The following is a 57,671-nucleotide window of genomic DNA, read 5'->3' on the forward strand; positions in this document are numbered from 1 at the left end:
CGTTAGGAGATAATTTAACATTTTATTTTTTTACTTCTGGAAAAACAAGCCTAAAAGTCGTTCCTACATTCAATTCTGAACTTACCTTAATCTCTATTTTGTGTAAGTTAGCAATACTTGACACTATAGCCAGTCCTAAACCTTGTCCTTCTTCTTCAAGATTTATTTTCATAAACCGGTTAAAAATCTGAGACAATTGCACCTCTGTCATTCCTTTACCGGTGTCTGCAATAGCAATGCAATAGCGACCTTCTTCAAAAGAATCAGAAATAATCAGGCTGCCGCCGTTGGGCGTAAACTTGATGGCATTAAAAACAATATTGTAAATCAATATGTGTATTAGCGTTTTGTTGCCTTCAAAAACAAAATCGTTTTCTACTGTGTTCAAAACATGAAGCTGTTTCATTTCGATACGATCGTCAAAATCAGCCAACAGTTCGGAAACCAGATTGCGGAAATCAATCGATTCAAAATTGGAATACTGGTGGTTTTCTATTCTTGAAATCAGCAACAGGTTATTGATGATGCGTTTTAGCGTATCCAGATTCCGAAGCGAGACGACAATCTTGTCCACTCCTTCATCGTTAATGGATTCATTATTCAGCAGGTTTTCCAGCCTGTTCTGGAGAATAGAAATCGGAGTCAGCAATTCATGAGAAACATTGGCAATAAACTGCTTTTCTTTCTTGAATTGTTCCTGAATGCGATCCATCATCTGATTCAGACCATCATCTAATACAGCAAAATCAGATGTTGTTGTATGTACTTTAGAATGGTCAAATAGTTCCGGTTCGTTGATAAGATTGATTTTTGTGTCGATTATTTTCTGAAAAGGTTTAAGCAAATAATCTATAAATACGGATTGGGCAAAATGAGACACAATAAGTGTTGCCGTAAGTAATAATAAGATAACCAGATGGAATTTGTCAAGCAATTCGTCCACCTCGTTCAGGTGTTCTCCTATTTCAAGTACATAATTGGTGTTTTTATAACTGAAATGATGATAAAGTACACGGTATTCATTAGTTTCGTTTTCTACCTTCCTAGATTCATTAACGAAATAATCTTTTGGGCGTGTTATATTGTTTGAGCGATATAGGCGGAGAAATTCACTGTGGAGATTGGAAAAACTGACATATAACTCCGTACTGTCATTCCGTTCTATAAAAGCGTTGATTTCGGAAGTATTGAGACGATTAACAAACTTATCCCGTTTTTCAATCATCGTGTTTTCGATGTTCTTGTAGGCTACCTTTTTAATAACAAAAGACAATGTAAACCACATGATGACTAACAGCAACAGGCGGATTACGGCACTGAATATCGAGATTTTATTTTTGAGCTTCATGCCTAACTTATGATTCTATAGCCTACATTCCGAACGGTCTCAAACCATTCAATAGTAGCATGCTTATCTAGCTTTTTACGCAGGTTCCGTACGTGTACATCTATAAAATTAGAATCGGAGCTGACTTCCAATACATCACCCCACACATGTTCTGTGAGTTGTAGGCGCGTAATAACACGATTTTTATTCAACACCAGATATTGAAAAATATCAAACTCTTTTTTGGTAAGCGCTACAGCATTTTCCTGGTAGCTTACTTTATAATCCTGCAGCCTGATTTTAAAACCGTGAATATCCAATTCATTAACTGTAAATCCGTGGATTCTCCGGATAACGGCATACAAACGAGCGCCTAACTCTGATAATGCAAAAGGTTTGGTTAGGTAATCGTCTGCTCCCAAATCGAGACCATTGATCTTGTCATCAAGCTCTCCTCTGGCAGTAATTACTATAACCGCCATTTTTGATTTGGAATTGCGTACGCTTTCCAAAACATCAAATCCGTTCCCATCCGGCAAACCCAGATCAAGCAATAGCGCATCATATTGGTTTACCGAGACTTCTTCCAAAGCTTCTTCACAGCTAGCTACCCATTTGCAGATATAACCGCTCTTGGCAAGGTAGTCTGTCAGCTCTACAGCTAATTCTTTGGTATCTTCTACAATCAGGACATTCATAGCGTATATGTTGTTTTCAAACTACTTCTAAATTAGGCACAGGATTGTCCTTTAACGATCTTTTTCTACCATCTGTAGAAAGTCGCCTTGGTCGCTAAAAACGGCATCATAAAATTTTGAATCACTGCTAAGTCCAACTTCATAAGTATAATAGTTTGGAATTTGACGCACTCGTGCTGCTTCTACAATTTTATAAGTTGGGTAATTTTTTTTGAGATAGGATTGGATATTTTGCGGAAGCTTGTTAGGCTTAACAGCATGTTCCAGCACTTGCATTTCCCCTTTCAGGTTATAATAAGCTGAAACTTTAGTTCCTTGTACGGTAAAGTCTGCCACATACAATTCTTCATCGCCATCATCACCGTCAAATTCACTTCGCCACACAGCATTAGTCTTAGGAAAATCCTTCTCAAAAGCTAAACGGGCTTCATCAGGCGGAGAATAAGGTTGTTTTTTATCTGTTTGACCATAAAAACTGGCCGTAATGAGTAACAAGACTGCTAAAAAAGTATTTTTCATGATGCATAGGTTTTAAAATTATACAAAAGAGACTTCATAACGAATTTACCATTTTTTTATCTGATTTCAGGTATTCATAGGACAAAAATCCTTAACAAATTTAGCATCCAAAAATGAAGAAAAAATGAAGATTTCTTGTGTATTTACCAAAGTCCAATAACCCGTATTTTCTTTTGAAATCGTATTTTAGCAGAATACCTTAATTACACTTGCCTTATGAAAAATTATCTTTTTTTACTGGTCGCTATTCTTTTTGAAACCATTGCAACTTCATCCCTAAAAGCGTCAGAACAATTCACTAAACTCATTCCAAGCCTTATAACCGTAATTGGCTATATTGCCGCTTTTTATTTTCTTAGCCTGACACTAAAGACGATTCCTGTGGGTATTGCCTATGCTATCTGGTCCGGAATTGGTATTGTTCTTATCACCTTAGCAGGTATCGTTTTATTCAAACAGATTCCTGACTTGCCTGCCATTATCGGGATGCTATTGATTGTAGCTGGCGTAGTTGTGATTAATGTTTTTTCGAAAACGAGTGCGCATTGATTTGGGATTGATGATTTGAGATTTTAGATTTATGATTTATGTAGCCTGACTTCTGATTTGGGATTTAAGATTTTAGATTTAGGATTTATGTAATCTGACTTCCGATTTTTGATTTCTGTTATCTGCCAACTGCAATCTAATTTTTAAAAGCGGACTTCTGATTTTTGATATACTCCCAACTATTCACTTTCCACTATCAACTATCCTCTATTTATTGACTTATGTCAAATTCTATGATGCAAAATAACCCCAACTTTGCGCCATAATAATTTTAAACATTAGAAAAATGAAAAAGAAGCATTTTAAGTATATCAATACTTTATTTGTAGTTATTCCCATGACGCTTATCATGGCTTTTGTAGGATTGATACGGAATTATGGTTTTGGTGAAGATTGGTTTTTGAAGTTCCTAAAAGCATGGAGCGTTATGCTGCCGGTTGCCTATGCCGCAGCTTTCCTTATTATTCCTCAAGCCCGAAAATTTGCAGAAAAAGTAACGGCAAGGAACTAATCCGAAAAAACAATAGGCAACTATTGCCTAACTTTGCCTATCATCTTACAACTGCAATGCAAGAACAGCTCAGCCGTTACATACAGGAAAAAATAAACATTTCCGACACGGAGCTCAAAACCGTCATGACTTATTTCAAGAGTATAAAAGTCAAGAAAAATGAATTCCTAGTTAACCACGGAGAATCCAGCCAGCGGACATTTTTTGTCGGCAAAGGCTGTTTGCGCATATTCTTCCTTAACGAAGACGGACAGGAAGCTACCCGATACTTTGCTTTTGAAAACCAATTTGCCACAGCATTGACCAGTTTTATTACAGGAGATCTCTCGGCTGAGTACATCCAAGCCGTAGAAGCTACCGAACTACTGTACATCAGCCACGATGATTTTTACCACCTTTTGGAAATTATTCCGGAATGGGAAAAATTCTATCGCAGCTATCTGGAAAATGCCTATGTAACCAACACTAACAGGCTGATGTCTTTTATTACTATGGATGCTACAGAGCGGTATAGGCAACTGCTTAGCCAAAGTCCGATAATTGTAAAACGACTGCCAAATAAAATGGTCGCTTCTTATCTGAATATTTCGCAGGAAACGTTGAGTCGACTCAAATCGAAAGTGTAGCTATCAAATATTACTCCGGATTGATTTGAGATATGGGATTTATGATTTTGGATTTGTGATTTTAGATTTTAGATTTCTGCTACCTGTGATCTGAAACCTGATTTATGGAAGCGTCTGTTTTAAGCTTCTTTTTTCTCATACCGCAACGCATCAATACTATAAGGCCCAGCGCCAAAATAAGCAAGCATCAGGGCTGCTCCTATAATCGACATGTTTTTCATAAATGTCATCAGCACTAACTGGTGCAACATGGGGTCATCAACCTTCCAGAAATCGTGCATGATAAAAGTAACCGGAACCAGAAAAATAATAATCAACCAGGCGCCCCATTTGGCCATAAAGCCAAACAATATACTAAGTCCAGCGGCCATTTCTAATACGCCAACAAGCGGAATCAGTATATACGATAATGGAATTCCTTTAGCAGCTGCTTCATATACAAACGTATCTGAAAATTTAGCAACAGAAGAATACATAAAGATGATGCTGAAAAGAAACCTACCAATCAAAGGGATATATTTCATAATATTTAAGTTTTAATGAACTATGAATAACTGTATTAAATTTACGGTTAAAACGGCAATTGGACTTCGTGCCAATTCGTCCGAAATTGGTCTGAAACCCGCCTTTTTTCCTGCAACAACTTCATGGTGAGCTTCTACTGTTATAAAAAAGAACGGTTCCATAATAATGACTAACTTTACGACACTAAAGACGTTTGATTTGGAAAAGACAAGCATCCGAAAGCTGTCGATCAGCGATATCCTGGAAATACTTGGCGATGTGCCGCAATCTGAGGGACTGCATGTGTATATGGGGAAAGGTGCCATCACCACAATTCCCTTTCCATATCCGTATCGTTCTGATAATTTTTCGGTATTGCTTATCCTTTCCGGAACCATGAAGCTCCAACTGGATCTTATTTCGCATACCGCCTATCCTAATGATTTGATTATCATTTCGCCAAGAACCATAAACCATATACTTGAGATTACCGGAAATTTGGAACTGATTGCTGTTAGCTTTACTTCCGACTTTGCCCGACAATCCAACCGAAATAGAAATGAAATCGATGCTTTTGAGTTTTTTGCTTCAAAAGCCATCCCGAAACTTACATTTACAGAGGAAGAACGCCAGGATTTTATTTTTCTGGCCCGGATGCTGATGCAGGAAAACATTGAAAAAAGCCATGAGCCTTACAACGAAGAAGTCCTTCATCATGCTTTTAGCCTACTGATGTATATTGTTGCTTCCCGTTATAAAAAAGAAAACTCAGGGCTGAAGCCAGAACTGTCACGCCAAGAAGAACTCACCTTAAAATTCCTCAAACTGCTTGACATCAATTTTAAACAGCAGCGCAGTGTGCAGTTTTATGCTGATTTGCTCTGCGTTACCAGCGGCCATCTTACCAAAATACTAAAAGAAGTTTCCGGAAAAACAGCCGGAGAACTCATTGAAGAAGCAATCCTTCTGGAAGCACGCATACTGCTGTCAGACCCAATGCTGACCATTGCGCAAATAGCAGACGAACTCCAATTTAGCGATCAGTCTTCTTTTGGAAAATCTTTCAAGAAGAATATAGGGCTGACGCCTTCGGAATACCGAAGAAAAAACAGTAGTCGATAGAAGCTTTACGACTTTACAACTTTACGACTTTACTACTTTACTACTTTACGACTTTACAACTTTTGTGATTTGGTACAAACTTCCTTACAGTGACTAAATATTTATATCTTTGAAATCCTTTTTACTATCAAAAAACTGCCATGCGCTATAACCGGCCGCTCCTACTCTTGCTTTTGTTGCTGCTATCTTTAAGCGGCATGGCGCAGCCTTCTTCACAAAATACACTGATACAAAAAGGTTGGGACGCTCTTGTAAAAGACCATGACGACGAAGCTTTCCGATATTTTTTCTTATCCTACGAAAAAGCAAAAAAAGAGAAGAATGAAACAGATATGGCAGAATCACTGCTTTATCTTGGTATTTGTTCATTTGGTTCCAGCTATGAAAAAGGACTGGATTATGCTTTTCAATCGCTTAATATTTACACCCGATTAGAAAAAACCAATCCCGATGTTGGGCAAGTAGGTCGCAGCAAGTGTTTACAGCTCATCAGTACGATTTACTCCCGACAGAAAAAATATGCCCAGGCCAAACCCATCAGTCGTGAAGTAATCAGTATTCTTGAAAGCCGGGAAGACAAAAGCGGTACTTTGGGACTCGCCTATTCCAGTTTAGGTTCTTTATACGAACAGGAGCAGCTTCGGGATTCAGCTTACTATTTTTATACACTGGCACTAAAAGATTTTGAAAAATCAGGCAATCAGGCCTATTTGCCTAATGCTTACATCAACATAGGCGAAAGCGAACTCGGACGACATAATGACCAAAACGGCCTCGATTACTTTCAGAAAGCACTGGATATAGCCAATACTACCGAAAATAAGCAGGCACAAGCTTCGGCTCTTCTTGCCATAGGCCGATGGCATCTGAACCATAAGCACAAAACAGAAGCTTTGCATTATTTCCAAAAAGCACATCTGATATCGGAAGCACTTTCGGACAAGCTGTTTGAAATTATGACCGTCGAGGCACTCATCGAATTAAACGAAAAAGAAAAAAACTATTTCGAGACATCGCAGCTTCAGAAACGTTTAATTTTCCTTAAAGACCAACTCCACTCTTTAGAAAGGGAAAAAATCGTCAAGAGTCTTGAAATGCAATTTGAAGTGGCCGAAAAAAACAGAAAGCTCGCTTTGGTTTCAAAAGAAAAAGAAGTGGCACGGCTTACCAACTATCTTTTGGCAATTTGCATTATCGTATTACTGACAGCATTAGTGACCGGATATCTCTACCTAAAAAGCAGAAATAAGCGTGACAGAAGCCTGCTCAAAACCAAAGAAGCACTACTTGAAGCTTTAGAAAAACAGCGTGAATTGGAAGAAATACGCTTCCAGAACGACCTTGATCATAAGGAAAGCCAATTGAGTGCCATTACTTTGCAGATGTTGCAGAAAAACGAACTGTTAACCGATATCAAGTCGGCTATTGAACACCAGCAGCCACAATCGGAACAGCAGCTTATCAAAATGGTGAACCGCCATTTTGAGCAAAATAACAATTGGGACGATTTCAATCTCTATTTCGAGAGTATCAACAAAAACTTCTATACGCGTCTCAAACAACTCTATCCGGAAATCAGTGCCAACGATTTAAAAATATGTGCACTTATCAAACTAAATCTTTCCATTAAGGAAATGGCTTCCATATTAAATATCTCTCCGGATAGTGTCAAAACTGCACGTTACCGCTTGCGTAAAAAATTGCAGCTTGCGGCCGACGAAAATCTTACCAGCTTTATACTTTCGGTCTAAAAAAGACCTTTGTCTACTTACTTTCTACTGTATTATCAGGGCTTGTCTACCTTTTGTCTACCTGATTTTCTCTGGGCTTACGAGCGTATCAATTAATTTTGATAAAAGTTTTTGGTTGTTTAAGAAACTCCCGGGAATAGATTTCAAATTTTTAAAAATCTTCTTCCGGGAACTTAAAAAAAAAAAAAATTATCGAGATCATGAACAAAAAAAGATATGCGTGGATTGCTGCCATAGCCCTGCTGATTATCTGCGGAGCTTATCTCTATAATGGTGTCCTATATAAGGAAGCGAGGAATATTGCAGAAGAAAAAGCGGCATTCCGACTCTCCTCCGTACAACTTGTTGCTGAATATAAGACTAACATGCCTGCATCTGATTCAAACTACCTGAACAAAACCATTGAAGTTCGTGGAAAAGTTACACAGGTTTCTGATTCGCTGTTGACTCTGGATTCTGGCATATCCTGCAGTTTTAGCAAAAAGATGGGTGCTGATATCCAAGGCAAGGAAATAACCCTAAAAGGAAGATGCATCGGTTTTGACGAACTGATGGAAGAAGTAAAACTAGACCAATGTACCCTAATAGACTAATACTACCCATGAAAAAAATGCTTTTACAGCTAGCCTGCTTGCTGCTTGCGGTTTCTGCCCAAGCTCAGGAAGACCTGCTGTCGCAACTGGATTCAACCCAGGTGCAAGATACTTATGCGACTGCCGCATTCAAAGGATTACAAGTCATTACTATGCAATCGACTAAAATGCCGGCTAAAAAAGAATTTTATTTTGTTGTATCCCACCGATTTGGAACCGTAAAAGGCGGTATTTCCGAGTTTTTTGGTTTTGACGATGCTACTACCAAAATTGGTGGTATTTATGGCCTGACGGACTGGCTTTCGGTTAGCGGTTCAAGACATACGCTTTCTAAAGTATATGAAGCTTCTGTAAAATACAGGCTGGCCCGACAGAGCGATCTGTTTCCATTTGAAATTGTAGGTTACAATACGTTCGATATCAATAGCCTGCTAAAAAAGGATGATTATCCAAAAATTGAATTCTCAGACAGGCTGACCTATATCACGCAATTGATCGTTTCCAGAAAAATATCGGAAAGGCTTTCTCTGGAACTCGTGCCTACCTACATCCATAAAAATCTGTACAATCCTGAAATAGAAAACGACAACCAATTTGCTATGGGTTATGGTGGCAGGATGAAGATATCCAAAAGGCTGTCTGTCAATCTGGAATATGCCTATAATTTCGACAAGCCTGGTTTTTACAATAACCCGCTGTCTGTTGGACTTGATGTGGAAACAGGAGGTCATATTTTCCAACTGTTGTTTACCAACTCACAATCAATGACAGAAAGTGGCTATCTGACAAGCGCTACCGGAGATTGGGGCAAAGGCGATTTTTTCTTTGGATTTAACTTATACCGTGTTTTTTAATTAGCTGACATGAAAAAGATATTCTTATTATTTGCCCTGGGTGTAATTTTTGGCTGTGATTCCAATACGTATGAAGATTTGGAAGAACCTACCATTATCGACGGACCGGTCACTTACCAAAACACCGCTAAGGCTATTATTGATGCCAATTGCATCCGATGCCATTCGCCAGGAGGCGTATCTGCTTTCCGTCCGCTGACTACTTATCTTGAAGTCAAAGATGCAATACAGAACACCAATCTGCTCGACAGGATACAAAGACAGAACGGAGAAACGGGACAGATGCCACAAACCGGAAGAATGCCACAAGACAAAATCAACCTGATTCTACAATGGAGATCTGATGGCTTGCCAGAAAACTAAACTAAAAATATGAAAATGCTTAAAAACAAATTACCGTTACTAACATTGTTTCTGTTGGGTGCCCTATCTGCCAATGCGCAGAAATACATCACCAAAAACGGAAACGTAAAATTTGAAGCTTCCGTTCCTTCATTTGAAGAAGTTGCCGCAGAAAGCAAAAGCACCTCTGCCGTTTTTGAAACTTCTACAGGTGACTTTGCTGCGCTTACGCTGGTGAAAGGATTCCGTTTTAAAGTAGCTCTGATGGAGGAACATTTTAATGAAAATTATGTAGAATCTGATAAATACCCAAAAGCAAGTTTTAAAGGCAAAGTAGATGATTTTGATGCTTCACAAGTCACTACGGCCGAAAAGACTGTTACTATTACAGGCGACCTTACGCTGCATGGAAAAACAAAAAGAGTATCAAGTACTGCTAAAATCTCAAAATCCGGGGCTGCTTACAAGATAAGCGGCAGTTTTAGTGTAAAACCTGAGGATTTTGGTATTGAAATTCCAAAGATTGTCAGCAAAAAAGTAGCCGACAAGGTTTCTGTAGATTATAATTTCTTACTCAATAAGCAATAAAACATGAAAAAACTTTTATCACTTCTATTTCTGGTTACTGTTTCTGCAATTGCACAAAACAAAGGCCCAAAAGATGTTTTTGATACTGCCCGATATGGTACTGTTGAAGAAATAAAAGCTTTGGTTGCCAAAAATCCAGATACTATCAACAAAACGAATGCAATGGGTTTTACGCCCTTGATTCTGGCTTGTTACAGAGGCAATCTTCCTGTTGCCGAATATCTTACAGAGAATGCCAAAAACATCAATTATAGCAGTTCAAGTGGCACAGCACTGGCTGCAGTTGCTGTAAAAGGAAATATTAAGCTGGCCGAAGCCTTGCTGAAAAAAAAGGCCGATCCGAATATTGCTGATCCTGCCGGAATGACTCCGCTGCTTTATGCCATACAGTTCAAGAACAAAGAACTTATCGAATTACTACTGCGCTATAAAGCAGACAAGACACAAAAAGACAAACAAGGCAAGGCACCTTTTGAATATGCCATCGATACCAGAAATCAAGAAATCATTAACCTTTTTAAAAACTAAAAACTATGAAAAAAACACTACTCACAGTGTCTCTGGGACTTTTAGCACTTGTTGCACAGGCCCAGACAAAATCCACAGGAACAGTAAACCTGCTTGCGGGTATGACTGCTAAAATTGACCTGAACAGTACCAATTCTACTGCTACGTTAACGTTAACCGGACCTTCTGACCGCTGGTTTGCTTTACAATTCGGATCATTTGGTCAAGGTCAAGGAATGGAAGCCGGACAAGATGTAGTTTACTATAACGGAACTACATTGATAGATGCCGTTCATAATGGTATAGGCTCTGCTCCAACTCCAGATACCAATAACTGGACTGTCACGTCAAACACGGTTGCTGCAGGAACCAGAACTATTGTGGCTACAAGAGCTTTTGACACAGCAAGTTCAAGCGATTATACTTTTGTATATGCTAATACTTCTATCGATTTTGCTTTTTCAAGAATGAGCTCAGCCAGTTTTGCTTTGGCCTATCACGGTGCAAACAGAGGTTACCAGATTGATGTTCCATTGGCTCCGGTTTTGGGCGTTGACGAGATAGAGGCAGCAAAAAAGTTTGCCATTTACCCGAATCCTTCCAACAATCAATTTTCAATCAGAACAGATGAAGATGTGAAATCGGTTGTGATTTATGATGCTACCGGAAAACAAGCGGCACGTTTTTCTAATAGCAAAGAAATGCTTGACATTTCTTCGTTACAGTCTGGATTATATTTTGTAGAAATTCAATCAACAAATAATGAAACTTCTATTGAAAGACTTGTGAAAAAGTAAAATTACTATTTTGTTTAGTTTCATTATGAAAAGAGCAGCGGTGGGTAAAGCTGCTCTTTTTTATTTAAGATCTTTTGATTTTAGATTTCTGATTTAAGATTTAAGATTTTTGACTTGAGACTTTTGATTTTTGATTTTTGACTTTAAATTTTAGATTTGGGATTTTAGCCACAGATTAGATGATTACACAGATTTAAGTTTTCAAACTAAACTTAGCTCCTAAAACCTTAGCCACTCTTTTCACTTTCCACTTTCCACTTTCCACTTTCCACTTTCCACTATTCCCTATCAACTATCCCCTACCAACTATTTTAAGCTCATCAAAAACTTCGCAACTGCATGATAAGCCGGGATTGAATACGGGTCATTGGCTGCATTTGAGGCGACGGGATGAGAGGCAAAACGCACAATAACCATATCGGCTTTAGGGTCAATGTAAATAACCTGGCCGTGCACACCACGGGCGCAAAATGCACCATGTTCGTTATGGGTAATCCACCACATATTTCTGTAGCTCCATCCTTTTAGCAGCGGATAACCTGCTTTAGCAAAAGCTTTTTTGTTGCCTCCTTTTTTGATGTCTGCTATAGCAACTTTCGGGATGATTTGGTATCCATTTGCAAAACCGTTATCCAGAATGAGTTGGCCAAAACGTGCCATGTCTCTTAATCCCAGATTATAGCCGCCACCTGCAAAAGGTGTTCCTGTAGCATCAACAGATATATAAGCGTCCTGCTCTGTCCCTAGTTTTTTCCATATTTTTTCAGACAGTACCGTTGCGACATCTTTTTTTGTAGCACGTGCAATGATCCAGCCCAGCACATCAGAATTTACCGTTTTGTATCCGAAAGCCTTGCCATGCGTACCTTTTTTCTTAACCAACGGCAGGTATTCATAATAGCTTTTCGGGCCTTTATAGTCTTTGGGTTTTGGAAGCGGATTGCCGGCTGCAGAAAATTGCCATATCTCAGCATTCGAGTCTGCATAGTCTTCGCTAAACTGCAAGGCTGTTGTCATATCCATGACCTCTCTTACTGTAGCATCGCCAAAAGCCGATTTTTTGAGTTCCGGTATATAGTCGGTTACTTTTTTCTTTTCATTGATTATTCCTTCTTTGGCTAGCATTATGCCCAATGTGCCGGTAAACGATTTTGTTACAGACATGGCCGCATGCTGACCGTCGGCCGTAAGAGCTCCAAAATATTTTTCATATACAATTTTGCCATGATGCAATATGACAACTCCATCCGCATAGGTTTTTTGAAGACTTTCATCCCAAGTCATGGGTTCTTTTTCTCCTAATGGTATAAAAGTCACATCTGCAATATCGCCCCGAAGCGCTTCATGTAATTGATTTGAGGGTACAAAACCCCGTGAAACATTGACAGTAGGCATAAATTGCCGCATGTGTGCTACGCTCCATCGCAATGCCGGAAATTCAAAGAAACTGCCATCTTCAAAACGGAGTATGCGATTTTCTGGTGGCGGCGAACCTACCATCCATCCCATTTTTATAGGATCGCTTTCAGCGGCAGAAGGATAAACCGTTTTTTCTTGGGCTTTGCTTGCAGTAGTAAATAGCAGACAGGAACAGAAAACCAATCGGGAATAAAAGTAAGGCTGTTTCATAGATATAGATTTAGGATTGATTGACGTAAGGCAAAGAAAAAATCACAGCAAGAACTAATCATAAATTACTGTGTACCAAACTAAAGTTACAATTTTATTTTAAAAAGAGCTGTGCTTTTTTAAGAATTTTCTGTAGAAGCACTTTTACAGTTCTTGCTGTTCTTTATCGTAACAAGAACTATATATCGAAAAAAACTGTTATTTTTTAATGGTTTTCTTTTAGAAATATAAGATAAAATTTGCATTTTTGTCTTACGCATGATTTGTGACATGCCACTTCCCCCGCCTGATTAAATAACGATGTATCTTTTGATACGACTAGATAATACCTACGACCCATGAAAGTATTCCGATCGGCCCTTTTATTTTTGTTGATTTCCAGCAGTTCTCTATTTGCTCAGGTTCCTGTAACCGACCTTGATTTTGCCATACTTCGTTGTGAGAAAGCTTTTGAGTCCGGAACAGAGGACGATATCAAAACTAATTTCCCATTAGCAGATCAGCAGGAATTGCTACTTAGCCTTGATAAAAGCAAAACGAAGATTATACGCAAAGCCGGCCCATCAAAAATACTCGAAAGTGACAAGAAGAGTGCCCTGGTATTGCTTACAGGTACATTGCTTTTTGGAAATTCAGGAAATGAAACCCTTTACTCGGGACACTACTCCGGCATTTACCGTTTTAAATATAGCGAGGGAAAATGGACCATTGCAGAAAAACTGTCTATAGACCGTAAAAACCTTCTAATGGGGCATATCATAAATGCTACTATTGATCCAGTTAACAGTAGTTTGGATGTGAGCGATAGCATGAAAATCCTCACTCAGGAATCTTATGGATTTGCTGTAATGCTGAATCATAAGGCCAAAATAACATCACTACAGCTTGATGGAAAAGATGCCGATTATCAGTTTAATGGTGGCATTCTCTGGGTACGAACCAAAGCTAATGCCGAGCAGCAGTTATCACTTTCTTATACGCTTATTGTCGATAAATTAGAGAAGGATAAAAATTCCGGTTATTTTGATGATACGTTTGGACACGTCAGAAATCAGTTTTTCTGGCATCCGTTTTTTAGTTTTTCAAGCGCTAACGACCGTGCCGATTTTTCTGTTCGTGTAGCCATACCATCGGCTTACCAGTTGGCTACCAGCTTGCCTCAGGAGGAAACTATTTCAGAAAACCAGAGAGTCATAAAAGCCAGATCAGCCGGGCGTACTTTTGCATTGGGACTTTACTACGACAAGAAATGGAAAACCTATCGTTATAAAAAGAATGATTATCAGTTGGAAGTTTTCTGTGATACTGATTTCAAACCCAATCCAGATGTCCTACATAAGAATTTCCTTGAAGCTTATGATTTGCTGGCCGAAAAATTCGGAAGTCCGAAAGGCCAATACCTTTCTATAGTTCAGGATCGTTCGAATGCTTCAAATGGCTGGCTTAACCGAAGTAATGATATGATTGTAGCCGCTAAACAAGGTAGTGATTTTTTGAGAGACAAGCCTTCTCCTCGTGCTCCATTTGCTCATGAGGTGGCTCACGCCTGGACAACACCTATTGGGCCTGCAACTAATTTCCTTTCGGAAGGTTGGGCTTCTTATGCAGAACGTTATTTTCTTGAAAAACAGTATGGAGAAGCTATCTTCACCGATTATTTAACGAGTTATAAAAACATTTATTTTTCGGAAGGTTTTGATACCAAAGTTTCTTTATGGAATGATGTTTCCAATGACGGAGTTTCTTATTATAAAGGTGTTTGGGTGTTTTATATGCTTGAACAGTTACTAGGAAAAGAAGATTTTGAAAAAGGATTGAAAGCCTTTATGCAATCAGAAGAGCCTATGACTATCCAGCATTTTATGGACAAGCTTACTAAAACTACCGGTAAAAAAGTACAGCCATTTTTGGAGCCTTGGCTTAAAAGCAAACAGGTTCCTCACATACGTTATACTTTGAAAGATAATGCCTTGCTGATTGCCCAGGAGGGTGATGTTTTGCCTTTTTTACTGGAAGTGGAGTTTACATTGGGTGATGGAACAAAAACGATAGGTTCTTTTCCAATTAAGGACAAGCAGCATCGTTTTAAGCTTTCCAGCGCTAAGTATGCCGGTGCCAAGCAGGTTCGATTGGATCCTAATGGCAAACTGCTTCTTAAAATTCTGGAATAAGACTGGCTCATCGTTCGTAACCACAACGAGTCTTCCCTGCTTTCCGAGCTTCTTTGAGGGTTGTTTTTTCTATTTTATGGGTACAGTTTTGTAGTCCTTCGCAATTTTCTTTGTAGTGGAATCTTTTCCCGTTTGGGCTATTGCAGATGTATACTTCCTTCTTTTTAGACGGTTCTGCCTGATACAGCAAAACGCTTAACATTACGGTTATCAATAGTTTCATTTTTACTGGCTTATATGGTGATAAAACAGTAAATATATAAATAATTTTGTTTATTGTAAATATTTTTATTTACAAACAGTTAGTTATTAAGGTGCTAAGGCTCTAAGGTGGTAAGGTTCTGAGTACCCTTAAAGCCTTAGAGCCTTTTTCCTTTAGTACCTTCTTTCCTCAGTACCTCTTCAACCTTACTTCCCTTGAAAATAATTCCTAATAATAGGTATTTGTGCCAGCATTGCCAGCAATAACGCTACTGCTGCATACATGGTTGTTTTAGAGAAATTCAAGTCGCTTGTGATGTTGTTTAATTTGCTGTTATATATCTGTTTTATATCTACTCCATAGGATATTTCTTCTTGTGGTGTTCCTGAGAAATATGCGTAGCATATCAATCCGATTATGATTATGCTCAACACCAGCCAAAAACTTTTTGGCAGTATGGGTTTATAGGCCGAAATGACTTTTTGGGGAGCTATAGCGGTCTGAGCCATTACACGGGATGTAAAATCAAAGGAAGGCGTTTCCAACGGCATGTTTTTCATTGCCTTGTCTATCAAATTTTCCAGTTCTTTATTTTCGTTCTCTTTCATATTCGCTAATAATTTCAGGTTCAAGCTTTGCTCTTAGTATTTCACCTAGTTTTTTCCGGCACCGGAAGAGTTTTATTTTTACGTTATTGGCTTTGATGCCTATTACCTTGGCTATTTCTTCAAGCGATTGTTCTTCAAAATAATACAAAGTCAGTAAAAAAGCATCTTCACCCGGCAACTGTTGCAGGCATTCCTGCATGACACGATGTCGTTCTTCATCGTCTAAAGTGTCTAACACATTTTCGGTCGACCTAAGTTGGCGTGTGCCATAATCGTCAATAGCTACAGCTAAAGGTACTGATTTATGTTTTTTTATCCTATCCAAACAAGTATTATAGGCTATCCTATAGATCCATGTCGAAAATTTTGACTCTCCCTTGAACTTTTCTAACGACCGGAATACTTTTACAAAAGTGTCTTGTGCTGCTTCTTCTGCCTCTTCGGTATTTTTAACCATCCGTAGGGCTAAGGTATAAACAAGATTTTTGTAGCGATCTACCAATGGCGCAAAAGCCTGGGAGTCGCCTTCCATAATCCGGTCAATATAATATCGGTCGTTAGGTAGTGCCATATGGATGTAAGACGATATTAATAGTTGATGGGTTACAGCGAAGGTAAAAAAAATTTAGTTGCTGAGGTACTGAGGTGCTAAGATGCTAAGGTTCTGAGGTACTAAGGTGCTAAGGCTCTAAGATGTAAAGTTTGTGGGAAATATTAGGAAGTTTATACTAGACAGGTAAATTCATTATTTCTATTATTAGGAACTTTGCGGCTCTGCGCCTTTGCGAGCAATTATTTCACGCAAAGGCGCAGAGTCGCAAAGCAAGAAAAATATAAACTTTTAGAAGTTTGTTTTTGAGGTAAGGTTTCAAATAATCAATAAAAATAAATGTGAAATTTTTATTTCTTTTACATTTGGTATAGACTCTTTAAATCTGTGTAATTATTTTAATCTGTGGCCAAAATAGAAATTCATTAGTAAAGTTAGCTGTTCAAAATCGGCTTTCTTTATTAGGTATGAAATTCCCAATAATTATTTTTTTTAAAAAGATGTAACCGGAATCTGAAAGCTGTCGTCATAAGGTGCAGATACAATTAATAAACATTTAAAAATCATCAATCATGGAACGAATTATTATACCCATTTGCTTATTCGCTACAATTTTCGGAATTTTCTATATCTATCTGACTACCCGTAACCGCGAACGTCTTGCATTAATTGAAAAAGGCGCAGATGCCAGCCTGTTTAAAAGTAGCCCTCAGAATATACCTGTATGGAAATTGCTCCTTCTAAACCTGTCTCTGTTGCTTATCGGTATTGGAATTGGGCTTCTCATTATCTCTATTGTCCGTGCTTACACCACTCTTGACAGCGATGCAGCGAATACGGCTATTGTTTTTATCATGGCAGGAATCAGCCTATTCACAGGTTTCACGCTTTCCAAAAAATTGGAAAAATAATTTTTGAATTAATTATATATAAAAAACGCAGGGTATTTGCCCTGCGTTTTTTTTTGGTTGATTGATTGGTTAGAGCCATTAAAGGCTTAATTTTTTATTTTACAATTCTTAACAGTCTTCAACGAAAACCATCATCAATTAATAACTAACGTAAATAGTATCTTATAAAATTACCCAAACCTACTAATAACAATCTTAGTTTTATTACGGATTTCCATAAAATGAGTAGAAAGTTGAAGGTTGGAAAGTTGAAAGTTGAAAGGTCGAAAGTTTGGAAGGTCGAAAGTTTGGAAGACTGGGAGAAATTATAATAAAAAACGCAGGGTGTCCTGCGTTTTCTTTTTCCTATTTACGGTAACTATCAATCTTTTTTCAGAAATTTTCCATCTTTTGTAAATTCCAAATCGATATTGTTGGTCAGGTCGACATCTACATCTTTGTGGCCATAATCAATATGGGTAATCTTTTCGTTTGGATAGTTTGCTGCGACATAATCTTTAATTGATGCCGGAATAAAGGCTGTTGGTATCGGGTTTTTGCCTCCATCTACTTCACGATAGGAACCATCTTTCCAGAATTCTACTTCTGTCCCATCTTTTAGCTTGACTTCATAGCCTTTTTCGCCATGTTCAGCATCTTTCTTGGCTTTTTCTATAGTGGTGTGGCTAAAATGCTTTTGCAGAAATTCCTGTGCAGGTTTTGGTAGTTCACTTTCCGTTATTTTCTTTTGGGCTACTGCCGGTATTGCCAATCCCAGCAATAATACGGCTAACGCAATTTTTGTTTTCATAACTCAAAAATTTTAGGTTGTGTTCTTACTAAGTTAACACAACTTCAATCACATTTCTATTTTTTTAAGAAAGGTTTAGTTTTTTGTTAGGAATTTACAAAATATAACTTATTAAATTTTAAAACACTGACAATCATTTAGTTAAAATCTTATCATTCAAACTAAAAGCACGTTCACCTTTATAAAGGTGAACCTTTTTGCCTGTACGAATCCTAATTTTGGGGCAAAAAAACAATTTAGCTATGAAAAAATGTTACTTACTGCTGGCCTTTTTAGGCTGGCAAGCGAACTCGTATTCGCAAACGTTAAATCAACCGGCCAACTGGCCCAATTCTTCCTGGACAATTACAGGTAATTACAATTCAGACACCGAAGCTTTTGAATCGGATCCCAGAACCGCATCAAGCTTTGCTTATAATGATCGTTTTTCCGGCAATCCGCATGAGGATAATATTGCGGCTGAATCGCCTGTAATTAACCTGAGTGCTGCTTTTGCAAATGGTGAAACTTTATTGGAACTTACTGTACCCTACGGTTATCGTTCTAAACCTAACGATGTCTTAAGACTGGAATATTGGGATCCCGTCTCTTCTACCTGGATTTCATGGGGCGAAAATATTCCCGCCAATGCAAACACGTCTTTTGTTGTTAGCAATTTTTGCTCACTTCCTAAAACCACTTATATCTCGGAAACGCTCAATATTGCAAGTTTTAATCCGGCACAACTCGCAGGTTTCCGTTATCGGCTGTTTTATGACGATGATCCGGCAGGAACTGCCTGGAGCTACGGCTTCTGCTTTGATTCGCCAACATTACGTTCCTGGTCATGCGGAGCACCTACCCGACTTACCGTTACCGGTGTAGGATCCAGTCCTATTACCTGGGATGCCGCTCCCGGAATTGCAGGATTTGAATATGTATTGAATACTACAAGTGCTGATCCGGTAGGCGCTGGTACACCTACATTATCTAATATTTTCCTGCCTTCGGGATTGTCATTACCTCCAAGTACTAAACATTTTTTTCATGTTAGGAGCGTCTGCAGCACTTCACAAAGTCCGTGGCGAACGGTTTCGTTTTTCACCAGTCCCGTTAACGATAATTGTTCGGAAGCAATTGCCCTGACTGTCAATCCTACAGCAGCGTGTACGTTAAAAACAGCCGGTACGCTTGAATCGGCTACAAATTCTGATGAGCCTCATGCAGGTTCGGGTTCGCCTGATGATGATGTATGGTATACGTTTGTTGCCACAGGAGCTACGCATCGTATCGAATTGACGAATATCACCGGAAATGGTACCGAGTTTGTTGTCCATGAAGTATTGGAAGGAACTTGCGGTGGTGGCCTGTTAAGTGTGCATATTAGTGACCCGAGTCTCAATCCTACTTCGAGTTCCTTGCGTGGATTAGTAATAGGTCGTACTTATTTTATCCGTGTGTTTACGTATGGTTCTGATGCCAACACCCAAACAGATTTTGACATCTGTATCACTACGCCACCGCCACCGCCGGCAAATGACAATTGTGCCGGTGCTTATGTACTTACTGTTAATCCAAATGCTACTTGTACGGCTGTTACAGCTGGAACCCTTCTTTCAGCCACAGATTCTGGCGAAGGAAATCCAGAAATAGGAACGCCTAATGATGATGTGTGGTTTAAATTCACGGCAACACAAACTGCCCATCGGGTTAGCTTACGAAACATAAACGGAATGCCAAGAGAACTTGTTGTAGAAATACTAAGCGGTAGTTGTGGTAATCTGACCAGTATGAGAATCAATACTTCGTTAACAAACACTGTTTTTGGACTAACTATTGGCACTACGTATTATGTAAGGGTATTTAGTGAATCGCCAGACACTGGTGCTACTACTACGTTTAATGTCTGCCTGAGCACGCCGCCTACTGGTGCTATTTGCGAAAAACCTATTGTGATATCCGGATTGCCTTATACTACCAATGATAACACTATTAATTATGGCGATGATTATGATTTCCATCAAGGTGGTGATTCCGGTTGTGAAGGAACTAACAACCATTATTTGGGTGGCGATGAGAGTGTTTATGCCTATACGCCTACAACCAACCAGTCAATCAACATTCAAATTCCAGGTGCTCCGGGATGGACGGCAATCTTAGTCTATCCAAGTTGTAGCGCTATAGGAACCGGTGCCATAGCCTGTGCTGCAGGAGATTTTCTAAACGGTAACAGAGAAATTAATGGACTTGCCGTGACCGCAGGAACAACCTATTATATCATATTATCTACTCAGCCTGCTCCTCAAAGTTTTGCCTATACGCTCAATATTACAGAAAACTCACTAGGCACACAGCCTTTTGATGATACGCATTTTAAGGCGTATCCAAATCCTGTAAAAAACATATTGAGTCTGTCGTATCAAGAAGATATGTCTGAAGCTGTTGTATTTAATCTTTTAGGTCAGCAAGTGCTCTTTAAAAAGATTAATGCTTCCGAAAGCCAAATTGATATGTCCGGCCTGCTTAGCGGTACCTATCTGGTAAAAGTACATGCAGGCGATCAGGTCAAAACATTAAAAGTAGTCAAGCAATAATAGTCTGACGCACTAAATAACATAAAAAAGGCCGCCCATTGGGGCGGCCTTCTTGTATTTATAAAACGATCAGGTTTATTTTTCTGGGTTAAGAACTCCTATAAAGCTGTTCTTTCCGTCAAAGAATTTGTTTGCTGCTGCCTTCATATCCTGAACTGTAATCTTATTGATTTCTTTTTCAAAATTCAAGAATCTGTCTACGCTATTTCCTGAGAATTGAAGCTGTTGCAATTTACCAATCCAATATTGGTTTGTCTTGATGTCTTCTCTTCTTTTTTCGATAATAGCAATCTTTACTTTTTCTAAGTCTTTCGCTTCCGGACCATCTTTCTTAAGCTTAGCTACCTCAGCTTCAGTTTGTTTTAGGATCGCATCAACACTCTCAGGCCCTGTAGGTAGTTGTGTTTGGATAACATACTGAGAATACGGTTCTTTTTCCATCGATCCGCTAAAGCCACCGCTATAGATAGATCCCATTTCTTCACGAAGTTTCTCGATAACACGAATCGTAAGGATATCACCCATCATATCTGCTTTAAGCGCCATGTCTTCAGTATATGGAAGTTCTCCAAAATATTGCATTACTACAAGACTCTTAGGTTCTGTTCCTTTATTGAACATGAATTTGTTGTTTCCTGATTTTAATCTCAATCCGTTATCCACAAACTTAGGTTCTTTTCCACTTGTTGGCAGAGAAGCCAAATATTGCTCTAATAATGGTTTTAGTGTGTTTTCATCTACATTTCCTACCAAGAAGAAGTGGTAACCATCTGCTTTTCCGAATTCGTTTTTGTAGATTTCTACAGCACGTTCTGGGCTTATTGATTTGATTTGCGCTTCTGTAGGTATTACCATAGGTCGAAGCGGATTGTTGTTATACATTACATTAACAAGCGTATCAACAAAAGCTGCCTGTGGGTTTGATTTGATGAATTTAAGCTGCATCTGCATTTTGCTAACATATCCGTTGAACAGGTTTTGGTCCAAACGAGGTTCTGTTAGTTCCAGATAGTTCAATTGCAAAAGGCCTTCAAGATTTTTAATATCAGATCTTCCTCCTATTTCATTGGTAGTTTCACCCATAGATTGGTCTACCGAAATATTTCTTCCTGCTAATGATTTGCTTAGGTCTGTAGGCGTAAATTTACCATAACCCATTGTTTCAATTACAGTAGTCAACATAGATACTGTTGCTTTATCAGCAGCTCCATACGCATTTGTCCCTCCTTTTTTAACACCTGTAAAAAGGATTTCATCACTTTTGAATGTAGTTGGTTTTACGGTAACTTTAACTCCGTTGCTTAACGTATAGGTAGTCGCTTCTAATTTTGCGTCTTTCTCTACTTTAGTAATTTTCCCTTTTGCAGGCATTTTATCCAAAAGCGTAGTGCTTATTGCAACTTCTGCTTTTTTCTCTGCTTTTTGGGTAAATGATTTTTGTATAGCGGCTAACAAGGTAGCATCATTATTGATAAGCGCATCTTTTGTTTCAGAGCTCATAACATAAGCAAAGAATTTCTGCTTGTCTTCTTTTGAAAACAGTTTTTTGAAAGCAGCAGTAACTTCTTCTGGTGTAATGCCCGGAAGTAACGTTTTGTATAATTCTACTTCTTTTTCAATACCAGGAGCAGCCTGACCTATGAAGAAGTTTTCTTCATAATCGCCCAAATAAGCTGCCGAATTGGTCGTATTACGTTCGTTATACTGTTTTTCAGCATAGCTTAGCAAGTTCTTTTTAACCAGTTCTAATTCGTCTTTAGTAAAACCGTATTCTTCAATGCTTAATAGTTCTTTTACAGCAGCATTAAGAGCCGTAGTTAAGTCTGCTACCGGTACAACTGTAAGGCTTAATGCCTGATAGTTTCTGATATAGCTTGAATTACCTGTTTGTGCTGCTGCGAAAGGCGGTACTCCTTCTGCTGCAAGATCACGGTAACGACGGTTTATAGCACTAAAAGCTAACTGTTCAACTAATGTATTTCTGTAATCACCAACTGTTTTGTCAGCTTCTGTTTTTCTTGGAGAGAAATTAAGAGATAATCTTGTTGTAGTTTGCTCAGGATCTGTCAGGAACATTACTTCTTGTTTTGTATATCCGGCAGAACCATAAGCTACACGCTCTCTTGGGTTACTTGGATTAACAAGCGAGCTGAAGTATTTTTTTACCAAAGCTTCTCCTTGTGCAGCCGTAACATCTCCTACTACCACTACTGCCATTAAATCCGGACGGTACCAGTCTTTGTAGAATCTTCTTAAAACATCTGGTTTAAATGTCTTTAACAGCTCTTCTTTCCCGATTGGAAGCCTGTCGCTGTATTTAGAATTTAAAAGAGGCGGAAGGAATTTTTTTCTAAGTCTGCTAATAGCACCCAGGTTTGCTCTTGCTTCCTCAAGTACTACTTTTCTTTCTTCGTCAATATCTTTATCTGTCATCAAAGCACCTTGAGCCCAATCTTGCAGGATTTGGAAAGCTGTTTCCAGGTTCTTAGGATTATCTGTAGGAATAGGCAACATATAAACCGTAGTATCAAATCCTGTTTCTGCATTCAGGTCGGCACCAAATTGTACTCCCATTGACTGCAGGTTGTCTACCAGTTTATTTTTTGGAAAGTTCTTAGTTCCGTTAAAAAGCATGTGCTCTGTAAAGTGAGCAAGTCCCTGCTGATCATCGTCCTCCATAAGAGAACCTGTATTTACAAGCAGGCGAAGTTCTACTTTTTTCTCAGGCTTGCTATTTGGACGGATGTAGTATTTCATTCCGTTTTTCAATACACCTGTAGTTGTCTTAGGATCCGTAGTCAACTTCTCGCTAAGATTCTGCGCAGTCACGGTTTCTGTAGCCATGAAGAATACCGCTCCATAGAAACCCGCAGATAAGATGATTTTAAATAATTTGTTTGTCATTTCGGTTTTAGTTTTAAGCTTAATAGTTTACTAATAACATACCTCTATGTTATTACAATTACACATTTGTCATACATTATTATTTTTTGTTACAAATTTTATAATGCGTATTGTATCAAATTATTTTAAAAAATTGTTATGTCTTTGTTTATGGGCATTTCTGGATTAAAAAAATATTTGACTAGATTTCTTAATCATTTATTATTTACTGTTTCTTCTGTAAAGCTTCACTCATTTTATTAATAAGCAGTTTATACTTTTCCTGTTCTTCAATTCCAATCTGTTTGTCATTGATGTAGAAATCAGGTCTGCCGTCGCCTATTTGTATCAGTTTGTATTTTGTACCGTCAGTATCGATGGTCGTAATAGTATGAGCGTCTCCATTAAGTTCCGGATAAGGCATTTCCATCGGCTCCTTTTGCACTGGTTTGTTCTTTTTAATTGCATTGGGAAGAATGACAGCCAGTACTATAAAAACAGCTATTGCTAAAAGAATGGGAATTAGTTTTTTTGATTTTGGTTTGGATACAGCTACTGTGTTACTTTTTGCATCTGTACTAACGGCATGCAGTACATATCCTTTTTTAGAAATCGTTTCTATAATTTCTTTGTTGGTGTCATCCAAAGCTTTTCTTAAATGAAATATGGCCTGTGAAAGACCTTCATCACCGCCTCCATAGTCGTTCCAGATTTCCTTAATGATATATTCTCGTGTTACAACTTCTCCACCCTGTTCTGCCAAAAGGCATAACAACTGCATCAGGCGTGCTTCCAGCCTTATTCCTTTTTGGGTTTGTAAATTCGTAATTGCGTTTATGGACGGTGTGACTAAAAAACGACCGTTAATGATAAATTCCTGCTGCTTCATTTTTAAAGGTAAAAGATGACTGTAAAAATAAGAGTGTTTTGTTTTTATAAAGCATTAAAATATTTTCTAAAGATAAAACAAAGCTTTTGTAAATAGCCTCTATCATAAACCTCTGTTACTTTCGGGTAAAAATTATGTATATGAGAAATCTTGTTTTATTTATCACACTAACAGCCTGCCCTTCTTTTCTTTTTGCACAAAAGACAATCATTAGCCAGGAAGAAAAACTTCAGTTGCTGGAAAATCTGACACATGTGATTCATGCGTATTATGTCTATCCTGATAAGGCTGAAGAAATAACAGACTACCTAAAGAAATTGTATGCGACAGCAAAATATGATTCGCTCAACAATCCAACCGAATTAGAAAATGAGCTGACCAAAAACATTTTCTTTATCAGCAAAGACAAACACATTCGCATAGCGTATAATCCCGGACTTGAAAACGACATCCTAAAATTCAATGCTTCTGGCAAGAATGCAGAGAAAATATCACTAGCTGACCTCAACAAAGAGAGGCAAAAGAATTTCTATTTTAGGAAAGTTCAGATTCTTCCATCCAACATAGGCTATATAGAATTTACAAACTTTGCGAAACCAGGAAAAGAAGCCAATAAAACGCTAGCGGCTGTAATGCAATTTATCAGTAATACAGATGCGCTGATAATAGACCTGCGTAATAACTATGGTGGCAATGGAACTATGGTAAATGAAATACTCAACTATTTTTTTGAAAACCGGACTTATTCAGGCAGGGCTTTTAACCGGATAGAAAACAAATGGACCGATAGTTATGTAGGCAGTGCTAAAAAGAAATCTGAAAAATTATTCTTTAATAAGCCCATCTATATTCTTACAAGCTCTGCTACTTTTTCTGCTGCCGAAGGTTTTGCTTATGCTTTGCAATACCTAAAAAAAGCGATGGTTATTGGCGAAACTACACGTGGCGGTGCCCATCTTACACGAAGTTTTAGCTTAGGTAATGGTTTTGTTGGATTCATACCCTACGCCCGATTTGAAAATGCAATAACTAAAACTGATTGGGAAGGCAAAGGTGTCATTCCTGATATTCCTGCAACTTCTGAAAATAGCCTACTGATGGCTCAGCAAGATATTTTAAAGAAGAAATTACTATCAGCAGATGAAAACGAAAAGAAGAAAATAAGCTGGCTGCTTAATTATTATAAATCAAAAACAACAGTAATAACTGTCAGCAGTAGTATCGCTAAAAAATATGAAGGACGCTATGCTGAATTTGAAGTGAAATTTGAAAATAATGAGTTAAAAATACGTGATACGAACCAGCCTACTATTCAGTATAAAAGTCTGAAACCTATAACCGAAACCCTTTTTCAGGCAGGCGAAGATTATCAGATTGAGTTTTTAAGTGATAGTAATGGTATTATTAATGCTATAAAAATGTATTGGGAAGATGGTTGGAGTGAAGAGATAGAAAGGTTAGAAAACGATAGGATAAAATAAGGCAAGATTCTAAAACCCAATTAAAAAAAGGTCTTTTAATATAATTGTATTGCCCTCTCTTTTGAATAAACACAACCGGTTTGCTCCTCCCATCTTAAAATCATTCTCTTCAAAATATAAAAAGAATTCCGTTCTATCTTTATTATAAATGGGCAAATAAAATTTCCAATAGCCCGATTTGCCAATAGATTTTTCATATAGATTCCAAAAGTCTTCTCTTTTAGTCATTTTCAGATAAATATCATTCAGTGTTTTAGCTGAAAATATTTTTTTATTTGGAATTTTCTGTAAAAAAACTTTTTCCTGCGTTTGGTTATTAAAATAGCCATCAATATTGAAGTCAGGATATACATCTTTTTTTGAAATAAGATATTCTTTTATGCCAAGAGCGTTATCAATCGGTAAAATTTCATCACATACATAAACCGATGGCTTTCCAGCGGAGTCTTTGATTCTTTGTTGGTCAAAAACATCAATAACACCAGCGATATCATTTTCAATATCTTGTTGGTTAATTGAAATACATGATAAAAAACACAATATTATTGACAAATGTTTCAACATAAAATTAAAATTTAGGTAATCGTCTTTATGATAATGGCTCCATGAATTGCCAATGTATTTATGTTACTACTTTCTTATACTATTCAAAGAAATTTTTGCTTCACAATCTAATTTTTAGGAACTTTTACGAACTCTATAGGAATTGTGCCTTTATCTGATTCAAAAAGAAAGATAAGTTTATTTTCTTTCTGTTCAGAATTTATTAAATGCGTAAAAAGTCTATGATTTGTTGTTCCAAATTCTCTATTTTTTTCACCTAATCGCCGACCTTTTAAACTTGTAAGTTCTTCCATTTCTTTGTCAAATCGAATAATAAAATTTACATTCTTTAGTTTTTCAATGTTCCTATCTGTATCCTTATAACACCATGAATTTTCTGACCATACTTCTATAATTTTTACTTTCTTTCCCTTGTTTATTATTTCATTATTATTTGGACGGTAAACGGAGATAAGAACTTTATTTTGTTTTGCCATCTCTATAGAAATACTTTCAAAAGGAATTCCTGTTTTTATATCGCTTGTACAACTTATCAGTAAAAAAATGATCCCTATATATACTAGTGTATTTTTCATAGTTTAATTTCTTGGAAATAACATTGGTGTGCCAACTGAAGCCAGTGGGCATTCTACTCATTTTTTTAAAATCAAAGGAACTCTATTAGAAATAATTTTCGGTTCATATAATTCATATCCCATTTGTTCTAAAGAGTCTTTAACGGTTTTAGGCAAAGCATTTTTAAAATACTCGTTAATAATAGAATACCTCATATAAACATAATATTGTTTATTTGGTACCATCATGTCAGTTTTATATCCATAATAGCAATCTGTAGAGATATTCGTTTTCATTCTGAAAGGAATACTAAGTTTTACTTTTTGTTTGGGTTTTAATTTTAAAATATCTTTAGTAGTATGGGTAATTATATCAATGGGGCATGAACCATCATGTAGTTCAATATCCGGACTCGAATTTTCATCAGTAACAAGAACCGCACTTATAGTATATAAAGATTCGCCATTGTTAAATTCTTTCATAATATCATTGGCACTTTTACCACTATATAAAAGATAGTAATTCTTAAGAGAATTGTTAGTTATGATTATTTTTAAATCAGTGCTATCTTTTATTGAACGATTAGTCAGTTTGATACTTATATCCGATCGTATTTCACCTCGATGATATTTTGCACATCCTATAAGGACGAAACAAATAAAAATTATCTTTTTCCAATCATTTACGAAATCGTTTCTCTTCATTCTGTTCATTTTTTTAAAATCAAAGGAACCTTATTAGAAATAATTTCTTTCCCATACAATTCATACCCCATTTGTTCTAGAGAATCTTTAACGGTTTTAGACAAAGCATTTTTAAAATATTCGTTACCAATATAATAATTCGCAGAAACGTAGTATTGTTTATTAAAATCCATCATGTCAGTTTCATATCCATAATAGCAATCTTCAGAGATATTCGTTTTCATCTTGAAAGGAATACTAAGTTTTACTTTTTGTTTGGGTTTTAGTTTTAAAATATCTTTAGTCGTGTGGACATGTATATCTATAGGGCATGAGCCATCATGTAATACAATATCCGGTCCCAAATTCTCATCATCTCCAATAACTGCACCTATCGTATATAAAGATTCTCCATTATTAAATTCTTTCATTATATCATTTATGCTTTTACTGCTATATAAAAGATAATAATTCTTTAGAGTATTGTTGGTTATAGTGATTTTTAAATCAGTGCTATCTTTTATTGAAGTGTTAGTTAGCTTGATACTTATATCGGATTGAATTTCACTCCGATTATATTTTGCACATCCTATAAGAAAGAAGCATATAAAAATTATGTTTCTCATATTATTTAAATAGAATTAATCTTTGTCAGGTTTATACTAAGGCGTAAATTTATAGTGTTTACTCAAACATTATTAATCGGGAAACAAAAAAAGTAGCTTTAATTATTTTGATTGGTATAAAATAAACCTTTTTATCAAAAGAATTTTGAACCTAAGCAATACAATTTATACTTTTATTCCAACACCATTTCTTGATATTTATATAAAAATTGCCCCGCAAACTCCTACATCAATTCCTTGGCTTTGGGTCAAGATAGGAATTGATAAGGTGCCTGCGGGGCGGTAAAAATCAACAGTCAACTCTAATTGGGTTGAATACCGTTATCTTTTGTTATAATTGGAATATTCTGAAAGCGTTTGAACTGGTGTTGCTTGTCCTAAGAATTTGGCTAACATATCCAGATTTTCGGTGGTAGTAAAATAACGTTTTGCCTGTTCGTTCCAGCTGTATTTTATAGTAAGATCAAACTTTTCGGCATTCAGCATTTTGATTTTTAAAGGTTTTTCATTGATTGCCTGTACCTGTTCTACTTTTTTAGTCTTAAGATTGATGGTCATATACATTCGGCAGTCTTTCATAAAAGCGGCATCTTTATCAGAAGGATTTGGATTCTGCTTGTAGCTTATAATCAATTGGGCTGGTGTTTCTTTTTCAACTCTATAGGTCGCATCATCTGTCTGGGCAGCCGGCTGCTCTTTTTTCTGATTCTTACGAAAAGAATTGGTATCTGAACGGGAAGCCGATTTACCGTCTACCGTAAGTACTGTCCATTGTTCTTCTTTAGGCAATGACGGATCAAATTGTGCCCTGATTACTTTTTGGCTTGCAGAAGTTATTGTAGTCTGTTGGAGTTCATAAGCATAATTCTTAGGCAGTTGCAGGTTTTCAGGATTAAGAACACCCGTATCAATACCATGTTTGGCAAAGGCATCCAACACTGCGCTTTTTTGAGCTGAAACACCCATTGCAGACAATACCATAAAAAGAGCCAACAGCAATTTCATTCCATTTTGCACTCCCAATTTTGTTTCTCCATGAGCCATTCCCATTCTGCCCATTGCATTACTTTTTTTCATAATTCTTCTGTTTTATTATTTTGATGGGGCAAAATTATGAGCAGCGTTGGGGCCTTTGGGAGGTTTCCTGAGTGAAACGTCCAAACTAAAAGGTGAAATGTCTGTAGAGCGAAGTGAAGTGATTTTTAACTGGCTAGATTCAGTTGTATTTTTTGTTTAGTACGCAGATTATCACGGATTAAAATAATTATGCGGACTTAAGAAACCTTTTAATCTTAGTGCCTTAGAACCTTAGCACCTCTTTTTTAGCCACAGATTTACGAGTTTGTATAAAATGAAAGTGAACTTTGCGGCTCTGCGTCTTTGCGAGCAATTATTTCACGCAAAGACGCAGAGCCGCAAAGCAAAAAAAACTTATTTAGAATTTGTTTTGATGTGAAGTTCTGTTATCAATTTCCATTTCTAATAATCGAGCCACTCCTTAAACAAAGGTGCTTTTGTACGACTAACAATAACTTCTTCCGGGGCATTTTTGATTTTAAGTTTTAGCTTGCCATTGAAGTAATTCTGTACCTGTTCAATAGAATTAGCCTGTACGATATACTGACGGTTCACTCTGAAAAAATTTCTAGGTTCCAATTCTTGTTCCAAGGCTTCTAAAGTTTGTGGCACTACGACCTTTTCATTAGTAAAAAGATAGGCATAGCTAATGTTCAGATGCGAATAAAAAAAGGCAATATCTTCAACATTGATTTTGCGATAGGCATCACGATAGGGCAACAGGAAACGTGTGCGGTATTCCTTTGGTTGCATTTTGGCTAACAATCCTTCCATCAAAGCCTGCGGCAATTGTGGTGTTTGTACGGCCTGTTCAAACTTGGCTAAAGCGGCCTCTAATTCGTCCTTATCTATTGGTTTTAGCAGATAATCCAAACTATTATATTTGAACGCTTTGACGGCATACTCATCATATGCGGTCGTAAATATCACGGGACATTTAACCTCAACCCGATTAAAAACTTCAAAACTCAACCCGTCAGCCAGTTGTACATCCATCAGTATCAAGTCCGGGCATTCGTTTTCAGAAAGCCAGTCTGCAGCTTTAGCAACACTGCTCATAATGCCTGCAACCTTGACATCTGGCCGAATTTGAGACAATAATCTCAGCAGACGTTCTGAATTTAGTTTTTCGTCCTCAAGTATCAATATGTTTCGTAATGCGCTCATGAGATAAGTGGTACTTTAACGGTAAAGGTTTTACTATCCTGCTCAACAGAAGGTTTCCTATCGCTTAATAAAGCATAGCGATCGATGATATTTTTTAGTCCGATTCCTGTAGAATCCATCTTGTTAACCAAAGGCAACAAGTTGTTAGATACGACCAATTCCTCATTATCATTCGAATAAATGGCTACTAGTAGCGGATTTTCTTCTTCTGTGCGATTGTATTTCAGGGCATTTTCAATAAATAACTGCAACGTAACAGGCGGAATCATCATTCTGAGTTTTGATGCTTCGATATCAATCTTAAAAACACAGCCTTCTCCCATCCTATGGCGTATCAGAAAAAGATAAGCGTTCAGAAATTTCAATTCTTCAGATAAAGGTATCAGCTTTTTTTTAGAATTGACAAGCAAATAGCGGTAGACTTTAGTAAAATTTTCTGTGTACTCATACCCCAATTGCTGGTCTTTTAATATCAATTCTGAAAGTACGCTCAGGTTGTTGAATACAAAATGCGGGTCGAGTTGTAATTTAAGCGCCTGCAATTCGATTTCGGAAGCCAATTGTTTGTTCCGGGCTGCATTGATTTCATGCTCCGCTGCTTTTACAGTAGCTTCTTTCCAGTTGTGCAACAGAAAATCACCCGTATTAAGAGCGCTGACCATCAAGGCCCATAACATAATCGAAATAACGGTATACAATCCTTCACGCAAACCAATGGGCGAAGGCTGAGCCGTATTGGCGGCACCAAATATCAGGTACAAAAACGCCAGACAGATAATTAGGAACAAAGCCCCTAAAATCTGAAACAAGGCTTGTATCAGCAACCGTTTCAGAGGATGCACCATCCACGAAATTCTCTTGTTGAGTTTACGGTCTATAAAAAGGCTAAACCATACAATAGCAATACAAAATACCAGGTTAACCAACATGTCTTCTACCTGCTTGTAGACTGGCATGGCAAAAAAATTATGCCAATACGAATACGGAAAGATGATAAACACGGTCACATAGGATACAACAAATGTAAAAGTAACCAGCAGTACGTTCTTGATACTGTTCCTTTTTCTAAGATTTGTTTTTTCCTGTTGTTCCATATAATTCTTTAGGCTTAACCCAATTATGGGTTATTAGTTGGTTTTTTCCGGTTTTTGTTACAATAAAAAAGCACGGGCTGAAATCCAATCCGTGCTTTATATAATTATGTTTATGGCTGAGAAAGCGTATTACTCTGCTTCTCTCTTTAAACCTTTAATATCTTTTAAAAATATTTTCTTGCCTTTGAGCTCGATAAGTCCGCTTTTATTAAAGTCAGACAAGAGACGGATACAACTTTCCGTTGCCGTTCCAATCATACTACCAATTTCTTCACGGGTTAGTTGGGTTTTAAGGCTTCCATCTTCGTGCGTACCAAAGGTATCTTTCAAGTGTAAAAGTGTTTCGGCTAGACGTTCTCTTACGGTTTTCTGTGCCATGTCAACCACATGATCGTCGGCTTCTTTAAGGTCGCCGCAAATGGCTCGCATCACATTCATCGAAAACGCATTATTCTGGTTGAATAATGGCATGATTTCGCTCTTTGGTATAAAACATACTTCCATGTCTTCAAGCGCTATAGCACTCAAATTGGCAGGTTCATCGCTTATCATAGAACGCTGTCCTAACAATTCTCCTTTCGATACCAGTTTGATGATCTGATCCTTGCCATTGGCACTCAGTTTAGACAACTTGCAGACACCATCCCGAACGCAAAAAATACCGTTTACATTCTCTCCTTCTTCAAAAATAGGCTCACCCTTTTTGATGATATAGGACGACTTGCAGTCCGCTATCTTAAGCAGTTCCTCTTTATTGAGGGCCTTAAGCGAGCTAAACTCTCGAACGATACATTGTTCACACTTACTCATGGGCGGGATGGGAATTAGTTTTGCAAAGATACGGAAAAGCATGATAATTATCATAGTTTACGCCTGAGGCATTTCCAAACTTTGCATCAGGTAAATGAGCAAATTTATGGACACGCACAGTTGTTTCCACTGCGGTCTTGAAGTTATTAAAAAAGAAGAAATCGTTTTTGACGGAAAATCGTTCTGCTGCAAAGGCTGTCAGACCGTGTATGAAATTTTCACAGACAACGGACTTTCTTCCTACTATGACTTTGAAAAAATGCCGGGCGCTTCGCCTCAGGCCGTAAATGGAAAGTATGATTTTTTAGACAATGAAAAGATAGCTGCAAAGCTGTTGGAATTTGAAGATGAAGGCACGAGTATTGTGTCTCTTTATATTCCGCATATCCATTGCAGTTCCTGTATTTGGATTTTGGAAAACCTCCACCGACTCCATCGGGGCATTGGTTCTTCTCAGGTTAATTTCTCCGAAAAGAAAGTGCGTATTATTTTCAATCCCAAAGAAACCACTCTCAAAGACATCGTATTGATGCTCTGCACCATAGGTTATGAGCCTTATATTTCATTAGAGAATTATGAAAAAGGAAAGACTGCATCAGACCGCAGTCTTATCTATAAATTGGGCGTGGCCTTTTTCTGCTTCGGAAATATCATGCTGCTTTCCTTTCCTGAATATTTTGAAACCGAAGAATTTTGGTTGGACCAGTACCGTGGTTTTTTCCGATGGTTGATTTTTGCGCTGTCGCTTCCTTCTTTCCTTTATTCCGCCAGCGGCTATTATGTTTCTGCTTATAAGAGCATCCGAAACGGCATGTTTAATATCGATATCCCAATTGCGTTAGGAATCATCGTGATGTTTATCCGTAGTACGGTAGATATTGTTTTGGGTTACGGACAGGGATTTTTTGACAGCCTTACCGCTCTTGTTTTCTTTATGCTTGTAGGTAGGCTGTTCCAGCAAAAAACCTACAGCTTTCTTTCTTTTGAAAGAGACTTTAAATCCTATTTCCCAATTGCTGTTACGCAAATTAAGGCACAGCAGGAAGAAGTTTCTGTTCCCGTATATGATATCCAAAAAGGTGACCGACTGCTTATCCGTAACCAGGAGCTTATTCCAGTGGACGGCATTCTTATCAGTAACGACTGTCAAATCGATTACAGTTTTGTGACCGGAGAAGCAGATCCTATCCATAAAAAATCGGGTGATAAGGTTTTTGCCGGAGGCCGATTATTAGGACAGGTAATCGAAATGGAAGTACTGAGTTCTGTTTCCCAAAGCTATCTTACCCAATTATGGAGCAATGATATTTTCCAAAAGAAAAATGAAAGTCACCGCAGAAGCATTACTGATGCTATCAGCCGTTATTTCACGCCTGCCCTACTGTTGATTGCTTTTCTTGGTTTCAGCTATTGGATTTTTATAGATGCCAATACGGCCTTTAATGTATTTACAGCTGTTTTGATTGTTGCCTGTCCGTGTGCATTGGCATTGACCGCTCCTTTTACGTTAGGTAATGTACTGCGAATTATGGGCAGGCAAAAGCTTTATCTCAAAAATGCCGGCGTTATCGAACAGCTTGCCAAAGCAGACATGATTGTTTTTGACAAAACCGGAACCATCACAACCAGCAAGGCATCTGATATTTCTTTTAAAGGAAAACCGCTTTCTGCTGTTGAATTGTCTTATATCAAAAACCTGTTGCGAGGTTCCAACCATCCGCTAAGCCGCAGGCTCTATGATTTCCTGCCGGTTGCAGAATTGCGTATCGTTCATGGTTTTGAAGAAATTACAGGAAAGGGCATTGAAGGTATTATTGACGGAAACTGTATCAAATTAGGAGCTGCTGCTTATGTTGGATATGAAACTTCAAAAACAACACAAACAGCCGTACATATTGCTATCAACAACGATTATAAGGGAAGTTATGTTTTCGACAACCAATATCGCAAAGGTTTAGAACAGTTGTTTAACAGCCTGAGTAAGAATTATGATATAAAAATCCTTTCGGGCGACAATGATGGCGAGCGTGAACAATTGGAACAGATGCTTCCAAAAGGCACAGAATTGCTCTTCAACCAAAAGCCGGAACAAAAACTGGAAGCCATCAGAAAATGGCAGGAAACAGGCCATAACGTAATGATGATTGGCGACGGACTGAACGATGCCGGAGCCTTGGCACAAAGCAATGTGGGCATTTCTATTTCTGAGAATGTCAATGTATTCTCCCCGGCTTGTGACGGTATACTCGACGCAACGGAGTTTTCAAAGATTGCTTATTTCCTGAAGCTTTCTAAAAAAGCCATCACTACTATCAAAATGAGTTTTACGCTTTCTCTGCTTTATAATGTCGTTGGATTGGGCTTTGCTGTAAGCGGAAAACTATCTCCTTTGGTAGCCGCTATTATCATGCCGCTGAGCACGGTAACCATTATCAGTTTTGTCACGTTGGCAAGCAATTATTATGCACAAAAACTAAAATCTAAAACTGGCCGGGCATGATAAATATCATGTTTTTCCCGAAGCCGCCAAAGTAATTTTGTTCTTATAAAATCTAAGGTATGAGTGTCATCTATTTATTAATCTCCATCAGCATTGTCGTAGCTGTTGGCTTCTTTATTGCCTTTGTCAGAGCAGTAAAAGGCGGACAATACGATGATGACTATACTCCATCGGTTCGGGTTCTTTTTGACGATGAAGTCGTTTCGAAAAAGCAGGAGCCTAAAACCGAAATCCGGAAAAGCAGTCCGAAAACCAATCCTTAACAATCTGATAATCCAATAAATCCAAAATCAAGCATGGAAGTACAACAGTTTTACTATGACAACAAGATCGTAAAGAAATTCCTTTACGCGACCATCATCTGGGGTGCGGTAGGGATGCTTGTGGGGCTTTTGATTGCCTCTATGTATCTCTTCCCTAACCTTACGGAAAACATTTCATGGCTCAGCTACGGAAGGTTACGCCCGCTGCATACCAATGCGGTTATTTTTGCCTTTGTAGGTAACGCTACCTTTGCAGGTATTTACTATTCGTTACAGCGTCTCCTTAAAGCAAGAATGTTCAGCGATGTGCTGAGTAACATCAACTTTTGGGCATGGCAGTTTATTATTGTAGCTGCCGCTATTACCTTACCGCTGGGTTATACTTCTTCAAAAGAATATGCTGAGCTGGAATGGCCAATTGACATTGCAATCGCAGTAGTTTGGGTGGTATTTGGTATCAACATGATAGGAACGATTCTCAGAAGAAGAGAGCGCCACCTGTATGTAGCCATCTGGTTTTACCTTGCTACTTTCGTAACCGTTGCCGTACTGCACATTTTTAACAGCCTTGCGCTTCCGGTTGGAGCACTAAAAAGTTATTCTGTATATGCCGGAGTTCAGGATGCACTGGTACAATGGTGGTACGGACATAATGCCGTGGCCTTTTTCCTTACAACTCCGTTCTTAGGACTGATGTACTATTTCGTGCCTAAGGCAGCCAATCGTCCGGTTTACTCCTACAGATTGTCTATCATTCACTTCTGGTCGTTGATTTTTATCTATATCTGGGCCGGGCCTCACCACCTGCTCTATTCTTCATTGCCGGATTGGGCACAGAACCTGGGTGTTGTATTCTCCATCATGCTGATTGCTCCATCCTGGGGTGGTATGATTAACGGATTGCTGACATTACGAGGTGTTTGGGATAAAGTACGAACAGAACCGGTATTGAAATTCTTTGTCGTTGCCATCACGGGTTATGGTATGGCAACATTTGAAGGCCCGATGTTATCACTTAAAAATGTCAACGCTATTGCCCACTTTACAGATTGGATCGTAGCTCACGTACACGTAGGTGCCTTGGCATGGAACGGATTCCTGACATTCGGTATGATTTACTGGTTATTACCACGTATGGCAAAAACATCATTGTATTCTAAAAAACTGGCCAACTTCCATTTCTGGATTGGTACTTTAGGAATCATCCTGTATACGTTGCCGATGTATGTTGCCGGATTCCTTCAGGCTTCTATGTGGAAACAGTTCAATCCTGACGGTTCTTTAGTGTACGGAAACTTCCTGGAAACCGTAAAACAGATCATGCCGATGTACTGGATGAGAGCTATTGGAGGTACTCTGTTTATCATCGGGCTTTTTGTGATGATCTATAACATCGTGAAGACCGTAAAACAAGGAAAAGCAATCGAAGATGAATTGGCCGAAGCTCCTGCTTTACAGAAAATCACAAACAAGAGATTGAAAGGTGAAAAATTCCACCCTTGGTTGGAAAGAAGACCTATACAGTTAACGATATTGGCAACCATCGCCATCCTGATTGGTGGTATCATACAGATTGTGCCAACTATTATGGTAAAATCAAACATTCCGACAATTACATCGGTCAAACCGTATACTCCACTGGAACTTGAAGGGCGTGACTTGTATATCCGTGAAGGCTGCGTAGGCTGTCACTCACAGATGATTCGTCCGTTCCGTTCTGAAGTGGAACGTTATGGAGAATATTCCAAATCGGGAGAATATGTCTATGATCACCCATTCCTTTGGGGTTCAAAAAGAACCGGACCAGACCTGATGCGAATTGGAGGCAAATATTCAGACAACTGGCATTTCAACCATATGTGGGATCCAAGAAGCACTTCGGCCGGGTCAATCATGCCGTCCTACAAATGGCTTTTTGACAACAAACCTATGGATTATTCCGATATCCAGAAAAAAATGGAAGTTATGGTACAGTTGGGTGTTCCTTACACCAAAGAAGAAATCGCTAATGCACAGGCAACCATCAAAGAACAAGCATTGGCCATCGAAAAAAACCTATATGCTGATCCTGATTTCAAGAAAAGTTATGAGGAAAGCCAAAAGGCAGCAGCTGTCAAAGGCGAAACCTTTGTACCAATGCATCAAAGAGAAATTGTTCCGATGATTGCCTATCTGCAACGCTTAGGAACCGATATCAAAGTCAAAGAAGCAAAAACCAACAACTAACGCCATGCTGAAATTTATCAAACACAATATGGAAACCATCTCGGGTATCGAGATCTATCCCATCATTTCACTGCTGATTTTCTTTCTGTTTTTTGTAGTCCTGTATGCCTGGACATATACGTACAAGAAAGAAAAGATTACAGAACTGAGCCGTATTCCTTTTGAAAGCGAAAACGAAATCGATAACCTCAAAAACAACAAGCCATGAAAAAAATCTTTCCAGTATATCTGAGAGTACCGATTATCTTTTTTGCCGTATTTCTGGCTATGGAGTATTTTATAGATTCTGGCGACAGGCCTGCTTTTGTGAAATATCCAATGATTTCAGTCTTTTTGGTTGTCTTCCTATTCCTGCTTATCGCTATTGAACTGGTCGTGGCAGCAGTAGACAATGTAACCTATCATCTGTTGACCGACGAGCAGCGCAAACAACTGGAAGAAGCCAATGAAATAAAGATTACCGATAGCAAGCTGTTCCAAAAAATCAAAAAATGGTTTGTCAAAGAAAGTCAACCTATCGAAACCGAAAGCGACATTTTGCTCAGCCATGATTATGATGGTATTAAGGAACTCGACAACGACCTGCCGCCATGGTGGACGAAACTGTTCTATGCCTGTATTGTATTCTCCTTTATTTATCTGGCGAAATACCACATTTTTGGGCATGACGACCAGGCTAAGGAATTTGAAACTGAAATGGCCGAAGCCAAACTAGCTGTTGAAGAATACAAAAAAACAGCCAAAGACCTGATTGATGCCGAAACCGTGACGCTGCTTACCGATGCAGGTGATATCGCAGCCGGAAAGGCCGTATTTGAAGCCAACTGCGTGGCTTGCCACAGACCGGATGCCGGAGGTGCTATTGGTCCTAACTTGACAGACGACCATTGGATTTTGGGAGGCGGTATCAAAAATGTTTTCCATACCATCACAGAAGGTGGTCGTGATGGTAAAGGAATGGTAGCCTGGAAAGGCACATTGAAACCTTCCGAAATCCAGCAGGTCGCTAGTTATGTACTATCGCTGCAAGGTTCAAATCCAAAAGACCCTAAACCTGCTGAAGGTGAAATATGGGTAGAAGAAAATGCACCAAAGGCAGCAGACACAAAAACGGAAGAAGCAAAAACGGTAGCCCAAAACTAAGGGCTGCCGGCTAAAAAATAAGAATTATGCCAAAATTGCGGGATGAGTCTTTTCGCGATGCGATTGGGACAGTAGATGATAAAGGAAAAAGATTGTGGGTCTATCCTAAGATACCTACAGGAAAACTGTATGAAAAGCGGAAGATTGTCAGCTATTTTTTACTGCTGTTTTTGTTTGCAGCGCCTTTTATAAAAATCAACGGTAATCAGTTTCTGCTGTTTAATGTAATGGAACGCAAATTCAACATTTTTGGATTTCCGTTCTGGCCACAAGATTTCTACCTGTTCGTGATTTCAATGTTGGTAGGCGTTGTGTTTGTAGCATTATTCACAGTAGCTTTTGGAAGGATTTTCTGTGGCTGGATCTGTCCGCAGACTATTTTTATGGAAATGGTTTTCCGCAGGATCGAATTTTGGATTGATGGTGACCGTGGAGCGCAAATGCGACTTGACAAACAAAAATGGGATGCAGAGAAAATCCGAAAACGGGTATTGAAATGGAGTATCTTTTTTATCATTTCCTTTCTGATTGCCAACGTGTTTCTCGCCTATCTCATCAGCAGTGACGAATTGATACGGTTGGTCAAAGAACCGCTAGCCAATAACCTGAGCACTTTTATTGCCTTATTGATTTTTACCGGAGTTTTCTACTTCATTTATGCCTGGTTCCGTGAACAGGTTTGCATTATTGCCTGTCCTTACGGACGATTACAAGGCGTATTACTGGACAACAAATCGATTATTGTGGCTTATGACCATGTGCGTGGTGAAAAAGAAAAAGGTAGAGCCAAAATCGATAAAAGAGAAGACCGGACGCTTAGCGGCAAAGGTGACTGTATCGATTGTAAACAATGTGTCAATGTTTGTCCTACAGGTATTGACATTCGTAACGGAACTCAGCTGGAATGTATTAACTGCACGGCCTGTATTGACGAATGCGATGCCATTATGGAAAAAGTCAGCCTGCCAAAAGGTTTGATTCGCTATGCTTCTGAAGACGAGATTACAAAAAACAAGAAGTTTGAATTTACGGCTCGTATGAAAGGTTATACTTCTGTTTTGTTGATTCTTACCGGAATTTTCATAGGACTATTATTCCTGAGAAATGATGTGGAAGCTACCATATTGCGACTGCCCGGACAATTGTTTGAGCACAAAGGCGAAAACATCAGCAATGTGTATACCTACAAAATTGTCAACAAGACGGTAAACGATTTTGAAGACATCCATTTCGAACTGCTTAGCCCAAAAGGAACCATAAAAACCGTAGGAAAATCATGGTTCGGCATTGCTAAAGAAGGAATGGCACAGGGAACGCTGTTTGTAGAAATTCATCCGGCTTTCCTGAAAGGCGACCGCACTACTATCGAAATAGGCGTTTTTGAAGGCGGAAAACTCATTGAAACCGAGCGTACCAATTTCCTTGGCCCTAGAAGCTTTAATTAAAATAATCGTACCGTCAAGTTCACAAGACATGGCGGTGCTTAAAAATAGAAATCATGAAAAAAATAAACTGGGGAACCGGAATCTTTATTGCTTTTGCCCTGTTCATGTCGTTTATCTTATTCTTTGTCTTTTTGGTACAATCAGACCACAAATACGATAACGAACTTGTCATTGAAGATTATTATAAATACGAAACAGGACTGCAAGCACAGCTCGACAAGGAAGATAATGCTTCAAAACTTGAACAGAAAGTATCTTTTGAAGCCGGAGAAAATGGTATTATCATCACATTTCCCAAAGGTTTCGACTATAAAAATATTACAGGAAAAGTGTCCCTTTACAGGCCGTCAAGCCAGAAATTAGACTTTGAGATTCCAATCGCATTGTCTTCTTCCAATTTGCTCATACCTAAAAGTGATTTGGCTGGCGGTCGATGGGACATTGTTACCGACTGGAATTACAACGGTACCGGCTATATCAATAAAAAACAGCTCACGCTTGATTAAACCCTAATGTTATACTCTGCTTTTTTCTTCGGGCTTATTTCCAGCTTCCACTGTGTAGGGATGTGCGGTCCTATTGCCATGATGCTGCCTCTCGATCGTAGCAGTCAGGCAAAAAAGACAGCCCAACTACTGCTCTATCATTTGGGAAGATTAACGGCTTACAGCAGTCTGGGACTTCTATTTGGCCTGTTAGGAAAAGGTTTTTATCTAGCCGGAATGCAACAGCAATTGTCTATTATTGTTGGTGTTTTGATGATATCGATTGCTGTCATTCCGGAAAAGATTTTTATGAGGTATAATTTTTCACGACCGGTTTATACCATCATTTCCAAAGTAAAATCTGCACTGGGAAAACAATTCAAGAAAAAAAGCAACAGTTCCTTATTTCTCATTGGCCTGCTAAACGGATTCCTACCCTGCGGATTGGTTTATGCCGCTTTGTTTGGCGCACTAGCTATGCAAAACGCACCTCTTGGAATTGCCTATATGGCACTCTACGGACTGGGAACTATCCCAATGCTAAGCGCAGCAGCCTATGCTGGCAGTTTTCTAAGCAACGGCTTCAGAAGTAAATTACAAAAAGTGATTCCCATCGTTACCGTAATTATAGGAATGCTATTTATTCTCCGTGGTATGGGATTGGATATTATGTATGTTTCGCCTGGAGATATGAGTTTGTTTGTGAAGAGTGGAGCAGATTGTAGATAGAGGTTTGTTTTAAATAGGTACTGAGGCACTAAGGTACTAAGGCGCTGAGGTTTGGTTCTGTTTTCCGAAAAGAGATTTCTTTATAAATAGTTTTGTTTATTCTTTACCTCACACAAAAGACTTAGAACCTTAGTACCTTTTTACCTTAGTGCCTTTCACCTCAATACTTTTCAACCTTAGAGCCTTAGTACCTCAGCACCTTCTCTAAACAACCAACGAAAACACCTGCGTTTCCGGTATTCTACGTTTTAAACGAAGATCAAACGCCATACAGGCATTGCGTAAGAAAGGTTTTCCTGCTTCGGTAATGGTAAGTTTGTTATTTTCAATATGAAGCAGGCCATCATTCTCCATTTCGGATAATTCGGTGAGTACGGCAGGAAGTTCTGGAAAATGCGCTTCTGTATGGTTCCATTCGGTTTCAAAACGGCACATGAGGTTGAGTATATGCTGTCTGATAATCAGATCTTCTTGGGTAAGGATATGACCTCGGTTTACGGGTACCTGGTTCCATTCGAGCAATTGGTAATAATCGTCCAAATCTTTTACGTTCTGAGCAAAACCATACCAGCTGTCGCTTATAGACGAAACGCCCAATCCTATCATGAGTTGTGTTTTAGAATGGCTATAACCCATAAAATTACGATGCAGTTTTCCTTCTTGTGCTGCTTTATAAAGTGAATCGGTTTCCAATGCAAAATGATCCATTCCAATTTCATGATAGTCGTTAGAATTAAGCAATGCCTTGCCTATTTCATATAATTTGCGTTTTTCTTCATCTTTTGGAATATCCTCATCTTTATAGCCTCGCTGTCCGTTGCCTTTAATCCATGGCGTATGGGCATAGCTGTAAAATGCCAAACGGTCTGGCCTTAGTGAACGGGTCTTTTCGATCGTATCGACCACATTTTCCAAAGTTTGGAATGGCAGGCCAAAAACCAAATCGTGCCCGACTGATGTATAGCCAATTTCCTTTGCCCATAAAGTTGCCTTTGCTACATTGGAAAAAGGTTGGATGCGGTGGATGGCTTTCTGTACGGTTTCGGAATAATCCTGTACGCCAAAGCTTACCCTGCGAAATCCAAGGCCGTATAATTTTTGAAGATGTTCTTTTGTAGTATTGTTGGGATGTCCTTCAAAACTAAACTCAAAGTCTTTCGCCTTTGTTCCGGTTTTTAATATACCATTTACCAAATCTTCTAAATGCTTTACGGCAAAAAATGTAGGTGTGCCACCTCCCAAATGGATTTCCTTAATTATAGGTTTTTCATCCATTTCATGGCAATACAACTGCCATTCTTTTAAAACGGCTTCCAGATACGGTTGTTCTACATTATGGTTTTTGGTAATGCGTTTGGTACAGCCACAAAACGTGCATAGGCTTTCGCAAAACGGCAAGTGAATATAGATGCTGATGCCTTCTGCACTATTACTTTCACGAAATGATTTCTTGAAGGATTGCATCCATGCTTCATAGCTGAAATCGCTATTCTCCCAATACGGAACAGTTGGATAGCTCGTATATCTTGGGCCGGGAACATTATATTTCTGGATAATGGAATTGCTTGGCATAATCGGTAATTTTATGCCAAAGCTACTTCTCTCCTTATCTTTAAAAAATGATAATTGTCATGTCTATTTATTTTAACAGCATGACTTTGAATAGAATATCTTAATTCACGAAATTCTTGCGGTATTCGTTTGGACTCACACCTACTTCTTTTTTAAAAAGCCTTGAGAAATAAGGCGGATTGTCAAAACCTAAAGCATAAGCCGTTTCAGAAACCGAGTTTTCAGAACCTTGTAACAAGTTTTTAGCTTCAGAAATCAGGAAGATATGAATCAATTCAATTGCCGTTTTTCCGGTTTCCTGTTTCAAAAGATCGCTCAGATAACGTGGTGAAAGGTTGAATAAGTCAGCGAGTGACTTGACTGTTGGGAGTCCTTTTTCTTTCGACTTTCCTTTTTCAAGATAGGATGCCAGCAAGTCATTAAACTTAGAAACTGTTTTTCCTGACAATTCTGTTCTGTTGATAAACTGCCGTTTATAGAAACGCTGCGAATATTTCAAAATGGAATCGATATGCGCAATGATAATTTCCCTGCTGTATTCGTCCTGATTGTTATAATATTCCAATTCAATTTTGCTATGTAGGTCCCAAATAATTTGTTCTTCACGTGCCGAAAGATGAAGCGCCTCATTGGCTTCATAATCAAAATAGCCGTATTTTTTTATTTCAGAATGCAGATGGTAACCATTTAGAAAATCTTCATGAATCCAGATGATAAATCCTTTTTCTTCGAGTTCCACATTATTGATTTCGATTACCTGTCTTGGCTTCATGAACATCATCGAGCCGTTGTCATGGTCGTATTTGGTTCGTCCATAAAGCACATAACCCGATTTGATTTTCTTAAAAGCAATCATGTAAAAATCGGTAGTGAACTCGCTCTGTCCGATTGAACATTCGGACAGCTTTTCGCACATTACCAGGCTAATCAACGGATTTTCCGGTGGCGGATAGCCAATAGAACGGTGCAGTTCGCTTATGGTCTTAAAATGTCTCATAAAAAAGTAGAAGAACTACGCTTTTAAAGGCGCAGTTCTTTTTAAAATTAGGTACGTAAATATACTAAAAAAGCAGATTAATTTCCGTGGGCTTTTGCGGATACTTCTTTCCATTCTTCCCATTCTGAAAGGCGTTGCGCGTATACTTCTTTTACCCATGGCAGGGCAACTTTTCCTAGAAAAAGACGCAATGGCGGATTGGCAGCATCGACCAATTTCAATATTGCCTCAGCAGTCGCTTCCGGTTTACCAAAAGAATCGGTATCAGCCATTCCGGCATGGAAAGCAGCTCTTACATTGTCATACGCATTGATTGTTTCTGACTGGATTGCAGAAGAACCCGCCCAATCAGTAGAAAAACCATTTGGTTCTACCAAGGTTACATTGATTCCAAATTCCTTAACTTCTGTAGCAAGCGTTTCGCTTATGGCTTCAACCGCAAATTTTGAGGCATTGTATATCCCTAAAGTTGGCAGTGTAGCCACGCCTAATACGCTCGATAGCTGAATAATATGTCCATGGCCTTGCGCTCTCAAAATTGGAAGTGCCGCCTGCGTAATCCACAATAATCCAAAAACGTTAGTCTCGATTTGATCTCTGGCTTCTTTTTCGGAAGTTTCTTCAATCGTTCCAAACAGTCCATAACCCGCATTGTTGATAATAACATCCAGTTTTCCGAAATATTCTTTAGCCTGGTTAACAGCTGCAAAACTTTGTTCACGATTGGTCACATCCAATTGTATTGGCAATATCGCATCGCCGTATTGTGCTTTTAATTCTTTGAGCGAATCCAGATTTCTTGCTGTTGCAGCAACTTTATCGCCACGTTTAAGAAAGGCTTCTGCCCATATTTTCCCAAATCCTCGGGAAACTCCTGTAATAAATATGATTTTTGACATCAGTAAATATGTTTAGATTAATAACAGGACAAAGTTAGGATGGAGACTCGCCAGAGAATTTATACAAAAGGCGGTAAAGCATATACATTTTGTTTTGAAGCATGAGCCTTACAGCAAAGTAACTTTGAGCTTTCTAGCAAAGCAGACCGACTGTTTGTATACGAATTTTGTCCTATAAAAATTAATCAAATAATTTATTAGGATATGAAAACGATTGACAAAATCTACATCAATGGCGAATTTGTAAAGCCAAAAGGAAACCAGGTATTTGACCTTATCAATCCAACAACCAATCAGCTAATCGGGCAGGTTACTTTGGGAAATAAGCAGGATGCTCAAGATGCTATTGCAGCAGCCAAAGAAGCCTTCAAGACTTTTTCTCAAACCACCAAAGCAGAACGTATCGACTATTTGAAACGTTTGCATGAAGTGGTTTCCAGACGAAAAGACGAGCTTATTGATGTGATGGTTGAAGAATATGGAGGTACCTACCAATTCTCTAAAATGAGTATGGAATTTACATTGAGTTCTTTTACTTCTGCTATTGCTACCTTAGAAAAATTCGACTTTACAAAAAAGATGGGCTTTTCTGAAGTACAGCTGGTTCCGCTGGGAGTCGTAGGAATTATTATTCCATGGAATGCCAGCAACGGTTTTATTGCCGGAAAACTTGCTACGGCAGTTGCCGCCGGATGTACAGTGGTTATCAAGCCTAGCGAAATGAGTGCGTTGCAGACACAAATTATGACAGAATGTTTGCATGAAGCAGGATTGCCTGCCGGTGTGTTTAATATTGTAAACGGATTGGGCGATGTGGTTGGTGCTGAAATCAGCAGCCATCCGGATATAGCTAAAATTTCATTTACAGGATCGAGCAATGTAGGAAAGATTATTGCCCGTGAAGCTTCGGCTACTCTTAAACGTTATACTTTAGAACTTGGAGGCAAATCGCCAAATATCCTTTTAGAAGATGCCGACTTTACCAAAGCTATTCCAACGGCTATTGCGGCTGCCTTTATGAACAACGGACAAGCCTGTGTGGCAGGAACCCGACTTTTGGTTCCGGAAAGCCGATTGGAAGAAACCAAAGAATTAATACAAGCGATGCTTCCTCTGTTTCCGGTTGGCAATCCTAAAGAAGAAACAACAGCTGTTGGCCCAATGGTGAGCAAAAAGCAATACGAACGAGTGCAGAATTATATCCAATTGGGTATTGAAGAAGGTGCTACATTATTAGCAGGCGGACTCGGACATCCAGAAGGATTGGAAAACGGAAATTTCGTAAAGCCAACTGTTTTCTATAATGTGAATAACAAGATGCGTATCGCACAGGAAGAAATTTTTGGCCCGGTGTTATCCATTATCACTTATAAAGATGAAGCCGAAGCTGTTGACATTGCAAATGACACCATCTACGGATTACAGGCTTATGTAAGTTCTGCCGATAACGAAAGAGCGAGACGAGTTGCTTCTCAGATTAATGCCGGTCGTGTATTGGTCAATGGATTAAACCACGATCCGGAAGCGCCTTTTGGAGGATTTAAGCAATCCGGCATAGGAAGAGAATTCGGGGTTTATGGTTTAGAAGCTTATTTGGAACCAAAAGCCTTAATCGGTTAATTATAACTAATAATGTTTCAGCAATACAGCTAAAAAAACGGCTGTATTTCTGAAGCTATTTTTTTAACTTTACGCTCATGACAGCAATAAGAGAAGACCTTCCACAAGTATTATATTCCTGCTACTACCAACGCAGCAGAGAGGGCGAACATTTTATTCCCGAACATGTTTTTAGTTACCAGATATCGGGTACCATGTCGGCTTGGGATGCTAAAAACGCTTATGAAAGTAAAGAGGGTGATTTCCGTCTTGCCATTCGAAATCGTTTGGCTAAATTCGTCAAGCAACCACCAGAAAACGGAGAATTCAAACTTCTTTCTTTATTTCTAGATCGGGATACGTTACGTGAAGTCAGTCGGGAAATCAATTATACAGCTACAAAAACGACTACAGAAGCAGCGATTCTTCCTATTGCTTCCAATCCACTTTATGTTAGCTTTATGGAATCCCTACTCGCCTATCTGCAATTACCTCAGGAAAACAATACCGAACTTTTAAAACTAAAGACCAAAGAAGCCATTTATCTGCTGATTAAAATTAATCCGGAGCTAAAGGACATTTTATTTGATTTTAATGAACCCGGCAAGATCGATCTGGAAGCTTTTATGAACAGGAATTTCCATTTCAACGTACACCTTAAGCGTTTTGCCTACTTAACAGGACGAAGCCTGGCTACATTCAAACGTGATTTCCAGAAAATATTCCAGGATACGCCAAGCCATTGGCTACAACAACGTAGATTACAAGAAGCCTATTACCTGATTACAAAAAAAGCCAAGACACCGTCTGAGGTTTATATCGATGTAGGCTTTGAAGACCTGTCGCATTTTTCATTTGCGTTTAAGAAAAAGTATGGGGTATCGCCTTCCAAAGTATAATAGAAAGGTAAAAATAAAAAATGTATCTCTTTAAATGTTGAGTTTAGATTCGTAGCGATTTTGGGCTATAATCCTCTAAAAAGTGCTTTTTTAGGAACCCTTTTTTGAGCCTTTCCCCAACCCTTCTTACGGAAATCCGTAATTTCTAAACAATCCATATTAATGTAAGAGATTTCCAATTAAAATTAGGCTATTTCTCTCTGAGGCAGCATAAAACAAGGATTTATTGTTTTTATCCTTTAAAAAAATTTAATCATAAAATAAACTTCATAACCTTAAAGTCACGCTTTCTTAAAACGACATCTCCATACATAAAAGTTCTTTAACAAAAAGGTAATCTAAAGCTCAAGAGCCTTGGGACTCAATCCTATAACTTTGGCTCTCAAACTTTTAACTTTTATTGATGAAAACAATTCTACGAACAAATTACATCAAGTCACTGGGACTAGCGGTACTTGGGTTATTTTTCGGCACTGCATGGGGGCAGGCCACATTGCCAGTAAACAGGACTTCATGGGGAGGAACAGAACCAACTGGATGGACAAACAGCGGTTGCACGCACAGATCTACATCCTCAGCCTGTACCAATAACAGTGCGACAATTTTTGACACGACAGGTGACAACAGGATACTTTTTATTAATGCTGCTCCACAAACTTTGTCGATGACATTAAAGAACCAAAACATGACCGGACAATCCTATCTTGTAGTGGAACAGTCTGCTGATGGTAGTGATTATACTGAAATAGGAAGATACGGTCCTGCTTCTGGAGCGACACCAATTACCAATGCTCAGTGTGCTGATATTGATCTAGCTTTGTCTGCTTCTACACGTTACATTCGATGGACTTATACCAAAGCCAATGGTAACTGCGATATGGATGATGTTATCGTTACAGCTGCGCCAGTCGTTCCTGCATTTACACTAAGCTCAACATCTATTTCTAATTTTGGTAATGTCAATGTAGGATCTTCTTCTAACAGCTCCTCTGTTAATGTGGCAGGTACTAACCTTTCAGGTAGCATTACCGCTTCGGCTCCTACAAATTTTCAGGTGAGTACAAACAACTCAACATGGTCAAGCTCTGTAAGCTTTGCTCCAACATCAGGCACAGTAAGCAGCAGACCGCTTTATGTACGTTTTTCACCTTCAAGTACGGGAGCTAAGTCTGGTTCAATTACAGTAGCTACTTCAGGAGCATCTAACCAGACCATCTCTGTTTCCGGAACAGGAGTTATTACTTCTACTACATGGAACGGTTCAGCATGGAGCAACGGAAATCCAACTGCTACAATTGACGCTATTATCAGTGGAAACTATAATACAAATACAGCAGCACCGCAAGGTCCAATTGTATCCAAAAACCTTAGCATTACTTCCGGTACTGTAGTTATCGGCGCTAACGGATTGAATGTAAAAGAAACTTTGTCAAAAACTGGTGGAACCATCGATGCTACAGCAGGAGACATTACTTTCTCAGGAACTGCAGCACAAACGCTACCAGCTAACTTTTTTGTAAATAATACTGTAGATAAATTAATCTTAAATAATACTGCAGGACTAACATTAGGTGGTGCAACTAGCCTAACAGGAGTTCTTGATATAGTATCGGGTAATTTAGCTACTAATGGCAACTTAGTATTGAAATCAACAGCTACAGGTTCAGCACGAATCGCTGCTGTAACAGGTTCAATTACAGGAGAAGTTACTGTAGAGCGTTATATCCCACAAGGAAAACGTGCTTTCCGATTCTTGACCCCGGGAGTTACAACTACTAACTTTATCAGCAATAACTGGCAGACTGGAACTCATATCACAGGTTCTGATACAGGCGCAAACGGATTCGACACTACATTGACAGGAAATCCATCAATGTATGTATACAATAACAATACTGCTACAGGCAGCGGATGGGGCTCGATCGCAAACACTGATGCAACTAATTTAGTAGCAGGAAATGGTTACAGAATCTTGGTTCGTGGTGACCGAAATGTAGACTTAGGACAGTCTTCTGCAGCCGATATGAATGCTGCTGTAACTTTATCTGCAAAAGGAACTTTAAAAACTGGTCAGGTTGTATTTGATGCTGTGAGCACTCCAGCCATCAATGCAACTGATAATGCTACAACTAACGGTTATAGCTTAATTGGAAATCCATACGTAAGTCCGGTAAACTGGGATTTAGTAGGTAAATTAGGTGTAGAAGATGTATATTATACATGGGATCCAAATATGGGAACTGCTGCACAAAGAGGCCGTTATGTAGCCTATAGCCAGACTGTTGGAAGCAACAACTTACCAGAATCAGCTGTTAATCAATATATTCAACCAGGACAGGCGTTTTTCGTAAAGAATACGGTATTAGGTGTAGCTGGTGCAGTTACTTTTGAAGAAAGCAACAAGGCTTCACAGTCTACAAATGTTTTCAGAACCAATGCTACAGAAGAAAAATCACTATTAAGTATTTCTGTATATGACGCTAATGAAGCTGAAGCAACATATCCTATCGACGGTACAATTGCCGTATTTGGAAGCAACTATGATAATACTATCGGATTGGGTGATGTTGAAAAACTTTACGGTTCTGGTGAGCACCTGGCTTTTGGAAGAAATAACAAAGTATTAGCTATCGATGCTTTGGCTCCTGTTATGGCTAATGATGAATTACAAGTAAAAACACTTCAATTCGCAGCTGGTAAATCCTATACTTTTAAAATCAATGCAGCTAACTTCTCAGAAGACATGCAAGCGTATCTTATTGACCAATTCGCCAATACAGAAACACTGTTAAACTTGTCTGGAGCTAATTCTGTAAATTTTACAACAACATCAGCCGCTAACTCTTACGGAAGCGACCGTTTCAAAGTAGTATTCCGCTCTGCCGCTTTAGGAAATGGAGAATGGAACAACAGTACTGTAAAAGTATATCCGAATCCAATCCAAAACAACCAGTTCAACATTGCATTGCCAAACAATGTTAGCGGAAAAGTAGCAATCACGTTATTCAACCTTGTTGGACAGGAAATCTACAAGACCAGCGTAGAAAGCTCAAGCATTATAACCGTAAATCCATCATTGCAATTAAGCCAGGGAATCTATATCCTACAGGTATCTAATGGAACCAGCTCGGTAAAACAAAAAATTGCAGTAAAATAAATCCCTATCAAGATGAAAAACTTCAAAACATTACTTATAATACTGATGCTGTCGGTTGGAATTCAGAACATGAATGCCCAAGAAGATTTCGACGACGATACGCAAGACGTTCCTTCAGCACCAATCAATGACTATATCGTTCCGATGCTTTTAGTTGGTGTCTATTTAGGCTATCGATTGCTAAAAAGCAGAACTAAAGAAGCATAAATTGCTTTAAATAAAAAAAACGGCTGTATTTCTACAGCCGTTTTTTTTATTAAGTTGCTGAGCGGCTAAGGTACTGAGTTTAATAGACTTCTAAATTCGTGTAATTATTCTAATCTGTAGCTAAAATCAAAAATCTCAAATCTCAAATCTAAGGTGCTAAGGTGCTGAGGTACTAAGTTCAATAGACTTCTAAATTCGTGTAATTATTCTAATCTGTAGCCAAAATCAAAAATCAGAAATCAAAAATCTCAAATCCAAAGTCCTCAGACTACAGATAACCAATTAAATTTTAATTGATGTAGGTAACACAATCATAATTTTGATTTTACAGTAATAAAACACCTACGTAAAGTCCATCGGAAATATATTGATAATCTTTGTATGTATCTGTAAATGAACAATTAAAAACAGATTCCTCAAAATTACAGCCCTATGAATACAACTTTACACAAAAAACTCATTCTCCCATTTCTTTTTATTCTTTGCCTACTCTTTCCCACCTCAGATTATGCCCAAATTCTTGGTTGGGATGCCAATAACACTGGCGGCGGATTTGGTACCAGTCCCTGGACACCAGCTACCCGAAACGCCAACCTGCAAACTTCCGGACTTGTCCGTGGTTCCAGTATAGCAACAAGTGGTACTCCTGCAGGAAACTGCTGGGGAGGTTCCGGAGGATGGTCAACAGGCCAATCCGACTCCAACAGCTTTTATTTTACTTTCCAGGCTGCTGCCGGATATAAGGTAAGCCTTAGCTCTATCTCTACTGCAACCCGAAGATCCAATTCGGGCCCATCCGGATGCGTTGTTTATTATTCTATAGGTGGCGGCCCTTTTACCAGCGTAGCCAGCTGGTCGACCTCATCTACAAGTGGTACTACCGGAACGCCTAACTCGGTTTCTCTGGCAGGAATCAGCGCTTTGCAAAATATTGCAGCAGGTGTTGTGGTTAAGTTCCGAATTATTCCGCAAGGTTCAACAGGAAACTATTACCTAACCGGCGGAACAAACTCTTTAAAGATAGATGGTAGCGTTGTTGCTGCAGTGAATCCTTTAATTACTCCTTCAACTACATCATTGGCTTCTTTTGGTGATGTTATGGTAGGAAACAACTCAACTGCAACAAGCTTTACATTTAATGGTGTCGGACTTACTGACGATGTAAGCATTTTGGCTCCGGCAGGATTTGAAATCAGCACAGATGGCATCAACTGGTATCCTGGTACTGACATCAGCCCGGTTGGCGGCACATTAAATAACGTTCAGGTATGGGTTCGTTTCAGTCCTACATCTGTAGGAACTGCTTCCGGAAATATTGTGCTATCTTCACCAGGAGCTACTAGCAAAACAGTTGCTGTTACCGGAAACGGTATTCCGGCAGTAAGTTCTATTGTTGTTGACGACGAACCTTATGGCCCTTACTGTAATGGAATCGACAATACTTTTGATTTGGATTTTACACCAGCAGGCACTTTCAACAGTGTTAACTTTTATGCTCAGCTTTCTAATGCCGATGGAAGTTTCCCAACAACACCAACCAATTTTGTAGGTGTATCTGCAACCAGCCCTATCACGGTGACAATCCCTGCTGATATAACGCCAGGTTCTAATTATAGAGTAAGAGTCTATAATGAAGATCCGCTGACTTTCAGTAACAACGATAACGGACATAATATTACAGTTACAGGAGCGGCAACGCTTTCTGGAGTTACGCAATCCAACATCCTATGCGATGGAGGTACAACTACTATCAACCTAACCGGCCTGATTCCAGACTCGACCTCATCTATTAGCTACACTATTAATAATGGTACTGCCCAAAACGTTGCAGGTATTCTTGCCGATGCAAGTGGTAATGCCAGCTTTACTGTAAGTATTCCTTACAGTAATAACGGACAATCTTTAGTTGTAGGAACCATCGAAAGAACGGATGTTGCTTCTTGTCCAAACACACTTGCTGCAAACAATTCTGTTGTATTAACCGTACATCCTTCTCCTACTGTAACCGCTGCAACTACAACTGCTTTATGCGGAACTAATGATAACGCTGTTATCAGCCTAACCGGATTAATTGCAAGCAGCACTTCAGATATTACCTATACAATAGCTGGTGGAACAGCCGTAACTGTTACTGGAATTATTGCTAATGCTTCTGGAGAAGGTAGTTTTGAAGTACCAGTTTTATCAACAGATAATGGTCTGGCATTAGAAATTACTTCTATTACCAGAACCGATCTTACACCAAATTGCCAAAGCACACTTACTGGCGTAAGCACACTTTTAGTTATCAATTCAAGGCCAACAGCAGTAATAAGCGGCGATCAGTCAATCTGCCAAGGTTCGACTTCATCCGACCTGAGCATTGCTTTGACAGGAACAGCTCCGTGGACTATTACTTATACTGATGGAACTTCTACCTTCCCAATATCTAATATCCTAACCTCACCTTATACTTTTACGGTTACGGTTACTGAGACAAAAACCTATACAGTAACTGCTGCAGAAGATGCCAATTGTGTCGCACAAACTGCCGATATGAGCGGAAGTGCTACTGTTACTGTAGTAGAAGCCAGCAATGGCGGAACTATAACAGGAAGTACTACTGTATGTTTTGAAGCAAACAACGGAACGCTTACCCTGGCGGATCATGTAGGAAGTATCATAAAATGGCAATCTTCAAACGTTGCAGATTTTAGCGGTACAGTTATAGATATCCAAAATACTACTACAACCCTAGATTATACTAATCTTTCAGAAACTACTTATTACCGTGCTGTCGTACAAAATGCACCATGTGCAGAAACCAATTCAGCCCTAGCGACAATTACGGTTAACCAAACCGAAGCCCCTACCACCGCAACGCAAACTTTCTGTAATGCTGCAACTGTAAACGAACTGTTGCCGAATGCTACAGGAATACAATGGTATGATACTCCAACCGGAGGTACTGCTTTGCCATTGACACAAGCATTGGCTAGTGGCGATTATTATGCTACCATGACAATTGACGGATGCGAAAGTGCAAGAACACTGACTTCTGTTATCTTAAATACGGTTACGGCTCCAACTACAGCAGCACAGACTTTCTGTAATGCCGCAACCGTGAACGAACTGTTGCCGAATGCTACAGGAATTCAATGGTATGATGCTCCAACCGGAGGTACTGCATTGCCTTTGACACAAGCATTGGCTAGTGGTGATTATTATGCTACCATGACAGTTGACGGATGCGAAAGTGCAAGAACACTGACTTCTGTTATCTTAAATACGGTTACGGCTCCAACTACAGCAGCACAGACTTTCTGTAATGCTGCAACTGTAAACGAACTGTTGCCGAATACTACAGGAATTCTATGGTATGATGCTCCAACCGGAGGTACTGCATTGCCATTGACACAAGCATTGGCTAGTGGCGATTATTATGCTACAATGACAATTGACGGATGCGAAAGTGCAAGAACACTGACTTCTGTTACCCTAAATACGGTTACGGCTCCAACTACAACATCACAGACTTTCTGTAACGCCGCAACTGTAAATGAACTGTTGCCTAATACTACAGGAATTCAATGGTATGATGCTCCAACAGGAGGTACTGCATTGCCATTGACTCAGGCATTGGCAAGCGGTGATTATTATGCTACTATCACAATAGACGGATGCGAAAGTGCAAGAACGTTGACTTCGGTTACCCTAAATACGGTTACGGCTCCAACTACAGCAGCACAGAATTTCTGTAATGCTGCAACTGTGAACGAACTGTTGCCAAACGCTGCAGGTATTAAATGGTATGATGCTCCAACCGGAGGTACTGCATTGCCATTGACTCAGGCATTGGCTAGTGGTGATTATTATGCTACAATGACAATAGACGGATGCGAAAGCCCAAGAACACTGACTTCTGTAACTCTAAATTCTGCTGCTCGACCAAACGGTAATGAAAATCAGGATTTTATAGAAGGTGAAACATTAGCTGCTCTGGAAGTTACAGGAACAAACCTGGTATGGTATGCTACTGAAGCAGCAGCCGAAGCCGGAACACCAACATTAGGTTTGGATGAACTCCTTGTTGACGGTGCAACCTACTATGCCGTACAAACAATCAATGGATGCAGCAGCAACCCATTAGCGGTAACTGTTTCAATGATGTTGAGTAATCCTGATTTTGACCTTAAGAACCTTAAAGCTTATCCGAATCCTGTGACTGATATATTATCTATTTCGTATTCAGAAAACATTATTTCTGTTGAAGTTTTTAACCTGATAGGACAAAAGATAATGGACAAGACAACTAATAACACTCAGGTAACCATTAATTTATCAGATGTAGAAACAGGAGCCTATCTTATAAGAGTCTCTTCTGGAAAAACACAAAAAACTTTCAGAATCTTAAAGAAATAAGAGAAAACAATTTCTTAAAAAAAGCCTGCTATATGAGCGGGCTTTTTTCATATAGTTAACCATAAGTTAACACAAACTTAACATTAGGCGGTACTCACGTAACATTTTGATAAAACTAACAAAGGCTTCAGTTAATCTGTTAGTTATAGATTGCGCCGGTTTTAAACTGACTCAAATGAAATTACAAAAGTTCAAACATTTTCTGGCTATAATTATCCTAGCTCTTATGTCTTACCAAGACGCTTTTTCTCAATGTTTTCAAATCGAAAGTATCTTAGTTGATGCCTGCGGTGTACAGGAAGGATTGAATGAAATGGTACGTTTTAAAGTGGGCAATACCGCTATAAATACAAGTAACATGAGCGTGTCATGGCCAAACAATCCATGGCAAGGACTTGTAAAAAATTCTGTCACCGCTGCAAAAGTAGCTACTCTTAATGCTGATATTCTTGATGCAGGCGGATGTGGTCAATTAATAGAACCTACAGGAGGTGTTTTGCCTGCCAATGCCAGCGTGATTTTAGTTACCAGCCATAATTTTGATACTGACCTGAATTCATTTGGAGCTTTAACCGATAACGTTTATATCATTTTCCAAAATAACCCGAGTACAGCGTCAGGACATTTTGCCAATTTCGGAACCGGAATCAGGACATTAACCATTTCTTTCGGTTCCTGTTCGGATACTGTTTCCTATGACCGTGCCCTCTTAATTGATCCTAACGGGAATGCTGTTGCTGCCGATGGCGCTATCGTACAGTATACTCCTGCAGGAGCTGCAACCTATATCAATAACGGTTGTTCTGCACCTGTACCTCCATTTACGGTTGATGCCGGGCCTGCTACTATGTCGACTTGTGCCGGAGTTCCAATTTCTTTGAACGGAACTGCCCAAGGTCATCAATCGGTAAGATGGTCAGCACCTAGCGGTACTTTTTCAACATCTAACAGCTTGGCCACAACTTATACTCCAACTGCATCACCGGGAAGTGTTGTTACGATAACACTCTTCGCTACAAATAGCTGTGGTCTTGAAATAAGAGACACCATCAATCTTACAATAACCAATAGTACGACGCCTAATTTCCCTACTGCGCTTTCGATTTGTACAGGAAGCACAGCACCAGTACTGAATACTACTTCACCAAACGGTATTCCTGGAACATGGAATCCCGCTGTGGTTAGCAATACAACAAGCGGAAGCTATGTATTTACGCCAAACGCTGGGCAATGTGCTCCAAGTGTGACTTTAAACGTGACCGTATCTAACAGTATCACGCCAAACTTCACTACTGCACTTTCAATTTGCACAGGAAGTACAGCACCGGTATTAAACACTACTTCGCCAAACGGAATCACTGGAACATGGAACCCGGCAGTTGTGAGCAATACCGCAAGCGGAAACTATGTATTTACACCAAATGCAGGACAGTGTGCCACAAACGTAACTCTAAACGTAACTGTAACGAACAGCATCACGCCTAACTTCCCTACTGCGCTTTCACTATGCACCGGAAGTACAGCACCCGTATTAAATACTACGTCACCAAACGGAATTACAGGAACATGGAATCCTGCAACCATAAGCAATACAGCTAGCGGAAGCTATGTCTTTACTCCTACTGCAGGACAATGTGCTCCAAATGTTACTTTGAATGTGACTGTAGCTAACAGCATCACGCCAAACTTCCCTACTGCACTTTCAATATGCACCGGAAGTACAGCTCCAGTGTTGAACACTACTTCACCAAACGGAATCACAGGAACATGGAATCCGGCAGTTGTTAGCAATACAGCAAGCGGAAACTATGTGTTTACTCCAAATGCAGGACAGTGTGCCATAAATACAACATTAAACGTAACTGTGTCTAACAGCATCACACCAAACTTCCCTACAGCACTTTCAATATGTTCAGGAAGTGTGGCTCCTGTATTAAACACGACTTCACCAAACGGCATCACAGGAACATGGAATCCGGCCGTTGTCAGCAATACCGCTAACGGAAGCTACGTATTTACTCCTAATGCAGGACAGTGCGCTACAAACGTAACTCTGAACGTAGCCGTAACAACTAGTATTACACCAAACTTCCCTACTGCACTTTCACTATGTATCGGAAGTACGGCACCAGTATTAAATACGACTTCGCCAAACGGAATTACAGGAACATGGAACCCTGCAGTTGTTAGCAATACAGCAAGCGGAAGCTACATATTTACACCAAATGCAGGACAATGTGCTCCAAATGTTACTTTAAACGTGACCGTAGCAAGCAGTATCACGCCAAGTTTCCCTACTGCGCTTTCTATATGTACCGGAAGTACAGCACCGGTATTGAATACTACTTCACCAAACGGAATTACAGGAACATGGAACCCTGCAGTGGTTAGCAATACAGCAAGCGGAAGCTATATATTTACACCAAATGCAGGACAGTGTGCTACAAATATGACCTTAAACGTAACCGTGTCTAACAGCATTACGCCTAACTTCCCTACTGCGCTTACATTGTGCTCAGGAAGCGTGGCACCGGTATTGAATACTACTTCGCCAAACGGAATTACCGGAACATGGAATCCGGCGGTTGTTAGCAATAC

The 57,671-nt window shown here is 39.0% G+C and carries 52 protein-coding genes (1 of these 52 cut by a window edge); 29 read left to right on the forward strand and 23 right to left on the reverse strand.

The features are described from left to right. Nucleotides 1-22: 22 nt before the first annotated feature. The 3 genes from FJA49_RS02450 to FJA49_RS02460 are packed head-to-tail and all read right to left on the reverse strand — an operon-like array spanning nt 23 to nt 2,544. Complete coding sequence (locus FJA49_RS02450) at nt 23-1,348, reverse strand: sensor histidine kinase (protein ID WP_233590054.1); 1,326 nt, start codon at nt 1,346-1,348, stop codon at nt 23-25. Between the two features lie 2 nt (nt 1,349-1,350). Further along, the gene (locus FJA49_RS02455) at nt 1,351-2,025 is read right to left on the reverse strand and encodes a response regulator transcription factor (protein WP_139998487.1); all 675 of its coding nucleotides are present in this window, start codon (nt 2,023-2,025) and stop codon (nt 1,351-1,353) included. Between the two features lie 51 nt (nt 2,026-2,076). Further along, nucleotides 2,077-2,544 (reverse strand): PepSY-like domain-containing protein, encoded by a 468-nt coding sequence (locus FJA49_RS02460; protein ID WP_139998489.1) that lies wholly within the window; start codon nt 2,542-2,544, stop codon nt 2,077-2,079. A 216-nt stretch (nt 2,545-2,760) separates the two neighbouring features. On the opposite strand from FJA49_RS02460, the gene FJA49_RS02465 reads away from it, so the two are divergent. From FJA49_RS02465 to FJA49_RS02475, 3 genes are all read left to right on the forward strand, one after another. Further along, nucleotides 2,761-3,093 carry a DMT family transporter gene (locus FJA49_RS02465; protein ID WP_139998491.1) on the forward strand — a complete coding sequence of 111 codons (333 nt, stop codon included), beginning with the start codon at nt 2,761-2,763 and terminating at the stop codon, nt 3,091-3,093. Between the two features lie 286 nt (nt 3,094-3,379). Beyond that, on the forward strand, nt 3,380-3,604 hold the full coding sequence (locus FJA49_RS02470) for a DUF2798 domain-containing protein (RefSeq protein WP_139998493.1): 225 nt from the start codon (nt 3,380-3,382) through the stop codon (nt 3,602-3,604). Between the two features lie 56 nt (nt 3,605-3,660). Continuing rightward, nucleotides 3,661-4,230, forward strand: a complete 570-nt coding sequence (locus FJA49_RS02475) for a Crp/Fnr family transcriptional regulator (RefSeq protein ID WP_139998495.1) — start codon at nt 3,661-3,663, stop codon at nt 4,228-4,230. Nucleotides 4,231-4,349: 119 nt separating this feature from the next. Here FJA49_RS02475 and FJA49_RS02480 read toward each other — a convergent pair whose 3' ends face one another. Beyond that, nucleotides 4,350-4,754, reverse strand: a complete 405-nt coding sequence (locus FJA49_RS02480) for a DoxX family protein (RefSeq protein WP_139998497.1) — start codon at nt 4,752-4,754, stop codon at nt 4,350-4,352. A gap of 12 nt (nt 4,755-4,766) precedes the next feature. Beyond that, entirely contained in the window at nt 4,767-4,916 is a 150-nt protein-coding gene (locus FJA49_RS18380) for a hypothetical protein (RefSeq protein ID WP_158629434.1), read from the reverse strand. Between the two features lie 4 nt (nt 4,917-4,920). On the opposite strand from FJA49_RS18380, the gene FJA49_RS02485 reads away from it, so the two are divergent. The 8 genes from FJA49_RS02485 (at nt 4,921) to FJA49_RS02520 (ending at nt 11,288) form a co-directional block, all read left to right on the forward strand. Then, nucleotides 4,921-5,856, forward strand: coding sequence for a helix-turn-helix domain-containing protein (locus FJA49_RS02485; RefSeq protein WP_139998499.1), 936 nt, complete (start codon nt 4,921-4,923; stop codon nt 5,854-5,856). 140 nt (nt 5,857-5,996) lie between these two features. Then, a complete protein-coding gene (locus tag FJA49_RS02490; RefSeq protein WP_139998501.1) occupies nt 5,997-7,607 on the forward strand; it encodes a tetratricopeptide repeat protein in 1,611 nt (536 codons plus the stop codon). Nucleotides 7,608-7,807: 200 nt separating this feature from the next. Next, nucleotides 7,808-8,200, forward strand: a complete 393-nt coding sequence (locus FJA49_RS02495; RefSeq protein ID WP_139998503.1) for an OB-fold protein — start codon at nt 7,808-7,810, stop codon at nt 8,198-8,200. A gap of 8 nt (nt 8,201-8,208) precedes the next feature. Further along, on the forward strand, nt 8,209-9,054 hold the full coding sequence (locus tag FJA49_RS02500) for a DUF5777 family beta-barrel protein (RefSeq protein WP_139998505.1): 846 nt from the start codon (nt 8,209-8,211) through the stop codon (nt 9,052-9,054). 9 nt (nt 9,055-9,063) lie between these two features. Further along, nucleotides 9,064-9,417 (forward strand): cytochrome c, encoded by a 354-nt coding sequence (locus FJA49_RS02505; RefSeq protein ID WP_139998507.1) that lies wholly within the window; start codon nt 9,064-9,066, stop codon nt 9,415-9,417. Nucleotides 9,418-9,426: 9 nt separating this feature from the next. Further along, nucleotides 9,427-9,984 (forward strand): YceI family protein, encoded by a 558-nt coding sequence (locus FJA49_RS02510; RefSeq protein WP_317131696.1) that lies wholly within the window; start codon nt 9,427-9,429, stop codon nt 9,982-9,984. 3 nt (nt 9,985-9,987) lie between these two features. Continuing rightward, nucleotides 9,988-10,512, forward strand: coding sequence for an ankyrin repeat domain-containing protein (locus tag FJA49_RS02515; protein WP_139998509.1), 525 nt, complete (start codon nt 9,988-9,990; stop codon nt 10,510-10,512). 5 nt (nt 10,513-10,517) lie between these two features. Continuing rightward, the gene (locus FJA49_RS02520; RefSeq protein WP_139998511.1) at nt 10,518-11,288 is read left to right on the forward strand and encodes a T9SS type A sorting domain-containing protein; all 771 of its coding nucleotides are present in this window, start codon (nt 10,518-10,520) and stop codon (nt 11,286-11,288) included. Nucleotides 11,289-11,594: 306 nt separating this feature from the next. Here the strand turns inward: FJA49_RS02520 and FJA49_RS02525 are convergent, their stop codons facing one another. Next, nucleotides 11,595-12,917, reverse strand: a complete 1,323-nt coding sequence (locus FJA49_RS02525) for a serine hydrolase domain-containing protein (protein ID WP_139998513.1) — start codon at nt 12,915-12,917, stop codon at nt 11,595-11,597. Between the two features lie 338 nt (nt 12,918-13,255). Between FJA49_RS02525 and FJA49_RS02530 the strand changes: the two genes are divergently transcribed. Beyond that, nucleotides 13,256-15,088, forward strand: coding sequence for a M1 family aminopeptidase (locus tag FJA49_RS02530; protein WP_139998515.1), 1,833 nt, complete (start codon nt 13,256-13,258; stop codon nt 15,086-15,088). Nucleotides 15,089-15,095: 7 nt separating this feature from the next. On the opposite strand, the gene FJA49_RS02535 is transcribed toward FJA49_RS02530, so the two are convergent. The 3 genes from FJA49_RS02535 to FJA49_RS02545 all read right to left on the reverse strand — a co-directional run bounded on the left by FJA49_RS02535 (nt 15,096) and on the right by FJA49_RS02545 (nt 16,469). After that, a complete protein-coding gene (locus tag FJA49_RS02535) occupies nt 15,096-15,311 on the reverse strand; it encodes a hypothetical protein (protein WP_233590055.1) in 216 nt (71 codons plus the stop codon). Nucleotides 15,312-15,496: 185 nt separating this feature from the next. Then, on the reverse strand, nt 15,497-15,898 hold the full coding sequence (locus tag FJA49_RS02540; RefSeq protein WP_139998517.1) for a hypothetical protein: 402 nt from the start codon (nt 15,896-15,898) through the stop codon (nt 15,497-15,499). Further along, entirely contained in the window at nt 15,879-16,469 is a 591-nt protein-coding gene (locus FJA49_RS02545) for an RNA polymerase sigma factor (RefSeq protein ID WP_139998520.1), read from the reverse strand. Before FJA49_RS02545 ends, FJA49_RS02540 begins: the two co-directional genes overlap by 20 nt. A 551-nt stretch (nt 16,470-17,020) precedes the next feature. On the opposite strand from FJA49_RS02545, the gene FJA49_RS02550 reads away from it, so the two are divergent. Continuing rightward, on the forward strand, nt 17,021-17,359 hold the full coding sequence (locus tag FJA49_RS02550) for a DUF6249 domain-containing protein (protein WP_139998522.1): 339 nt from the start codon (nt 17,021-17,023) through the stop codon (nt 17,357-17,359). A gap of 361 nt (nt 17,360-17,720) precedes the next feature. On the opposite strand, the gene FJA49_RS02555 is transcribed toward FJA49_RS02550, so the two are convergent. After that, the gene (locus FJA49_RS02555; RefSeq protein ID WP_139998524.1) at nt 17,721-18,149 is read right to left on the reverse strand and encodes a PepSY-like domain-containing protein; all 429 of its coding nucleotides are present in this window, start codon (nt 18,147-18,149) and stop codon (nt 17,721-17,723) included. Nucleotides 18,150-18,391: 242 nt separating this feature from the next. On the opposite strand from FJA49_RS02555, the gene FJA49_RS02560 reads away from it, so the two are divergent. After that, on the forward strand, nt 18,392-20,722 hold the full coding sequence (locus tag FJA49_RS02560) for a T9SS type A sorting domain-containing protein (protein WP_139998527.1): 2,331 nt from the start codon (nt 18,392-18,394) through the stop codon (nt 20,720-20,722). A 75-nt stretch (nt 20,723-20,797) separates the two neighbouring features. On the opposite strand, the gene FJA49_RS02565 is transcribed toward FJA49_RS02560, so the two are convergent. Together FJA49_RS02565 and FJA49_RS02570 are read right to left on the reverse strand one after the other, a co-directional pair. Next, the gene (locus FJA49_RS02565; protein WP_139998529.1) at nt 20,798-23,626 is read right to left on the reverse strand and encodes a M16 family metallopeptidase; all 2,829 of its coding nucleotides are present in this window, start codon (nt 23,624-23,626) and stop codon (nt 20,798-20,800) included. Between the two features lie 205 nt (nt 23,627-23,831). Next, a complete protein-coding gene (locus tag FJA49_RS02570) occupies nt 23,832-24,494 on the reverse strand; it encodes a winged helix-turn-helix domain-containing protein (protein ID WP_139998531.1) in 663 nt (220 codons plus the stop codon). Between the two features lie 140 nt (nt 24,495-24,634). Between FJA49_RS02570 and FJA49_RS02575 the strand changes: the two genes are divergently transcribed. After that, nucleotides 24,635-25,975 (forward strand): S41 family peptidase, encoded by a 1,341-nt coding sequence (locus FJA49_RS02575; protein ID WP_158629435.1) that lies wholly within the window; start codon nt 24,635-24,637, stop codon nt 25,973-25,975. A gap of 9 nt (nt 25,976-25,984) precedes the next feature. On the opposite strand, the gene FJA49_RS02580 is transcribed toward FJA49_RS02575, so the two are convergent. From FJA49_RS02580 to FJA49_RS02615, 8 genes are all read right to left on the reverse strand, one after another. Then, nucleotides 25,985-26,539: a hypothetical protein gene (locus FJA49_RS02580; RefSeq protein WP_139998535.1), complete on the reverse strand. Its 555-nt coding sequence runs from the start codon at nt 26,537-26,539 to the stop codon at nt 25,985-25,987. Between the two features lie 107 nt (nt 26,540-26,646). Next, nucleotides 26,647-27,114, reverse strand: a complete 468-nt coding sequence (locus FJA49_RS02585; RefSeq protein ID WP_139998537.1) for a hypothetical protein — start codon at nt 27,112-27,114, stop codon at nt 26,647-26,649. A gap of 57 nt (nt 27,115-27,171) precedes the next feature. After that, the gene (locus FJA49_RS02590; protein ID WP_139998539.1) at nt 27,172-27,798 is read right to left on the reverse strand and encodes a hypothetical protein; all 627 of its coding nucleotides are present in this window, start codon (nt 27,796-27,798) and stop codon (nt 27,172-27,174) included. 5 nt (nt 27,799-27,803) lie between these two features. Beyond that, nucleotides 27,804-28,208 (reverse strand): hypothetical protein, encoded by a 405-nt coding sequence (locus FJA49_RS02595; protein ID WP_139998541.1) that lies wholly within the window; start codon nt 28,206-28,208, stop codon nt 27,804-27,806. Between the two features lie 516 nt (nt 28,209-28,724). Next, a complete protein-coding gene (locus tag FJA49_RS02600) occupies nt 28,725-29,480 on the reverse strand; it encodes a hypothetical protein (RefSeq protein WP_139998543.1) in 756 nt (251 codons plus the stop codon). Between the two features lie 402 nt (nt 29,481-29,882). Next, nucleotides 29,883-30,647, reverse strand: coding sequence for a LytR/AlgR family response regulator transcription factor (locus FJA49_RS02605; RefSeq protein WP_139998545.1), 765 nt, complete (start codon nt 30,645-30,647; stop codon nt 29,883-29,885). After that, on the reverse strand, nt 30,644-31,741 hold the full coding sequence (locus FJA49_RS02610) for a sensor histidine kinase (RefSeq protein ID WP_139998547.1): 1,098 nt from the start codon (nt 31,739-31,741) through the stop codon (nt 30,644-30,646). Before FJA49_RS02610 ends, FJA49_RS02605 begins: the two co-directional genes overlap by 4 nt. A gap of 129 nt (nt 31,742-31,870) precedes the next feature. Next, nucleotides 31,871-32,551 (reverse strand): Crp/Fnr family transcriptional regulator, encoded by a 681-nt coding sequence (locus FJA49_RS02615; protein ID WP_139998549.1) that lies wholly within the window; start codon nt 32,549-32,551, stop codon nt 31,871-31,873. A 106-nt stretch (nt 32,552-32,657) separates the two neighbouring features. On the opposite strand from FJA49_RS02615, the gene FJA49_RS02620 reads away from it, so the two are divergent. The 8 genes from FJA49_RS02620 to FJA49_RS02655 are packed head-to-tail and all read left to right on the forward strand — an operon-like array spanning nt 32,658 to nt 41,342. After that, entirely contained in the window at nt 32,658-35,051 is a 2,394-nt protein-coding gene (locus tag FJA49_RS02620; protein ID WP_139998551.1) for a heavy metal translocating P-type ATPase, read from the forward strand. A 59-nt stretch (nt 35,052-35,110) separates the two neighbouring features. Continuing rightward, on the forward strand, nt 35,111-35,314 hold the full coding sequence (ccoS, locus tag FJA49_RS02625) for a cbb3-type cytochrome oxidase assembly protein CcoS (RefSeq protein WP_139998554.1): 204 nt from the start codon (nt 35,111-35,113) through the stop codon (nt 35,312-35,314). 33 nt (nt 35,315-35,347) lie between these two features. Continuing rightward, nucleotides 35,348-37,540: a cytochrome-c oxidase, cbb3-type subunit I gene (gene ccoN, locus FJA49_RS02630; protein ID WP_139998556.1), complete on the forward strand. Its 2,193-nt coding sequence runs from the start codon at nt 35,348-35,350 to the stop codon at nt 37,538-37,540. 4 nt (nt 37,541-37,544) lie between these two features. Next, entirely contained in the window at nt 37,545-37,748 is a 204-nt protein-coding gene (locus FJA49_RS02635) for a CcoQ/FixQ family Cbb3-type cytochrome c oxidase assembly chaperone (RefSeq protein WP_139998558.1), read from the forward strand. Further along, nucleotides 37,745-38,683: a cbb3-type cytochrome c oxidase N-terminal domain-containing protein gene (locus FJA49_RS02640; RefSeq protein ID WP_139998560.1), complete on the forward strand. Its 939-nt coding sequence runs from the start codon at nt 37,745-37,747 to the stop codon at nt 38,681-38,683. Before FJA49_RS02635 ends, FJA49_RS02640 begins: the two co-directional genes overlap by 4 nt. A 26-nt stretch (nt 38,684-38,709) precedes the next feature. Beyond that, entirely contained in the window at nt 38,710-40,128 is a 1,419-nt protein-coding gene (gene ccoG / locus FJA49_RS02645) for a cytochrome c oxidase accessory protein CcoG (protein WP_139998562.1), read from the forward strand. Nucleotides 40,129-40,181: 53 nt separating this feature from the next. After that, the gene (locus FJA49_RS02650; RefSeq protein ID WP_139998564.1) at nt 40,182-40,634 is read left to right on the forward strand and encodes a FixH family protein; all 453 of its coding nucleotides are present in this window, start codon (nt 40,182-40,184) and stop codon (nt 40,632-40,634) included. Nucleotides 40,635-40,640: 6 nt separating this feature from the next. Then, a complete protein-coding gene (locus FJA49_RS02655; protein ID WP_139998566.1) occupies nt 40,641-41,342 on the forward strand; it encodes a sulfite exporter TauE/SafE family protein in 702 nt (233 codons plus the stop codon). Between the two features lie 204 nt (nt 41,343-41,546). Here FJA49_RS02655 and hemN read toward each other — a convergent pair whose 3' ends face one another. From hemN to FJA49_RS02670, 3 genes are all read right to left on the reverse strand, one after another. After that, entirely contained in the window at nt 41,547-42,914 is a 1,368-nt protein-coding gene (gene hemN, locus FJA49_RS02660) for an oxygen-independent coproporphyrinogen III oxidase (protein WP_139998567.1), read from the reverse strand. A gap of 100 nt (nt 42,915-43,014) precedes the next feature. Continuing rightward, nucleotides 43,015-43,911, reverse strand: a complete 897-nt coding sequence (locus FJA49_RS02665; RefSeq protein ID WP_139998569.1) for a helix-turn-helix domain-containing protein — start codon at nt 43,909-43,911, stop codon at nt 43,015-43,017. 77 nt (nt 43,912-43,988) lie between these two features. After that, nucleotides 43,989-44,810: an SDR family NAD(P)-dependent oxidoreductase gene (locus tag FJA49_RS02670; RefSeq protein WP_139998571.1), complete on the reverse strand. Its 822-nt coding sequence runs from the start codon at nt 44,808-44,810 to the stop codon at nt 43,989-43,991. A 204-nt stretch (nt 44,811-45,014) separates the two neighbouring features. Here FJA49_RS02670 and FJA49_RS02675 point away from each other — a divergent pair, with 204 nt between their 5' ends. From FJA49_RS02675 to FJA49_RS02700, 6 genes are all read left to right on the forward strand, one after another. Beyond that, on the forward strand, nt 45,015-46,430 hold the full coding sequence (locus tag FJA49_RS02675) for an aldehyde dehydrogenase family protein (protein ID WP_139998573.1): 1,416 nt from the start codon (nt 45,015-45,017) through the stop codon (nt 46,428-46,430). Between the two features lie 77 nt (nt 46,431-46,507). Next, nucleotides 46,508-47,308, forward strand: coding sequence for a helix-turn-helix domain-containing protein (locus FJA49_RS02680; protein WP_139998576.1), 801 nt, complete (start codon nt 46,508-46,510; stop codon nt 47,306-47,308). Between the two features lie 403 nt (nt 47,309-47,711). Further along, entirely contained in the window at nt 47,712-50,465 is a 2,754-nt protein-coding gene (locus FJA49_RS02685; RefSeq protein ID WP_139998578.1) for a T9SS type A sorting domain-containing protein, read from the forward strand. A gap of 12 nt (nt 50,466-50,477) precedes the next feature. Continuing rightward, the gene (locus tag FJA49_RS02690) at nt 50,478-50,672 is read left to right on the forward strand and encodes a hypothetical protein (protein ID WP_139998580.1); all 195 of its coding nucleotides are present in this window, start codon (nt 50,478-50,480) and stop codon (nt 50,670-50,672) included. A gap of 432 nt (nt 50,673-51,104) precedes the next feature. After that, complete coding sequence (locus FJA49_RS02695) at nt 51,105-55,073, forward strand: T9SS type A sorting domain-containing protein (RefSeq protein WP_139998582.1); 3,969 nt, start codon at nt 51,105-51,107, stop codon at nt 55,071-55,073. A 175-nt stretch (nt 55,074-55,248) separates the two neighbouring features. Then, a protein-coding gene (locus tag FJA49_RS02700) for a T9SS type B sorting domain-containing protein (RefSeq protein WP_139998585.1) crosses the window boundary here: on the forward strand, nt 55,249-57,671 show its 5' portion. 799 nt of this gene lie beyond the right edge of the window; the window shows 2,423 of its 3,222 coding nt (coding positions 1-2,423); its start codon is at nt 55,249-55,251; its stop codon lies beyond the right edge, outside the window.

Source organism: Flavobacterium microcysteis, from assembly GCF_006385255.1.
Taxonomy (GTDB): domain Bacteria; phylum Bacteroidota; class Bacteroidia; order Flavobacteriales; family Flavobacteriaceae; genus Flavobacterium; species Flavobacterium microcysteis.

Coding starts and splice junctions, on each gene's coding strand:
- FJA49_RS02555 (WP_139998524.1), bottom strand. CDS start 18,149: ATGAAAACAAAAATTGCGTTAGCCGTATTATTGCTGGGATTGGCAATA.
- FJA49_RS02545 (WP_139998520.1), bottom strand. CDS start 16,469: ATGGCACTACCTAACGACCGATATTATATTGACCGGATTATGGAAGGC.
- FJA49_RS02485 (WP_139998499.1), top strand. CDS start 4,921: ATGACTAACTTTACGACACTAAAGACGTTTGATTTGGAAAAGACAAGC.
- FJA49_RS02695 (WP_139998582.1), top strand. CDS start 51,105: ATGAATACAACTTTACACAAAAAACTCATTCTCCCATTTCTTTTTATT.
- FJA49_RS02650 (WP_139998564.1), top strand. CDS start 40,182: ATGAAAAAAATAAACTGGGGAACCGGAATCTTTATTGCTTTTGCCCTG.
- FJA49_RS02540 (WP_139998517.1), bottom strand. CDS start 15,898: ATGAAAGAGAACGAAAATAAAGAACTGGAAAATTTGATAGACAAGGCA.
- FJA49_RS02490 (WP_139998501.1), top strand. CDS start 5,997: ATGCGCTATAACCGGCCGCTCCTACTCTTGCTTTTGTTGCTGCTATCT.
- ccoS (WP_139998554.1), top strand. CDS start 35,111: ATGAGTGTCATCTATTTATTAATCTCCATCAGCATTGTCGTAGCTGTT.
- FJA49_RS02675 (WP_139998573.1), top strand. CDS start 45,015: ATGAAAACGATTGACAAAATCTACATCAATGGCGAATTTGTAAAGCCA.
- FJA49_RS02685 (WP_139998578.1), top strand. CDS start 47,712: ATGAAAACAATTCTACGAACAAATTACATCAAGTCACTGGGACTAGCG.
- FJA49_RS02510 (WP_317131696.1), top strand. CDS start 9,427: ATGAAAATGCTTAAAAACAAATTACCGTTACTAACATTGTTTCTGTTG.
- FJA49_RS18380 (WP_158629434.1), bottom strand. CDS start 4,916: ATGGAACCGTTCTTTTTTATAACAGTAGAAGCTCACCATGAAGTTGTT.
- FJA49_RS02450 (WP_233590054.1), bottom strand. CDS start 1,348: ATGAAGCTCAAAAATAAAATCTCGATATTCAGTGCCGTAATCCGCCTG.
- FJA49_RS02585 (WP_139998537.1), bottom strand. CDS start 27,114: ATGAAAAATACACTAGTATATATAGGGATCATTTTTTTACTGATAAGT.
- FJA49_RS02670 (WP_139998571.1), bottom strand. CDS start 44,810: ATGTCAAAAATCATATTTATTACAGGAGTTTCCCGAGGATTTGGGAAA.
- FJA49_RS02530 (WP_139998515.1), top strand. CDS start 13,256: ATGAAAGTATTCCGATCGGCCCTTTTATTTTTGTTGATTTCCAGCAGT.
- FJA49_RS02455 (WP_139998487.1), bottom strand. CDS start 2,025: ATGAATGTCCTGATTGTAGAAGATACCAAAGAATTAGCTGTAGAGCTG.
- ccoN (WP_139998556.1), top strand. CDS start 35,348: ATGGAAGTACAACAGTTTTACTATGACAACAAGATCGTAAAGAAATTC.
- FJA49_RS02465 (WP_139998491.1), top strand. CDS start 2,761: ATGAAAAATTATCTTTTTTTACTGGTCGCTATTCTTTTTGAAACCATT.
- FJA49_RS02515 (WP_139998509.1), top strand. CDS start 9,988: ATGAAAAAACTTTTATCACTTCTATTTCTGGTTACTGTTTCTGCAATT.
- FJA49_RS02665 (WP_139998569.1), bottom strand. CDS start 43,911: ATGAGACATTTTAAGACCATAAGCGAACTGCACCGTTCTATTGGCTAT.
- FJA49_RS02550 (WP_139998522.1), top strand. CDS start 17,021: ATGGAACGAATTATTATACCCATTTGCTTATTCGCTACAATTTTCGGA.
- FJA49_RS02560 (WP_139998527.1), top strand. CDS start 18,392: ATGAAAAAATGTTACTTACTGCTGGCCTTTTTAGGCTGGCAAGCGAAC.
- FJA49_RS02570 (WP_139998531.1), bottom strand. CDS start 24,494: ATGAAGCAGCAGGAATTTATCATTAACGGTCGTTTTTTAGTCACACCG.
- FJA49_RS02590 (WP_139998539.1), bottom strand. CDS start 27,798: ATGAAGAGAAACGATTTCGTAAATGATTGGAAAAAGATAATTTTTATT.
- FJA49_RS02605 (WP_139998545.1), bottom strand. CDS start 30,647: ATGAGCGCATTACGAAACATATTGATACTTGAGGACGAAAAACTAAAT.
- FJA49_RS02610 (WP_139998547.1), bottom strand. CDS start 31,741: ATGGAACAACAGGAAAAAACAAATCTTAGAAAAAGGAACAGTATCAAG.
- FJA49_RS02505 (WP_139998507.1), top strand. CDS start 9,064: ATGAAAAAGATATTCTTATTATTTGCCCTGGGTGTAATTTTTGGCTGT.
- FJA49_RS02475 (WP_139998495.1), top strand. CDS start 3,661: ATGCAAGAACAGCTCAGCCGTTACATACAGGAAAAAATAAACATTTCC.
- FJA49_RS02580 (WP_139998535.1), bottom strand. CDS start 26,539: ATGTTGAAACATTTGTCAATAATATTGTGTTTTTTATCATGTATTTCA.
- FJA49_RS02480 (WP_139998497.1), bottom strand. CDS start 4,754: ATGAAATATATCCCTTTGATTGGTAGGTTTCTTTTCAGCATCATCTTT.
- ccoG (WP_139998562.1), top strand. CDS start 38,710: ATGCCAAAATTGCGGGATGAGTCTTTTCGCGATGCGATTGGGACAGTA.
- FJA49_RS02600 (WP_139998543.1), bottom strand. CDS start 29,480: ATGAAAAAAAGTAATGCAATGGGCAGAATGGGAATGGCTCATGGAGAA.
- FJA49_RS02460 (WP_139998489.1), bottom strand. CDS start 2,544: ATGAAAAATACTTTTTTAGCAGTCTTGTTACTCATTACGGCCAGTTTT.
- FJA49_RS02495 (WP_139998503.1), top strand. CDS start 7,808: ATGAACAAAAAAAGATATGCGTGGATTGCTGCCATAGCCCTGCTGATT.
- FJA49_RS02620 (WP_139998551.1), top strand. CDS start 32,658: ATGGACACGCACAGTTGTTTCCACTGCGGTCTTGAAGTTATTAAAAAA.
- hemN (WP_139998567.1), bottom strand. CDS start 42,914: ATGCCAAGCAATTCCATTATCCAGAAATATAATGTTCCCGGCCCAAGA.
- FJA49_RS02635 (WP_139998558.1), top strand. CDS start 37,545: ATGCTGAAATTTATCAAACACAATATGGAAACCATCTCGGGTATCGAG.
- FJA49_RS02565 (WP_139998529.1), bottom strand. CDS start 23,626: ATGACAAACAAATTATTTAAAATCATCTTATCTGCGGGTTTCTATGGA.
- FJA49_RS02470 (WP_139998493.1), top strand. CDS start 3,380: ATGAAAAAGAAGCATTTTAAGTATATCAATACTTTATTTGTAGTTATT.
- FJA49_RS02520 (WP_139998511.1), top strand. CDS start 10,518: ATGAAAAAAACACTACTCACAGTGTCTCTGGGACTTTTAGCACTTGTT.
- FJA49_RS02615 (WP_139998549.1), bottom strand. CDS start 32,551: ATGAGTAAGTGTGAACAATGTATCGTTCGAGAGTTTAGCTCGCTTAAG.
- FJA49_RS02575 (WP_158629435.1), top strand. CDS start 24,635: ATGAGAAATCTTGTTTTATTTATCACACTAACAGCCTGCCCTTCTTTT.
- FJA49_RS02525 (WP_139998513.1), bottom strand. CDS start 12,917: ATGAAACAGCCTTACTTTTATTCCCGATTGGTTTTCTGTTCCTGTCTG.
- FJA49_RS02690 (WP_139998580.1), top strand. CDS start 50,478: ATGAAAAACTTCAAAACATTACTTATAATACTGATGCTGTCGGTTGGA.
- FJA49_RS02680 (WP_139998576.1), top strand. CDS start 46,508: ATGACAGCAATAAGAGAAGACCTTCCACAAGTATTATATTCCTGCTAC.
- FJA49_RS02655 (WP_139998566.1), top strand. CDS start 40,641: ATGTTATACTCTGCTTTTTTCTTCGGGCTTATTTCCAGCTTCCACTGT.
- FJA49_RS02640 (WP_139998560.1), top strand. CDS start 37,745: ATGAAAAAAATCTTTCCAGTATATCTGAGAGTACCGATTATCTTTTTT.
- FJA49_RS02535 (WP_233590055.1), bottom strand. CDS start 15,311: ATGAAACTATTGATAACCGTAATGTTAAGCGTTTTGCTGTATCAGGCA.
- FJA49_RS02500 (WP_139998505.1), top strand. CDS start 8,209: ATGAAAAAAATGCTTTTACAGCTAGCCTGCTTGCTGCTTGCGGTTTCT.
- FJA49_RS02595 (WP_139998541.1), bottom strand. CDS start 28,208: ATGAAAGAATTTAATAATGGAGAATCTTTATATACGATAGGTGCAGTT.